This is a genomic window from Acidovorax sp. GW821-FHT09B03 (genome assembly GCF_059418305.1).
In genome coordinates this window covers 279,676-335,243 of sequence record NZ_JBWKPP010000006.1, presented here as the reverse complement: position 1 = coordinate 335,243, position 55,568 = coordinate 279,676, and the positions used below count along the sequence as shown (strand labels likewise).

Genomic DNA, 55,568 nt, shown 5'->3' with positions numbered 1-55,568 from the left:
TAGAACGAGGACAGGCGCACGCCCGCCATCAGCGCGGCCACGACCTTGATCCATGTCGGCCCGGCCAGCAGCACGGTGGCGATGAAGGCCCAGTACAGCACGTGGTCGCGCAGCACCAGGGTCACGCCCTTGCGGTCGCTGGGATTGGCAAAAGCCGACAGTTCCTGCAGCAACTGGGCTTTGGAAATCTCGGGCCGGGCGGTGGTGGGCTGGGTCATGGGCGGGCAGTGCACAGGGTGGCGGATGGCCCCTTCGCGTGACGCCGCAGGCGTGTGGCTGGCTGCCAGATGGAGTTTGGCTGGCGGTGCCCGCAAAAGGGAGAAACGTCAAGAAGTGTTTCACACCCGACCCGTGTCCCGTTGCGGAACAGCAGGGTGAAAACCGCCCATTTCGGGCGTTTGCCGGGGCTGCGCGCTGGCGGCCATGCACCAAGGAAAACGGCCCCGTCGGGGGCCTTTGGGTGGGGAGAGCGCCGGGGTGGCGGTCGGCTCTGGCCCGAGGAGGCTGGCGTGGAAAAAAAGGCCTGGCTACGCGGGTCAATCAAGCCCGTTGGCTGGCAAAAACGACCCTTGCGGACTGGAAGCCCGGGAGTCGCCCCACGATGAAACCTGTTGAATGGAGAGATGTCCTTACTTGGTGAGGATCAACTTGCCGAGCTTGGTGGCCTGCAGGCGGTACACCGAGCCGTTGTGGCTGATGGCCACGGCCTTCTGGCCCTGCAGCAGATCATTGCTGTCCACGGCGACCTTTGCGTCCACCGAGGTGGCGCTGCGCAATGCGGCGGCCTGCTGCGGCTGCAGGGTGTCTGCAGGGGCGGGGCGCAGGAGCGTGGCGGCAGTCAGGGTGGCTTGCATGAAGGAGTTCCTGGTACGTTGATTTGTACGGTTTGCTAATGATAGTGATTCGCAATTACTGGTCAAGTGATTTCTTCACGAACCGGCAAGAATCTTTGGCGAAAGTGGGGGATCACGGTGCGGACACCGCAGGCACCAAGCAAAACAGGCCCGAAGGCCTGTCGTTGCATGGCGGCCGCCCGCGCCTTGCGGCGCGGCAGGCGCATCACTGCGGGTCGGTCACGAAGCCGATCTTGCGCACGCCGGCGCGCTGGGCGCTGGCCATGGCCTGGGCAACGCGTTCGTAGCGCACTTCCTTGTCGCCGCGGATGTGCAGGTCCGGCTGGGGCTGTTTGGCCGCTTCGGCCTGCAGGCGCGGGAAGAGCTCCTCGTCCGTCACCTGGGACTCGTTCCAGTAGTACTTGCCGTCGGCCGCCACGGACAGGCGCACGGTTTCAGGCTTGACGTCCTCGGGCTGGTTGGTGGCGCGGGGCAGGTCCACGTTCACCGAGTGCTTCATGACGGGCACGGTGATGATGAAGATGATGAGCAGCACCAGCATGACGTCCACCAGTGGCGTCATGTTGATCTCGTTCATCACGTCATCGGCTTCGTCTTGCGTTCCGAAGGCCATGGCTTAGCTGCCTTTCTTGAGCGGCAGCACCTTGGCCTGTTCGCCGCCGGCAGACACGCGGGCGCCGGTGACGAAGTAGGCGTGCAGGTCGTGGGCAAAGCTGTTGAGGCCGCCCAGGATGGACTTGTTGCCGCGCACCAGGGCGTTGTAGCCGAGCACGGCGGGGATGGCCACGGCCAGGCCCAGGGCGGTCATGATCAGCGCTTCGCCGATGGGGCCGGCCACCTTGTCGATGGTCGACTGGCCCGAGGTGCCGATGGCCAGCAGCGCGTGGTAGATGCCCCAGACGGTACCGAACAGGCCGATGAAGGGGGCGGTGGAGCCGACCGAGGCCAGGATGGCCAGGCCCGACTGCAGGCGCGAGGTGAACTCGTCGATGCAGTTGCGCAGGCAGCGCGTGACCCAGTCGCTCACGTCCAGGCTGTCGTGCAGGTGCGCCTTGGTGTTGCGGTGGTGGGCCGTGGCTTCGCGGCCTTCCAGGGCCAGATGGCGGAAGGGGTTGGTGTTGTCGCTGCCCAGCTTGGACAGGCCGGCGGCAAAGTCCTCGCTGTGCCAGAAGTCCTGGGCGGCACGGGTGTGCTTCTTGAACTTCACGATGTCCAGGGCCTTGATGATGATGACGATCCACGAGGCCAGGGACATGGCCAGCAGGATGACGGCCACTGCGCGGGTGACAAAGTCACCCTGGATCCATACGTTGGCGATGCCGAATTGCGATTCCATGAAAACTCCTGATGATTATTCGAGAACAAAATTGACGGGTACCAGGTTCCACATGGTCTCTGGCACGCCATTGCGCTTTCCGGGCGTGAAACGCCAGCGCATGACGGCTTCCTGGGCCTGGCGGTCCAGGCGCTCGAAGCCGCTGGACTTGTTGATTTCCACCTTCTGCGGCGAGCCGTCGGTGCCGATGAGCACGCGCAGGATCACCTTGCCCTGCTCGCCCATGCGCTTGCTGATGGCGGGGTAGCTGGGCTTGGGGTTGTTCAGGTAGGCGGCATCGCTCGATGGCAGTTCGATCTTGGGCGGGGCCGGGGGGGCGGGTGGGGCCGGTGGCGGCGCTTCCATGGCCACAGGGGCGGCGATGGGCGGCGCGGGGGGCTGGGGCGTGGTCACCCCCGTGGGGGCATTGGGGGCCGGCGTCGGGTCGGCAATGGCCACGGGCATGGGGGCCGGGCGCGGCGCCTTCACCTGGGGCGCTGGCCGCGGTGGCGGTGGTGCCGGCGGCTTGGGCGGCGGTGGCTCGATCTTGGGCGCGGGCGGCGCAATGAACTCGCTGAGTAGCTCTGCCGGCACGATGACTTCCGCCGCGCGGCGCAGCAGGCCCGACTGCAGTGCCCAGATCCCCGCCACATGCAACAGCACGACGGAGCCTACGATCACGGTATTGCGACTGACGCCCGCGGGAGGGGCAAAACGATCAGGGTGAGACATAAGTGTGATGGCAGCTGCCGCCGCTTGCACGGCAAGCGGCACAGGCCTGTGAGACCTTGATTATTTGCGGAAGATCCACCAGGCCGAGCCTGCGACGAGGATCAGGCTGCCGGCGAGTGTAGAGAGGAGTTCCATGCCTTGCTTTCCATGATGGAGCTGGCAAGCTGGATCGTCTGGGGCGCTGCCTCGTTGTGCAGGGCGGCGACCGGGCTCGATGCACTGCACTGGGCCACCACGTCGCGGGCGCAGCATTCGCAGCACCCGCATTGGGTGGCCACGCCCAGTTCGAACTGGATCTCATCAAAGCTCATGCCTGCACGGGCGTGGCGGGCGATCTCGCGGTCAGAAATCCGGCGGCAAACACAGACGATCATGGCGGCAGGCAGTGGTGGCTGGCTGGTAGAAGATGGATTATTATAAATGCGAATTTTTCGCATTTGCAACAAACCATTCCTGGCGAGAGGGGAAAACCCGATTGCCGGCCTTGAACAGGTTCTAAAAATCGCCTTCCAGCAAGGCGGGCGAGGCATCTGCCAGCGTGGCGCAGCCGGTGAGCGCCATGGCGATTTCCAGTTCATCGCGCAGCAGGCGCAGCACATGGGCCACGCCGGCGGCACCCGCATTGGCCAGGCCCCAGACCACGGGGCGGCCGACCAGCACGGCCGATGCCCCGAGCGCCATCGCCTTGAGCACATCGGTGCCGCGGCGGATGCCGCCATCCACCAGCACGGGCAGGCGGCCCTCCACCGCCTGCACGATGCGCGGCAGTGCGCTGGCCGTGGCGGGGGCGGTATCGAGCGTGCGGCCGCCATGGTTGGACACCACCAGGCCCGCCACCTGCAGGCCCGCGGCCTGGCGGGCGTCGGCCGGGTGCAGCACGCCCTTGAGCAGCACCGGCAGGCGGGTGATGGACTGCAGCCAGACCACATCGTCCCAGGTAGGGGCCTGGTGCAGCAGGGCATCGAACAGGGCGCTCTGGCCGGGCTGCAGCGCAACGCGCGGGGGCGGGGGTAGCTGCGCCAGGTTCACGGCGACGATGCCGGGGGGCAGCCGAAAGCCCACGCGGCGCTCGCGGTCACGGGCGCCGCTCGACGGGGCGTCCACCGTCAGCACCAGGGCCTCGTAGCCTGCGGCCTCGGCACGCTGCACCAGTTCCTGGGTAAAGCCCCGGTCGTGCTGCAGGTACAGCTGGAACCACAGGGGGCCGCGGCCGGCGTCGTTCTGCACCGCCTGGGCAATGGTTTCCAGCGGCAGCGTGGCCTGGGTGCTCAGTACCAGGCCGGCGCCCAGCGCGGCGGCCGCATAGGCGGTGGCCAGCTCGCCATCGCCATGGGCTAGGCGCTGGAAGGCCACGGGGGCCAGCAGCACGGGGTGGGCCAGCGTGCGGCCCAGCAGCTGCACGCGCGTATGGCCGCTGGCGAGGGGGCGCAGCACGCGTGGCCACAGGCGCAGGGCATCCCAGGCGCTGCGGTTGCTCCGGAGGGTGATCTCATCGGCGGCGCCACCCGCAAAATAGGCCCACGCGTTGTCGTCCAGGTGCTGCCTGGCTTGCTGCTCGTGATCCGCCAGGCTCACGAGGCCCGGGGGCAGCTGTTGGTGTGTTGGAACGTGGGTCATGGAAAGGCCGGTGCAGCTGGCGTCAGGTCAGCAGGCGCCTGCTGCCGGGCTTGGCGCAGGGGGTGAGGAATGTCCTGCATGCCGGGGCCTGCAGTTGGCAGGAGGGCTCACACATCGGCCCACATGCGCAGCAGATTGTGATACGTGCCCGACAGCGCGATCACCGAGGGGTCTGTTTCGCCCACGCTCTGCCTCAGTTGCAGCAGAGCCATGTCCATGTCGAACAGCACTTGCCGCTGCTCCAGGCTGCGCACCATGCTTTCCACCCAGAAGAAACTGCTGATGCGATGGCCGCGGGTGACGGGCGAGACCTGGTGCACGGTGCTGCTGGGGTACAGGACCATGTCGCCAGCCGGCAGTTTGATGCGTTTTTCGCCCCAGGCTTCGGTGGCCACGAGTTCGCCACCTTCGTATTCTTCGGGCGGGGTCAGGAACAGCGTGCACGAGAGGTCGCTGCGCACCCAGCAGTTGTCGGCCTTGGAGTGCATGACGGCACTGTCCACATGGTCGCCATAGAAGTTGGCGCCGTCTCCGTAGTTGTTGAACAGGGGGTTGTAGATGCGCCGAGGCAGGGCGGCTGAAAAGAACAAGGCATTGCGGGCGAGCGCCGCTTTGACCAAGCCCTGTAACTGGCCCGACAGCTCGCTGCCCTGCGAAAGCTGCAGGTTGTTCTTCTGGTGCACGGCCTGGCTGCCCGCACTGCGCGCGCCGTCCATCCAGGGGGTTTCGGGCGCCCGGAGTCTTTGCCGGAAGAGCGTGATTTCTTCGGCGGTCAGAACATTCTTGAGGTGCAGGAACATGGTGGCCGATTGTGACTCCGCCCCGGTCAGGGGGGAGTCATTTCGTCACGGCATCAGAAGCGCGTCTTCAGCGTCAACTGCACGGAGCGGGGCACGCCCGGCGTGTAGAAGCCGCGGTACAGGCCGTCCGCATAGGTGCGGTCGAACAGGTTGCTGACGTTCAGCTTCAATGCGGTCTTGTCGTTGAAGGCGTATTCGGCCATGGCATCCACCACGGCAAAGCCACTGGCGTACACGGTGCGCGCACCGTCGGGATTCTGCTTGCCGCGGTAGGTCAGGCCTGCACCCAGGCGCAGCTTGGCGGTGAGGGCATAGGTCGTCCACACGCTGCCGCTGTGCTTGGGCGTGAGGCCGGGGCGGTCGCCCTGCACCTGCGCACCGCTGCCGTTGGCAGCCAGCACCACATTGCTGCGATCGATCTTGGCCGACGGAATCCAGGTGTGGTTGGCGAACAGCTCCCACTTGGGCGTCAGGCGGCCTGCCAGGTTGAACTCCATGCCGGTGGCGTGGCGCTCGCCGGACAGCAGTTCCTGCTGGGCTGCGGTGTCGGGGTCGGTGTTGCGCTCGTTGTACTTCTGGCTGTAGAACGCGGCCACACCCAGCAGTGCGCGGCGCTCGAACAGCTCGAACTTGCTGCCGATCTCGAAGTTGCGGCTCTTCTCCGGTGGCGTGTTGGCCGTGCGGGCCGTGGTGTTGCCGGGGTTGCCGAACTGGTAGGTGTCGCCCGAGGTGTTGTACGAAGTGCCGAACGACGCATAGTACGAGGCCAGCTCGTTGGGCTGGAACAGCAGGCCCACGCGGGGGCTGTACAGGCTGTCGGAGCGGGAGTTGCTCAGTGCGCCAGTCGCGTTGTTGTAGGACGCCTTAAAGTTGTCAAAGCGCAGGCCGGCCACCAGCTTGAGCGTGTCGTTGATCGAAACCGTGTCCTGGAAGTACAGGCCCAGGTTGCGCGAGGCGAACGTGTTCCACTGCAGCGGTGCACGGCCATCGGCCACCCAGGCGCCATCATTGGGGGAGCCCACGGTCGTGTTCGGGCGCGTCGTGGTGTTGGCGTAGTTCTGGTTGCGCTTGGCGTCGTCGTCGTAGTAGTCCACGCCGGCCAGTACCGCGTGCTTGCGGCCACCCCAGTTGAAGGTGTTGTTGTAGTCGCTTTGCACCTGCAGCACTTCGCTTTCGCCCAGGCGGCCCTTGGAGCCGCGGGTCAGCACGGTGTTGCCGTTGATCTGGTCCAGGGTGATGGCGCCGTTCTGGAAACCGATGGTGCTGGCCAGCAGATCGCGCTCGTACTTGCCATAGCGCAGGCGCGTGGTCAGCTCGCCGTTGTCGTCAAAACGGTGGATGTGTCCCAGCGTGACGTACTGCGAAGAGGTGTTGTTGTGGTCGCTGGCCAGGCCATAGTAGTTGCGTGCATCCAGGGGCGTGTTGATCTTGCCGTCGACCACGCGCCAGGGGTGGTTGTACAGCGGGCGGCCCTTGGATTCGAAGTAGTACAGCCCGACCGAAAACTCGTCGCGCGTACCGATGCCCCAGGCGAACGTCGGCGCAATGCCGCGCTTGTCCTGCTTGGCGCCGTAGTTGTCGTACTCCTGCACCATGGCGTTCAAGCGGAAGGCCGCGTTTTCGCCGGTCTTGAAGTTGAAGTCTCCCGTGGCGCGGTGGTATTGGCCGGTGCCGAAGGTGTAGGCGGCCTCGTGCTGGTCGATCAGCAGCGGGTACTTGTTCACCTGGTTGACCACGCCACCGGTCGAGCCCTTGCCGAACAGCATGGAGGCAGAGCCCTTGAGCACTTCGATGCGGTCGTTGTTGAACGTGTCACGCTCGATCAGTGGGGCATCTTTCATGCCGTCCACATAGATGTCGCCGGCCTGGCCCAGCGAGAAGCCGCGCAGGCGCACGTCTTCCTCGCCTGTTTCGCCGGACAGGAAGGTCACACCCGCCGTGGTGCGCAGCACCTCGCGGAAATCGTCCTGGTTGCGGTCGTTCATGAGCTTTTCGGTGAACACCGTCACGGACTGGGGGATGTCCTTGATGTCCTGGTTGCCCTTGCCGACCGTGGTCTTCTTGAGCAGCAGGGTGTCCTTGCCTTGCACTTCGGCAGCTTCCTTGACCGTCACCGTGCCCATGGTGGCTTCGGGCGTGGCGGTCTGGGCCCAGCTGCTCACCGATGCAGCCAGCATGAGGGCGCCCAGTGGCAGCAGGCCCTTGTCGGACGTGAAGGGGGTGGCGGTGGCGATGGGCGCGGCGGCGCGGGCAGCAGGCTGCGCGCGGCGGTGGTGTTTCTTGGCCAAGGGGGCTTCTCCAGCGGAACGGTGGGGACGCGAGGGGGCTCGCGACGGAAAGTGTTCTGAAGCAGTGGCTGGCAAGCGGCGTGCGCAGGCGGTGAACGCCTGGGGTGTGCAGTGGCTGGCAACGGCAGATCGCGTGCGTGGCTGTGCTTCGGGGGCGCCGGAATCTTAATCGTGTTGCGTATTATTCATATTTAACTCGTTACCTTTTTGCAACAGCTTTACCTGGGCTTTACGGCGCAAGGCGCAAAAAAGCCGGCACAGGGCCGGCTTTTCAGGGAGCCCAGGGCGTCGCCCCGGGCGCTGGTGTGCTGCTTACTTGACGTGCTTGCCGATCAGGCCAGCCAGTTCAAACATCGACACCTGGGGCTTGCCAAACAGCTCCTTGAGCTTGGCGTCTGCGTTGATGTTGCGCTTGTTCGCAGCATCCTGCAGGTTGTTGGCCTTGATGTAGACCCACAGCTTGCTGATGATCTCCGTGCGTGGCAGCGGTGCCGAGCCGACCACAGCCGCGAGAGCGGGGCTGGGGGTGAGGGCCTTCATGAACGCAGCGTTGGGCGTGCGCTTCTTGGCAGGAGCCGCCGCCTTGGTGGCGGGCGTCTTGGCTGCGGGTGCTGTTTTTGCCGGAGCCTTTTTTGCAGTTGCCATGTTGGATTTTCCTTGTTGGAAGTAGATTGTCTGACCAGTGAGAGCTAGCCTCTCTGCTGGCAGGCCGATGCTACTGGGAAAAAAACGCGTTTCCAAGGGAGAAAACGCTTTTTTTGCCTCGATTTGTTGCTTGCTTGCCCCAGGGACGGTAAAGCTCACCGTTTTGGTGCTTTCCCTGGGGGAGAAAGTGGGCTGCCGAGGCTATGCGGGTGCGTGGCAGTCGGGCCGGCCGGGGCCGCCGCCGTGCATGACAATGAAAGGCGGTGATTGCCTGTGCAGCACCGGCTTCCTCCTTTTTCTTTTCGCACGAAAGGTTTTTGCTCCATGACAGCCCCATCCTCCCCGGCCTTCAGCACCTGTGATTTCTGCGATGCACACAAGGGCGACGACAGCGGTGCCTTCCGCGTGCTGCCGCCCGTGTTCCAGGACCTGGGGGGCGTGCCGGCCTTCAGCGGGCCGGTGAGCACCGTCAAGTGCTTCGAGGACAACACCCTGGTCAAGGCCGCGGTCGATTCGCCCGGCAACGGCCGGGTGCTGGTGGTCGATGGCGGCGGCTCGCTGCGCAAGGCGCTGGTCGGGGGCAACCTGGCCGCTGCCGCCGCACGCAACGGCTGGGCCGGCGTGGTGGTGGATGGCTGCGTGCGCGACATCGCCGAACTGCGTGCAGCGGCCGTGGGCATCCGCGCCCTGGCCCTGATGCCCCTGCCCACCGAGAAGCGCAATGAGGGCCAGCGCGACGTGGCCGTGCAGATCCAGGGCGTCTGGGTGCGCCCTGGCGACTGGCTCTATGCCGATGCCGATGGCATCGTGGTCAGTGCGACGCCGCTGTCAGCCTGACCGTTTTCCCACTTTCAAGGCCAGGCGCGAGGGCAGGGTGGCCAGCAGCACGCTGGCCAGCGCGATGGCAAAGGCCATGAGCTGCAGGCCGCTGAGCGATTCGCCGAGCACCAGCACGCCCACCAGGGCCGCGCTCACGGGCAGCAGCACGGTGAACACGCCGCCCTGGGCCGCGGGCACCACGCGCAGGCCGGTCATCCACAGCCACACGGTCCAGATGCTGGCGGCCAGGGCGTAGAACACCAGCAGCACCCAGGTGCCCCAGCCCACCGCCGCGAAGTCGAAGCGCCACGCGGCATACAGGCCCAGCGGAGCCGACAGCGTGAAGCCCCACAGGTTGATGATGGAGGTGATGCGCTTGGGCCCCAGCGCGCCGGTGAGCTTCTTGCCGATCACGGAGTAGGCGGCCTCGCACACCACGGCGCCCAGCAGCAGCAACTGGCCCAGCCATGCGAGCTGGGTCTTGCCCGAGGGCGCATCGGCACCTGCCGGGCTGGCATGGCTGGCGCTGGGGCCTGCCATGGCGAACAGGGCAATGCCGACCACGGCGCAGCCCACGGCCACCCAGGTGCGCGGCGCCACCTTCTCGCGCAGGAAGGCCCAGCTCATCACCGCCACGGCCGCCGGCATGCTGGCCATGGTGACGCCGGCGGTGACCGCGTTCGTCAGGCTCACGCCGTAGATCATGCAGGCGGTGAACAAAAAGTTGCCCAGGAAGGACTCGAGGAACAGCAGGCGCCGGGTCTGCGCCGTCATGGGCGGCTCGTCGGCGGGTTTCCTGAGCCAGTGCAGCATGGCCAGGCCGCCGATGCCAAAGCGCATCCAGGCCAGCAGGAACACCGGCAGCACGGCGGCCAGCGGCTTGGACAGGGCGACATAGCTGCCCACCAGCGACATGCTGAGGGCCAGGCAAAGGTAGGCAACGGTGCGGCTGGGGGTGGTCATCGGGCGGTGCAGGGGCGGCGTTCGCTCCCGCGCTCCGATGCAATGCACGGGGATCGCGGGCGGGACAGGGGTGTCGGCAGAGCGACCCCGCGATGATTGCACAGGCGCTAAGCTCCTTTGGGTCCATGGCGCAGATCTGGCGCTTCTCTTTTTTCATCCCTTGTTCCAAGGAGCATCCCATGCGCAGTGTCGTTTTCGAATCCTTTGGCGAACCCTCCGAAGTGCTGGTCCTGGCCGACCGCCCGCAGCCCCAGCCCGCCGCCGGCCAGGTGCGGGTGCGCATGGCGATGTCGCCCATCCACAACCACGACCTGGCCATCATCCGCGGCAAGTACGGCTACAGGCCGCCGCTGCCGGCGGTTCCCGGTACGGAGGCGGTGGGGGTGGTCGACGCGCTCGGCGAGGGCGTCACGCACCTCCAGGTCGGCCAGCGTGTGATGCTGGCCGGTGCCAGCGCCACCTGGGCCGAGTACTTCCTGGCCCAGGGCGCCAAGCTGATCCCGGTGCCCGATGCGCTGTCGGACAGCCTGGCCTGCCAGCTCATCGCGATGCCGCTGTCGGCCGCCATGCTGCTGGAAGACCTGCAGCTGCAGCCCGGCCAGTGGATGGTGCAGAACACCGCCAACGGCGCCGTGGGCAAGACCGTGGCCATGCTGGCACAGGCGCGCGGCGTGAAGGTGGTGAACCTGGTGCGCAGGGATGTCGGCGTGGCCGAGCTCGACGCCCTGGGCATTGCCAACGGTGTCTCGACCGAGCAGGCCGGCTGGGAGGAGCGCGTGCAGGCCATCACCGGGGGGGCGCCCATCGTGCGGGCGGTGGACTCCATCGGTGGCGATGCCGCCAACCAGATCATGAACGTGGTGGCGGCCGGGGCCACGCTGGTGTCCTTCGGTGCCATGTCGGGCCAGCCGCTGGTGCTGAGCGCCAACAACCTGATCTTCAAGCAGGCCACGGTCAAGGGCTTCTGGGGCGCCAAGCGCTCCGAGGCCACGCCACCAGCCGAGATGGCACGCCTGATCGGCGAGCTGATCCGCCTGGCCGCCAGTGGCGAGCTGCGCCTGCCGGTGGAGGCGTCCTTCGACATTGCGGATGCGGCCAAGGCGGCTGCGGCCAGCGATGTGCCGGGCCGCGCCGGAAAAATCACGCTCACCGCCTGACGGGCATTCCCCAAGGATCTGCACGCCATGCCCGATGCATCCCCTTCTTCCGGCCCGCTGCGCTGCGTGTTCGTCTACGGCACCCTGCGCAAGGGGGGCTCCAACGACATCACACGGCTGCAGCCGGCACCGCGCTTCATCGGGTTCTCGCGCATTGCGGGCACGCTGTACCACCTGGGCGCCTACCCCGGGCTGGTGCTGGGTGGTGCCGTGGATGTTGTCGGCGAGGTCTACGCCATGGAGCCGGCGCTGGAGCGACGCCTCGACGCCATCGAGGAAATCTCCGGTGCACCCGACGACGAATACTTCAAGCGCGAAATCGCCCTGGAGGTGGACGGCCGATCGGTGGACTGCCTGGTGTACGAGATCAACCCCAGCCGGGTGCGCTCGGCGGCGCGCATCGATGGCGGCGACTGGATGCGCGACGTGGCGCGTGCACCCAGGGCCTGACGGGGCCAGGCCGGCCTGGCAGTGCGGGTGCACGGGCTCCTGAAATCCCCTGATCAGCAAATTTCACATTGCAAAAATTGCTTTTGGCAATGCGGAATGCAAGAATGCTGCGGTGCGGCAATTTCTCTCAATACGAGAAAATGGTTTTCACATTGAGGAATTTGAAGCATAAAGTCTTGTTTTATAAGGGAAAAATTTATCTCTTATATAAGACATAAGAGCTTGTGCAACTCTTATACAAGACTTAAAGTTCTCTCCATGGGCAGCAGACGCAGCCCGGTGTTTTCAACCAACCTCAGGAGTAGACCCCATGCCCCAATCCTTCAACGAACAACTGAGCCGCGAACAGCAGATTGCCGCCCTGGAAAAAGACTGGGCGACCAACCCCCGCTGGAAGGGCATCAAGCGTGGCTACACCGCTGCCGACGTGGTACGTCTGCGCGGCTCCTTCCAGGTCGAACACACGCTGGCCCGCCGCGGTGCCGAGAAGCTGTGGGACCTGGTGAACAACGAGCCCTACGTGAACTGCCTGGGCGCACTGACCGGTGGCCAGGCCATGCAGCAGGTGAAGGCCGGCATCAAGGCCATCTACCTGTCGGGCTGGCAAGTCGCTGCCGACAACAACGAGTACTCGGCCATGTACCCCGACCAGTCGCTGTACCCCGTGGACTCGGTGCCAAAGGTCGTGGAGCGCATCAACAACTCCTTCACCCGCGCTGACGAGATCCAGTGGTCCAAGGGCATCAACCCCGGCGACAAGGGTTACATCGACTACCACGCTCCCATCGTGGCCGATGCCGAAGCCGGTTTCGGCGGCGTGCTCAACGCCTACGAACTGATGAAGGCCATGATCCGCGCCGGTGCCGGTGGCGTGCACTTCGAAGACCAGCTGGCTTCCGTGAAGAAGTGCGGCCACATGGGCGGCAAGGTGCTGGTGCCCACCACCGAAGCCTGCCAGAAGCTGATCGCCGCCCGCATGGCTGCCGACGTCTACGGCGTGCCCACCCTGGTGATCGCCCGTACCGATGCCGAAGCCGCCGACTTGCTGACCAGCGACTACGACGAGAACGACAAGCCCTTCCTGACCGGTGAGCGCACCGCCGAAGGCTTCTACAAGACCAAGAAGGGCATGGACCAGGCCATCTCGCGCGCCGTGGCCTATGCCGAGTACGCCGACCTGGTGTGGTGCGAAACCGGCACGCCGGACCTGGAGTTCGCCCGCAAGTTCGCCGAAGCCGTGCACGCCAAGCACCCCGGCAAGCTGCTGGCCTACAACTGCTCGCCTTCGTTCAACTGGAAGAAGAACCTGGACGACGCCACCATCGCCAAGTTCCAGCGCGAGCTGGGCTCCATGGGCTACAAGTACCAGTTCATCACGCTGGCTGGCATCCACTCCATGTGGTACAACATGTTCGATCTGGCCCAGGACTACGTGGCCCGCGGCATGTCGGCCTACGTCGAGAAGGTGCAGGAGCCCGAGTTCGCTGCCCGCGACCGCGGCTACAGCTTCGTGTCGCACCAGCAGGAAGTGGGCACGGGTTACTTCGACGAAGTGACCACCGTGATCCAGGGTGGCAAGTCCAGCGTGACCGCGCTGACCGGCTCGACCGAAGAAGAGCAGTTCCACTGATCCGAAATCCCTCGCCAAGGGGGATGAGGAGACTCCAGAAAGCCACCCAGCGGGGTGGCTTTTTGCTTTGGCTTGCCGGGGTGGTCCTGTTGTCGGGGCGCGACTGGGGGGCTGTCAGATGGCTTGCGCCGTGCACCCTTCGGCGAACATGGTTAAAATGGCGGCATCAACTGTTTGATTTCCCACAAGGGCGAGAAAGGCAATCTGGTTATGACACCGCGAACTACAACGGAGTTCTCCACCGGCCACTAGTGGCTGGCCGTTCGCGCCTGCACGAGATTCACCTCTCCCCAATCAAAAGCGCGGCCGGTTCCGCGCTTTTTTGTTTTCCGATTCCGGCTGGCGTGCGCCGCAGCACCTGCCCCGCGATCGACCCCCATACCCACCCATCCACGGATTAGAGACCCATCATGATTCACATCACGCTCCCCGACGGCTCGCAGCGAGAGTTCCCCGGCCCGGTCACGGTCGCCGAAGTGGCGGCATCGATCGGCACGGGCCTGGCCAAGGCCGCCCTGGCCGGCAAGATCGGCGACAAGGTGGTGGACACCAGCTACCAGATCACGGCCGACAGCCCCCTGTCCATCGTGACGGCCAAGGACGCCGACGGCCTGGATGTGATCCGCCACTCCACGGCCCACTTGCTGGCCTATGCCGTCAAGGAGCTGTTTCCCGAGGCGCAGGTGACCATCGGCCCGGTGATCGAGAACGGCTTCTTCTACGACTTCGCTTACAAGCGCCCCTTCACGCCCGATGACCTGGTGGCCATCGAAAAGCGCATGGCCGAGCTGGCTGCCAAGGACGAGCCCGTGGTGCGCCGCGTGCTGCCGCGCGATGAGGCCGTGGCCTACTTCAAGGGCCTGGGCGAGCACTACAAGGCCGAGATCATCGCCAGCATCCCGAGCAACGAGGATGTGAGCCTGTACCGCGAAGGCGCGTTCGAGGACCTGTGCCGCGGCCCCCACGTGCCCAGCACCGGCAAGCTCAAGTTCTTCAAGCTCATGAAGGTGGCCGGCGCCTACTGGCGCGGTGACCACCGCAACGAGATGCTGCAGCGCATCTACGGCACGGCCTGGTCCACCAAGGACGAGCTGCAGCAGTACCTCACGATGCTGGAAGAGGCCGAAAAGCGCGACCACCGCAAGCTCGGCCGCGAGCTCGACCTGTTCCACATGGACGAGCATTCGCCCGGCACGGTGTTCTGGCACCCCAAGGGCTGGGCCCTGTGGCAGGAGGTGGAGCAGTACATGCGCCGCGTGTACCGCAACAACGGCTACCAGGAGGTCAAGGGCCCCCAGATCCTGGACAAGCAACTGTGGGAGAAGACCGGCCACTGGGACAAGTACCACGAGAACATGTTCACGACCGAGTCGGAAAAGCGCGAGTACGCGCTCAAGCCGATGAACTGCCCCGGCCACATCCTGATCTACAAGCAGGGCATCAAGAGCTACCGCGACCTGCCGCTGCGCTACGGCGAGTTCGGTGCCTGCCACCGCAACGAGCCCACGGGCGGCCTGCACGGCATCATGCGCGTGCGCGGCTTCACGCAGGACGACGGCCACATCTTCTGCACCGAAGAGCAGGTGCTGGAGGAGTGCGCCAACTACACGGCGCTGGTGCAGAAGGTCTACAAGGACTTCGGCTTCACCAACATCATCTACAAGGTGGCCACGCGCCCCGAGGCGCGCATCGGCACCGACGAATCGTGGGACCGCGCTGAGAAGGCGCTGATGGACGGCCTGCGCCATTCGGGCTGCGAGTTCGAGATCGCCGAGGGCGAGGGCGCCTTCTACGGCCCCAAGATCGAGTACACGCTCAAGGATGCCCTGGGACGCCAGTGGCAGTGCGGCACGATGCAGATCGACCCGAACCTGCCCGAGCGCTTGGATGCCGAGTACGTGGCCGAAGACGGCAGCCGCAAGCGCCCGCTGATGCTGCACCGCGCCACGGTGGGCAGCATGGAGCGCTTCATCGGCATGCTGATCGAGCACTATGCTGGCGCCTTCCCCGTGTGGCTGGCTCCGGTGCAGGTCTCGGTGCTCAATATCACCGACGCGCAGGCCGATTACTGTCGCGAAATTGTTGAACGGCTGCAAAAAGCACTGCCGAATCAAGACCTTAGGGTGGGCCTGGATCTGCGCAACGAGAAGATTACGTATAAAATACGCGAGCATTCGTTGCAAAAGCTGCCGTACATCCTCGTCGCGGGCGACAAGGAGAAGGCCGCAGGCGCCGTTGCAGTACGCGGCCGGGGCAATCGTGACCTCGGAGTGATGTCCATCGAAGCGTTCGCTGAGCTGATCGCCAATGACATCGCCACCAAAGCCTGAGTTTGATTCAAAACGCGCTTTGTCGCTTGCCAACTGTACGGTTGTAGCTACATTTTTTGTAGTATTTTGATTGAAGGAAGATAGCCATCGCTACTGAATTTCGTGATCGTCGCCACCGTGAAGAGCGCAAGCACCGCCTGAACCGTGAAATCATGGCCCCGGAAGTCCGTCTCTCCGGGCCGGAGAATGAGCCTTTGGGCGTGGTCAGCCTCATGGAAGCCCTGCGCATGGCAGGTGAGCTGGACGTGGACCTGGTGGAAATCGCCGCCACGGCCAATCCTCCGGTGTGCCGCCTGATGGACTACGGCAAGTTCAAGTACCAGGAGCAAAAGCGCGCTGCCGAGGCGAAGGCCAAGCAGACGGTGATCGAGATCAAGGAAGTCAAATTCCGTCCGGGTACGGACGATGGCGACTACAACATCAAGATGCGCAACATCCGCCGCTTTCTGGCCGAGGGTGACAAGTGCAAGATCACGCTGCGTTTTCGCGGCCGTGAAATCACCCACCAGGAGCTGGGTCTGGCGCTGCTCAACCGCATTCGCGATGAGCTGGCCGACACCATCATCATCGAGCAGTTTCCCAAGCTGGAAGGCCGCCAGATGATCATGATGATCGCGCCGGGCAAGAAGAAGCCCGCCGCCGCCAAGGCGGCCGCGACGGAAGGCACGCCTTCGGGCAGTGCCGCCTGAGGCGGGTCCGCTGCACAGAGACAAGGATTTGCCAGGCAGCCCCTGCAAGGGGGTTGCCCGGCGATAGGCAGTGCGAAAGCACTGCCGCACAGCCGGTGAAAGCCGGCTGAAAAAGTGGCTCGGGGCCAACAAGTTTGCAAATCGTTTTGCAAACGCCTCACGAGCACAACGAAAAGGAGCATTCACATGCCCAAAATGAAGACCAAGAGCAGCGCGAAAAAACGTTTCCGCGTTCGTCCCGGTGGCACCGTCAAGCGCGGTCAAGCCTTCAAGCGTCACATCTTGACCAAGAAGACCACCAAGAACAAGCGCCACCTGCGTGGTGCAGTGAATGTGCATGAGACCAACATGGGCTCTATTGCACAAATGCTGCCCGGTGCTGGCCTTTAATAACGACGAACAAGGAGTACTCACATGCCTCGCGTCAAACGTGGTGTAACGGCCCGTGCCCGTCACAAGAAAGTTCTCGCCCTCGCAAAGGGCTTCCGTGGTCGCCGCGGTAACGTCTTCCGCATCGCCAAACAGGCGGTAATGAAGGCTGGGCAATATGCCTACCGTGACCGCCGCACCAAGAAGCGCGTGTTCCGCCAGCTGTGGATCGCCCGTATCAACGCCGCTGCCCGTGAACTGGGCCTGACCTACAGCCAGTTCGCCAACGGCCTGAAGAAGGCATCCATCGAGATCGACCGCAAGATGCTGGCCGACCTCGCAGTGCACGACAAGGCTGCCTTCGGCAGCATCGTGGAGCAAGTCAAGGCCAAGCTGGCTGCTTGAGTTCACGACAGGCGGCCGTCTCTCACCGGACGGCTGTTTGCGCAATAACAGCAAGGGCTAGGGCTTGTGAAGGCACTAGCCCTTGTTCATTTTCAAGAGTCGATATGAACGAGTTGGATACCCTGGTCGAGAGCGCGACGCAACTGTTTGCGCAAAGCGCCACCCCTGCTGATCTGGAAAACGCCAAGGCGCAGTTCCTGGGCAAGTCGGGTCGCGTGACCGAGCTCATGAAGGGCATGGCGCAGCTGTCGGTGGACGAGAAGAAGTCCCGCGGTGCCGCCATCAACGTCGCCAAGCAGGCCATCGAAGCTGCGCTCACCGCGCGCCGCCAGGCGCTGGCCGATGCGGAGCTGCAGGTCCAGCTCAAGGCCGAGGCCCTGGACGTGAGCCTGCCAGGGCGCCAGCGCGGGCAGGGCGGCCTGCACCCGGTGTCGCTCACGTTCGAGCGCATCGAGGGCATCTTCGGCTCCATGGGTTTCGACGTGGCCCAAGGCCCCGAGATCGAGACCGACTGGTTCAACTTCACCGCACTGAACACGCCGGAAGACCATCCCGCGCGTTCCATGCACGACACCTTCTACGTGGAAGGCGGCACCCCCGAGGCGCCCAACCTGCTGCGCACGCACACCAGCCCCATGCAGATCCGCCACGCGGTGCAGCATGTGAAGAAGCACCGCGCTGCGCTGGATGCCGGCCAGCCCATGCCCGAGGTTCGCGTCATCGCGCCGGGCCGCACCTACCGCGTGGACAGCGATGCCACGCACTCGCCCATGTTCCACCAGTGCGAAGGCCTGTGGATCGGCGAGAACGTGAGCTTCAAGGACCTGAAGGTGATCTTCACGGCCTTCTGCCGCACCTTCTTCGAAAGCGATGACCTGGTGCTGCGCTTTCGCCCGAGCTTCTTCCCCTTCACCGAGCCCAGCGCCGAGATCGACATCCAGTTCCAGACCGGCCCGCTGGCCGGCCGCTGGCTGGAGGTGGCGGGCTCGGGCCAGGTGCACCCCAACGTGGTGCGCAACATGGGCCTGGACCCTGAAAAGTACATCGGCTTCGCCTTTGGCATGGGCATGGACCGCCTGACCATGCTGCGCTATGGCGTGAACGACCTGCGCCTGTTCTTCGACGGCGACATCCGCTTCCTGTCGCAGTTCCAGTAAGAAGGGCCGGCCCCCGCTGCAAGGCCGGGCCACCCGCCGTTTTCGCCCTGGCGCGCGCTTTGAGATCCTGGCCGCGCAAGGCACTTTCCGTACAAGAGTTCGACTATGCAATTCCCTGAATCCTGGTTGCGTGAGTTCTGCAACCCACCCCTTTCGACCGCCGAGCTGGCCGAGACGCTGACCATGGCCGGCCTGGAGGTGGAAGAGCTGCGCCCCGTGGCGCCGCCGTTCGCAAAGATCGTCGTGGGCGAGATCAAGGAGGCCGTGCAGCACCCCGACGCCGACCGCCTGCGCGTGTGCCAGGTGGACGTGGGGCAGGGTGCCCTGCTGAACATCGTCTGCGGTGCGCCCAATGCGCGCGTGGGCATCAAGGTGCCATGCGCCCTGGTGGGCGCCGAGCTGCCGCCCGGCGACGACGGCAAACCCTTCCTGATCAAGGTCGGCAAGCTGCGCGGCGTGGAAAGCCAGGGCATGCTGTGCTCGGCACGCGAACTCAAGCTGTCGGAAGACCATGGTGGCCTGCTCGAGCTCGATGCCGGCGCGCCCCTGGGCCAGGACATCCGCGAGCACCTGAACCTGGACGACACGCTGTTCACGCTCAAGCTCACGCCCAACCTGGCGCATTGCCTGAGCGTCTACGGCATTGCCCGCGAAGTTTCCGCGCTGACGGGCGTGCCATTGCAGCAGCCTGCCTTCCCGGCCGTGGCATCGACTGTGGCAGACAAGCTCGCGGTGCAGGTGAGCGCGCCGGACCTGTGCGGCCGATTCAGTGGCCGTGTGGTGCGCAACGTGAACACGCGTGCCACCACCCCCCAGTGGATGCTCGATCGCCTGGCACGCTGCGGCCAGCGCGGCGTGTCGCCGCTGGTGGACATCTCCAACTACGTGATGTTCGAGCTGGGCCGTCCCTCGCACATCTTCGACCTGGACAAGATCCACGGCGGCCTGGACGTGCGCTGGGGCAAGGCGGGCGAGCAGCTCAAGCTGCTCAACGGCAACACCATCACCGTCGACGAGAAGGTCGGCGTGATCGCCGACGCCCAGCAGGTCGAATCGCTCGCCGGCATCATGGGCGGCGATGCCACGGCCGTGTCGGACGACACGAAGCACATCTACATCGAGGCCGCGTTCTGGTGGCCCAAGGCCGTCGCCGGCCGTTCGCGCCGCTACAACTTCTCGACCGATGCCGGCCACCGCTTCGAGCGTGGCGTGGACCCCCAGCTGACGGTGGAGCACATCGAGCGCATCACCCAGCTGGTGATCGACATCTGCGGCACGCCCGAGACGGCCTGCGGCCCGATGGACGACCAGCGCGTGAACCTGCCCGTGCCGGCACCCGTCACGCTGCGCGTGGCGCGTGCGTCCAAGGTCATCGGCATGCCGCTCACGCAGGCGCAGTGCGCCGACGTGTTCCAGCGCCTGGGCCTGCCGTTCACCGAAGGTGAAGGCACCATCACCGTGACCCCGCCGGCCTACCGCTTCGATATCACCATCGAAGAAGACCTGATCGAGGAGGTCGCGCGCATGGTGGGCTACAACAACCTGCCCACCACGGCGCCGCTGGCACCGATCACCCCCAAGCTGCCGGCCGAGGCCACGCGCAGCCCGTTCGCCGTGCGCCGCACGCTGGCTGGTCTGGGCTACCAGGAAACCATCAACTTCAGCTTCGTCGAAGAGCGCTGGGAGCAGGAGCTGGCGGGCAACGCCCAGCCCATCAAGCTGCTCAACCCCATCGCCAGCCAGATGAGCGTGATGCGCTCTAGCTTGCTGGGCTCACTGCTGCAGGTGCTCAAGTTCAACCTGGACCGCCGCGCCGAGCGCGTGCGCGTGTTCGAGCTGGGCCGCGTGTTCCTGCGCGACGCCAGCATGAAGAACACCGACACCACGGTGGAGGGCTTCCACCAGCCCATGCGCGTGGCCGGTGTGGCTTATGGCGCGAACGACATGCTGCAATGGGGCCGCAAGGAGCAGGGCATCGACTTCTTCGATGTGAAGGGCGATGTCGAGGCCTTGCTGGCGCCACTCAAAGCCACCTTCGAACCGGGCGAGCACCCGGCCATGCACCCCGGCCGCTGTGCCCGCGTGCTGGTGCAGGGCCGGGCCATCGGCTTCGTGGGCGAGCTGCATCCGCAGTGGCGCCAGTCGTGGGAGCTGCCGCTGGCGCCCGTGCTGTTCGAGCTGGAGCTCGATGCCGTGCTGCAGCGCGTGGTGCCGCAGTTCAAGTCGGTCGCCAAGCACCAGGCTGTCGAGCGTGACCTGGCCGTGGTCGTGGCCGAGCGCGTGACGCATGCCGAGGTGGTAGCGGCCGTGCAGGCTGCCGTGCCCGGTGGCATGCTGCGCTCTGCCGTGCTGTTCGACGTCTACCGACCCAAGCCGCTCAAGGCCGGCGAAGAGACGCCGGCCGGCGGCCTGGCACCCAGCGAGAAGAGTCTGGCCGTGCGCCTGACCCTGGGCAGCGACGAAGCCACGCTGACCGAGGCCGAGATCGAGGCCGCCGTGCAGGCGGCTGTGACGCAGCTCACACAGCGCGTGGGCGCGCGGCTGCGCGGCTGAGGATCACGGCGACAATAGCCCAAGCGAACACAACAACATGACGATGCTGACGGGGAGAGATACCGTGATCGAATTTGCAGTCGAAAGCCTGGAAACCCCTGCGCTCACCAAGGCGCAGCTGGCGGATCTCTTGTTCGACCAGATCGGGCTGAACAAGCGCGAGTCCAAGGACATGATCGACGCGTTCTTCGACCTCGTCTCGCAGAGCCTGGTGGAAGGCGACGACGTGAAGCTCTCGGGCTTTGGCAACTTCCAGATCCGCACCAAGGCGCCGCGCCCCGGGCGCAACCCGCGCACCGGCGAGGCGATCCCGATCCAGGCGCGGCGCGTGGTCACCTTCCACGCCAGCAGCAAGCTCAAGGAGCAGATCCAGGCTGCGGCCGGATTGTGAATTTTTGCCTGATCGGCGGCTGAATCCGCGCTGGCGGTCTGGCGGTTCCTGCCGGCCTGCAGTACCCTTGCAGGCTTTCCCGTTTGATTGCTGAATCACCCATGGGCACTGTGCTTCCCGCCATTCCTGCCAAGCGCTACTTCACCATCGGTGAGGTGGCGGAGCTGTGCGGCGTGAAGCCGCATGTGCTGCGCTATTGGGAACAGGAATTCACCCAGCTGCGCCCCATGAAGCGGCGCGGCAACCGCCGCTACTACCAGCACCATGAGGTGCTCATGATCCGCCGCATCCGCGACCTGCTGTACGACCAGGGGTTCACCATCAGCGGTGCGCGCAACAGGCTGCAGGAGCTGGCACTGCCGGCGCGCAGCGAGGCAGGGCAGGGCGAGCACGATGCACCGGACAGCGAGCTGCCGAGCATGTTGATCGACGAGGCGCACGGCCTGTCCATCGGTTCTTCGGCCTTCGCTTTCGACTCGAATGCAGTGCGCCAAGAATTATTTGAGATCCGAGCCCTACTTTCTCCGAACTAGCCAAATTTGTGCATATAATCTAAGTCTTGTCGGCGTGTAGCGCAGCCTGGTAGCGCACTTGCATGGGGTGCAAGGGGTCGCGAGTTCGAATCCCGCCACGCCGACCATTTTCTTCGATGAACAACGGGCTATCGCCACAAGCGGTAGCCTGTTTTTCTTTGTGCGCTCGCATCTTGTGGTGCGGTGATCGGCGCACCCGTCGCTGTTGATCAGATGTGTTGGAGACGCGCAGGCAGGCCTGGCTTTCGCGCTTGTTGCCGATGGCTTCATTCAAGCGCGCGGACGTATCGCTTCACTGACCCTGGCCCTGGCCTGGGCCTGGGCCTGGGCCTGGGCCACCGCCGCCGCCGCCGCTGGCGGGCGTTTTCTTGTTTGTGTATCCATGTGTTTCTGGTAAGTTTTGCGCTCGGAAGACCAAGACCTCTCTTTTCCAGGACTGCTTTTTTATGCGTGTTTCCCGAATGACATCGGCGGGGGTGGTGCTGTGCACCGCGGCACTGCTGGGTGGCTGTGCCACCTGGTCCACGAGTTCCGTTCACCATGCCGCGCCGGCCACTGAGGCCACAGCCAGCGCGCCCCGGCTGAGTCCCGCGCAGGTGTCCATCACCGACAAGGACATCGTGGACCGGCGCTACGCCGCGTTGGGCGATATCACCGTCAGGGTCAACAAGACCACGATCTTCCATCCTGCGCCGACACCCGAGCTCGTGAACGACAGGCTGCGCGAGAAGGCCGCCGCGATGGGGGCCGATGCCGTGGTCCTGGTGCGCTATGGCGACGTGGGCATTTCGATGATGAGTTGGGGCACCCTGGAGGGCAAAGGCCGTGCAGTCAAATTCGTACCTTAAGGTTCTGGGCGGCGCGGCCGCATTGGTGCTTGTGGCGGGTTGCGCAACCCGGGCACCCCGGCTGCCGGACGCCAGGGGACCGGATCCGAGGGCCTTGGATGCCAGGGTTCCTGCCGGCAGCGGCGACCAGGCGGCACCGCCCACGACCTTGCTCATGCCGTTCGCTCCGCCTTCGGCTCCTGTGGCAGGCGTGGTGCAGGACCTCCGGCCGGATGCCGTGATCACCTCCCGTGTGTGGGAGGGCCTGACCGAGGCCGAGCGTGCCCGGCTCAAGCTGCAGTATGCAACGCAGGTGCTGCGCGCCGATGGCTATGGCGCCATCGTCGATGTGCAAGGGGTTGATCGCTCGATCCCCGGCACAACGGCAGGCGCGCACCTGGGTGGCGCCATTGCGGGTGCTGCCTACCTGGACCGCGGCCTGCGTGGGGGCAACTACTCCGCCGGGGGCGCGCTGGCTGCCACCCTGGTGGGGGCGGTCATCGGCTCTGCCATGGACCGCAGGCACCAGGCGCGCTACCAGTTTCGCTACACGGTGCGCCAGGGCGACGGCGAGATGCGCTATGTGGATGACTTCACCACGACCCCATTCAGGCATTCGCCTGGTCTGTGCGTGCGGGTGCCCGAGCTGACGCAGGTGGGGCAGCATGTGTGCGAACAGACGCCGGAGTCGGTGCGCCAGCGCTACCTCGCGATGGAGTGGACGCCGCCCGCCGCTGCGGCAGAGCCTGCGCCCCAGGCCCTCGGCGCTATGGTGCCCGTGGTGCCTCCTGCCAAGCCTGTGCAGTAGGGCCAGTCCAGGCGTACGCCTGCCGCACGCCATGCCTGTCGAAGGGCTCCGTGCCTGTCGGATGCCTCAGCGCCCCAGCCGGGCCAGTGACTGCTGGATGTTGGCAAAGGCCTGGGTGAGCTTGTGGGTGGCGCGCTGCAACTCTTCGGGCTTGACCTCGCTGGTGCGGCGGCACCGCGGGCAGGTGATGCGCGGGCTCAGCTTCAGCTTGCCCAGCCGCTCCTTGACGGCCTGCTGGCAGTGCGGGCAGGGCAGTTCGATGCTGGCGTCGTCCAGAACAGTCATGGTGTCCCCTCTCGAAAGATGGTGGGTGCGAACTGGTGGAGCTTGCCAAGCCATTGTCACCGGTTTGCCGGCGCACGCCAAATGGGGCCTGGGCGGCCGGGCGGCGTTGTGTGCCCGAAGTCTGCCGCCAGTGTCGCGTGCTTGCAGCACCGCGGTGCGCAAGGCACTTTGTTTGAGGGGCCGGTGGTTACAATACGTACTGGCTTTTGGATGGATGTGCGTGCTGCCCGTGGCGGCTGTGCGCAGGTCATGAGACAGGACGCCGTGCGGGTTGGTCCGGGGCCGCGGGGCAGTTCTGCTCCGGGGCGGGCCATTCTTTCAATGGGGTGTGGGGCGTGGTGGTCGCCATGTGCTGGCGAGCTGCTGCGGTCTGGCGCTCCTTTGAAAAGCCCGTGGCGGCGGCGACCCCATCATTCACGGCAAGAGCCCAGAGCCAATTGGTCCTGGGCTTTTTTTGTGGACAGGGGCGGCGTGTTTTTCGAGACTGCTGTGTTCCGGCCGGGTGGGCGGGGGCGATGGCCCCGGCAAGAACAAACCGACAACAAGTGCTGGATGGGGATTGCATGATCGATGGACTGATTTCGGGCCGTCTCTACGGGGGCCCAGAGCGGCGTCTGGACAAGGTAGGAAAGCCTTACATGGTGGCCAAAGTGCGGGCCCCGAGTGCAGAGGGCGAGATGCTGTTCGTCAACGTCATTGCGTTCGATGACGACGTGTGCCTGGCCATGGAGCAGCTGCACGATGGCGAGTCCATCTCCGTCGCAGGCTCCGTGACCCCCAAGGTGTGGACCGACAAGCAGGGCAATGTGCGCCCGGCGCTCGACATGGTCGCCCACCGCGTGATGAGCGCGCGCGACGCGTACCAGACGCAAACCAACTGATCTGCCTGGCTGGGGCTACGCTGCCTCAGCCGTGGCTGGGTGGCCGACCGGCGTGCATGCCGCCGGGCCTGGCCTGGGTGCCACTGCTGGCAAAGCCCATGGCCTCCAGCTCTTCGGGTGACGGGTGCAGCTCGCGCACTTCGGGCTGGCGATGCTCGATGGAGCGGCGCCGCTCGTGCTTGTCGGGTGGGCCGTCTTCACGTTGGCGGCGATCCATGCCGCTGCGTCGTTCAATGGGGACAGTCTTTTCCATGGCGTGGGCCTGAGGGTCTTTCTGGAGGCTGGCGGTCAATGCCCGCGGCCCGTGGGCTTGTCGGCCATGGGTTCGTTGCATGGAGAGTCCGGGAGCCTGCCGGCAGGGGCGGTGCCAGTATGCCCTTGTGGTGGCCGGAAATGGAGGGAAGTATCCCGGCTGCAAGACTTGTTGACGTTTGGGGTGTGGCCCAGGCCGGCGGGCTTGGCCACCATCGGGTTTCTTCACCCCATGCCTGTGCACCTGGCCTGCGGCTGCTGGCACAAGCTGCATGCCGACTACCGGTGCTTTGCTGCCGCGTTGGGGGTGTGCGGTCGAGCGGTTCGAAGTGCCATGCCGCGGGATAGGCACGACCCAAGCAAAAAGCCCCTGACTCTTGCGAATCAGGGGCTTTTCATTTGGTGCCGGAGAGATGAATCGAACACCCGACCTTCTCATTACGAATGAGCTGCTCTACCGACTGAGCTACACCGGCGTAAGACTTAGATTATAGCGTGGAATGGTAGCTTGTCACGCGTTCGACCTCATTTTTTGATCCGAGGATCACGCTGACGCGCTCATGCAACTGCGTGGGCTCTATGTCCATGATGCGCTGTTTGCCGTTGGTCGCGGCGCCGCCGGCCTGCTCGACAAGCCAGGACATGGGATTGGCCTCGTACATCAGGCGCAGCTTGCCGGGCTTGTTGGGTTCGCGCTTGTCCCAGGGGTACATGAAGATGCCGCCGCGCGTGAGGATGCGGTGCACGTCGGCCACCATGCTGGCGATCCAGCGCATGTTGAAGTCCTTGCCGCGCGGGCCGTCCTTGCCCTGCAGGCACTCGTCGATGTAGCGCTTCACGGGGGCGTCCCAGTGGCGCATGTTGCTCATGTTGATGGCGAATTCCTTGGTGTCCTCGGGAATGCGCACGTTCTCTTCGGTGAGCACGAAGGAGCCCTGCTCGCGGTCCAGCGTGAACATGGCCACGCCGTCGCCCACGGTGAGCACCAGCGTGGTCTGCGGGCCGTAGATGCAGTAGCCTGCCGCCACCTGGGAGGTGCCGGGCTGCAGGAAGTCGCCAGCCTCCACGCCGCGGTCGTCATCGGGCTTCTTGAGCACGCTGAAGATGGTGCCGATGCTCACGTTCACGTCGATGTTGCTCGAGCCATCGAGGGGATCGAACAGCAGCAGGTATTCGCCCTGCGGGTAGCGGTTGGGCACCAGGTAGATGCCGTCCATTTCCTCGGAGGCCATGGCGGCCAGGTGGCCGCCCCATTCGTTGGCTTCGATCAGCACCTCGTTGGCGATGATGTCCAGTTTCTTCTGGATCTCGCCCTGCACGTTCTCGCTGGACGCCGTGCCGAGCACGCCGCCCAGGGCGCCCTTGTTGACGGCCTGGCTGATGCTCTTGCACGAGCGGGCCACCACTTCGAGCAGCAGGCGCAGCTGCGAGGGGATGAGCCCGTCGATGCGTTGCTGCTCGACCAGGTAGCGGGTGAGGGAGATGCGGGAGCTCATCGGTAGATCGTCCTTGGCTTGGGTTCTTTGGTGGAATTACTTGGATTGCTGCTCGCGTTCGGACAGCTCGGCCAGCGTCGCCTGTGCTTCTTCGAGCAGGTTCTCGTCGCCGCTGGCGCGGGCAATGGCCACCCGTTGCGTGAGCAGGCTGCGCGCCAGGGCGTCGTCGCCGGTCTCATGGGCCAGCACGCCTTGCTGGAACAGCGTGTCCAGCACGATGCCATCGTCCCCCAGTGCGTGGCCCAGGGCCAGCCGCTGCTGCAGATAGCTGTGGGATTGGGCATGCTCGCCCAGTTCGTAGGCGTTCTGCGCCAGGTTGTTGATGAGGCCTGACAGGCGCAGGTCGGTATCCGAGCCGAAGACCTGCCGCGCGTCGGTCAGCAACTGCTGGTTGTGTGCCAGGGCCTCGGCAAAGCGGCCGGCCTCGTGCAGGGCGTAGCCGATCTCTTCGCGGATGCCCAGCTTCTGGTCGGCGCTCAGCGTGGCACCCTCCTGGTCGGCCCAGTGGGCCGACTGGCGCAGGTGCTCGATGGCGGTGTCGTACTCCTCGGACTGCAGCGCCGACTCGCCGATGGCGTAGTGCTTCTGGCAGCGGTCCGCCGTGGTGAGATCACCCAACGTCGAGCGGATGGCCAGGGCGCGCAGCCCCAGGGGCAGGCCCTCGTCGTCCATCTGGCGCTTGGAATACACCACGAACTGCAGCCACAGCAGCTGGGCCAGCTCGGGTGACTCCGCGCCCAGGCCCTCGGCCAGCGGGCGCAGGGCGGCCAGGTCGGCCGACATGGCCGTGCCGCTGAACATGGCGTCGGCGTCGTACACCGTGTCGAGCAGCTGGTTGAAGCGCCGCGCGAACTCTTGTGCGGAATCGGTGAATGCCATGGTGCGTCGCGTGCGATCGATCAGTCTGCCAGCGCGCGGGTGACCACCTCGCGCACGTCGTTGCTCAGGTCCGGGCGCGTGGCCACGCGGGCAATGGCCTCGCGGGCCGCGGTGCGCCAGGGCTCGGCCAGCTTCTTCCAGCGGTCGAGCGCGCGCGCCAGGCGCGCGGCGACTTGCGGGTTGATGGCGTCGAGCTCGATCACGCGGTCGCTCCAGAACACGTAGCCCGCCGCATCGGTGCGGTGGAAGGCGCCGGGGTTGGCGCTGCAGTAGCTGAAGATCACGCTGCGCGCGCGGTTCGGGTTCTTCAGGCTGAAGTCCGGGTGCTGCATGAGCTGGCGCACGGCGGGCAGCACATTGCCGCCCTTGTCGGGCGCGCCGGCCTGCAGCGCGAACCACTTGTCGATGACCAGGGGCTCGTCCTTGAACAGCGCGTGAAAGCGCGCCAGCGCCGCAGCCGCATGCGTGCTGCCGCTGGCCACCAGGGCCGTGAGGGCGTTGAAGCGGTCCGTCATGTTGCTGGCCACCTTGAAGCGCTGGTAGGCCTTGCCGGGCCAGACCTCGTCGCCCGTGCGCTGGGCGGCGATGCACAGCATGTGCAGCGCCATGCCGCTGAGCGAGCGGCGGCCGGACGAGACCGGGTCGGGGCTGTAGCCGCCGGTGTCCTGGTTCTGCTCCCAGGCCCACTCCCAGTCGGCCTGCAGGGCCACGGCCAGTTGCTCGCGCATGGCCTCGCGCACGGCGTGGATGCGCTGCGGGTCCACCACGTCGAGCTGCTCGGCGATGTAGGTCTCGGACGGCAGGGTCAGCACCAGTTCCTTGAAGGCCGCATCCAGCGCCGGGCTGCGCAGCACGCTGCGCAGCGCATCGACCACGGCAGCGGGCAGGATGTCGCCGCCGGCGGGGCCACTGCCAGTGATGGCATGGATGGCGGTGCGCAGCGCCAGGCGCTGGCCCGCTTCCCAGCGGTTGAAGGCATCGGTGTCGTTGGCCAGCAGGGTGAGCAGTTGCTCGTCGGTGTACTCGATGTCCAGCACCACCGGGGCGCTGAAGTCGCGCAGCAGCGAGGGCACGGGTTCGGCGTCGAGGCCGGTGAACACCAGGGTCTGGCTGGCCTCGGTCAGCACCACGGTGCGCGATGGCGCGCCCGCGGCGTCCTCGCCCTGTAGCTGCAGGGGCAGGGCGGCGCCCTGGTGCGTGAGCAGGCCCAGCCCGACGGGTATCACGAAGGGCAGCTTGTCGGCCTGGCCCGGCGTGGGCGCGCAGCTTTGCGCCAGGGTCAGGGTGTAGGTGCGCGCGGCGGCGTCGTAGCTGCCCGTGGCCTTCACGCGCGGCGTGCCGGCCTGGCTGTACCAGCGCTTGAACTGGGGCAGCAGGCGTGCCAGGTCGCTGGCGGGGTTGGCATCGGCAATGGCCTGGGCGAAGTCGTCGCAGGTCACGGCCTGGCCATCGTGGCGCTCGAAGTACAGCTTCATGCCCTTGGCAAAGCCTTCGCGGCCCACCAGGGTGTGCATCATGCGCACCACCTCGGCACCCTTTTCGTAGATGGTGACGGTGTAGAAGTTGTTGATCTCGATGTAGCTGTCGGGCCGCACCGGGTGGGCCATGGGGCCCGCGTCCTCGGGGAACTGGGCGGTGCGCAGCACGCGCACGTCCTCGATGCGCTTGACGGCGCGGGCCGAGGGGCTGCCGGCCAGGTCCTGGCTGAACTCCTGGTCGCGGAACACCGTGAGGCCTTCCTTCAGGCTCAGCTGGAACCAGTCGCGGCAGGTCACGCGGTTGCCCGTCCAGTTGTGGAAGTACTCGTGGCCGACCACGCTCTCGATGTTGGCGAAGTCCACGTCAGTCGCGGTCGACTCGCTGGCCAGAACGTACTTCGTGTTGAAGATGTTCAGGCCCTTGTTCTCCATGGCGCCCATGTTGAAGTCGCTGGTGGCGACGATCATGAAGCGTTCCAGGTCCAGCGGCAGGCCAAAGCGCGCCTCGTCCCAGGCCACGCTGGCCATCAGCGAGTTCATGGCGTGCTCGGTCTTGCCCAGGTCGCCCGGGCGCACGTAGACCTGCAGCAGGTGGTCGGTGCCGGCGCGCGCGCGGATCTTCTGCTCGCGGGCCACCAGCTTGCCCGCCACCAGGGCGAACAGGTAGCAGGGCTTCTTGTGCGGGTCGACCCATTGGGCGAAGTGGCGGCCATCTTCCAGGTCGCCGCTGTCCACCAGGTTGCCGTTGGACAGCAGCACCGGGTACTGGGCCTTGTTGGCGCGCAGCGTGACGGTGTAGCTGGCCATCACGTCGGGGCGGTCCAGGAAGTAGGTGATGCGCCGGAAGCCCTCGGCCTCGCACTGCGTGAAGAAGGTGCCCTGGCTCACGTACAAGCCCATCAGGTGCGTGTTCTTGGCGGGGCAGCAGGTGGTGAAGATCTCGAGCGCGAAGGCGTCAGGGCCCGTGGGCAGGTTCTCCAGCACCAGGCGCGAGCCCTCCATCTTGAACGAGGTGCCCTGGCCGTTGACCAGCACGCGTGCCAGGTTCAGGTCCTCGCCGTCGAGCTTGAGCGGCTGCTCGGCCACGTCCGGGTTGCGGCGCAGCGTCATGCGGTTGAGCACGCGCGTCTTGGCGGGGTCCAGGTCGAAGGTCAGCTCGACGCTGTCGATCCAGTAGGCGGGGGCGGTGTAGTCCTCGCGGCGGATGGCGAGGGCCGGTCCCGCTCCACTGGCGTCTGCGTTAGGCGATGGCAACATGGATGCGCTCCAGAAAGTCGGTGTTCATGAGTTCGTGGTAGTCACGCACGGCGGCCAGCACATGGGGGCCCGCCAGTTCCTGCGCGCTGTGGGTGCTGCACACCGCCACGGCATGCATGCCTGCGCGGCGCGCGGCCTCGATGCCGAAGGGGGCGTCCTCGAAGACGATGCAGCGTTCGGGTGCGGCGCCGATGCGGCGTGCCGCTTCGAGAAAGATGGCCGGCTGGGGCTTGCCGGGCAGGCCCTCGTCGCCGCGCACGATGGTCAGGGGCTTGGGCTCCATGGACAGGCGCGCCATGGCGAAGGCCACGTTGTGGATGTCGCCCGCCGTGCCCACGGCCAGCTTGTAGCCGCGTGTGGAGACCTGCGCCGCAAAGGCGCGAAAGCCCGCCACCTCGGCAAAGGCCGGGCCGAACAGCTCGCGGTAGATGTCTTCCTTCTCGCGCGTGAGCGTATCGGCCTCGGCCTGCTCCACCTCGCGCTGCAGCAGCTCGCGGATGCACTCGGTGCCATTGCGGCCTGTGGTGCGGGCCATCAGGTCGGGTACGTCGATGGCCATGCCGCGGCGGCGCGTGAACTCGACCCAGGCCTTGGCGTGCCAGGGCATGGAGTCGATCATGGTGCCGTCCATGTCGAAGATGAAGGCTTCGACAGGGATCGCGCTGCGGCCCGGGGCCGTGGCGTCGACGGTGGTGGCGGCTGCTGCGTCGCGCTGCATCACACGCCCTGCTTGAGCGAGGCTTCGATGAAGGCGTCCAGGTCGCCGTCCAGCACCTTTTGCGTGGCGGAGATTTCCACCCCGGTGCGCAGGTCCTTGATGCGGCTGTTGTCCAGCACGTAGCTGCGGATCTGGTGGCCCCAGCCCACGTCGGTCTTGGTGTCCTCGAGCTTTTGCTGCTCTTCCTGGCGCTTGCGCATCTCGTGGTCGTACAGGCGCGAGCGCAGGCGCTGCCAGGCGATGTCGCGGTTGCCGTGCTGGCTGCGGCCGTCCTGGCACTGCACCACGATGCCCGTGGGGATGTGGGTCAGGCGCACGGCCGAGTCGGTCTTGTTGATGTGCTGGCCGCCCGCGCCCGATGCGCGGTAGGTGTCGGTGCGCACGTCCGAGGGGTTGATGTCGATCTGGATCGAATCGTCGATCTCGGGGTAGACGAACAGGCTGGCAAAGCTGGTGTGGCGCCCGCCCGACGAGTCGAACGGCGACTTGCGCACCAGGCGGTGCACGCCGGTTTCGGTGCGCAGCAGGCCGTAGGCGTACTCGCCCTCGACCTTGATGGTGGCACTCTTGAGGCCGGCGATGTCGCCCGGGGTCTCTTCCTCGACCGTGGTCTTGAAGCCCTTGCGCTCGGCGTACTTGAGGTACTGGCGCAGCAGCATGCCGGCCCAGTCGCAGGCCTCGGTGCCGCCGGCGCCGGCCTGGATGTCGACGAAGCAGTTGAGCGGGTCGGCCTCGTGGCGGAACATGCGGCGGAACTCGAGCTGCTCGATCTCTGGCTGCAGCTTGGCGGTCTCGGCCTCGATGGTCATCAGGCCGTCTTCGTCGCCGTCTTCCTTGCTCATGTCGTAGAGCTCGGTGTTGTCGGCCAGCTCACGCGTGAGTTTTTCGAGCGTGAGCACCACGCCGTCCAGCGACTTCTTTTCCTTGCCCAGTTCCTGGGCCTTCTTCGGATCGTTCCAGACCGAAGGGTCTTCCAGCGAGGCGTTGACGGTTCTCAGGCGTTCGAATTTGGCATCGAAGTCAAAGATACCTCCGTAACTCTTGCGTGCGCACGGTCAGGTCGCTCAAGGTGTTGCCGATGAGGTTGATGCGTTCTGCGTCCATGGTGGTGTCCTGGTAGGTGTGTTCTGTAGAGGGTGACAAGGCCGAACGGGCCCCGTGTGCGCTGCGCTGGTGTGCGCACGCAAGGGGATGACCCGCACCGAGGCGGGTCGGTTCAGCATCGCCCGAATCGGCCATTTTCTCATGGATGGGCATGGGGGCCGGCAATGCCCCTTGCGCCCTCGAAAACGGCCGCGGAACCGTGCCGCAGGAGGGGTCAGGAAGACAGGTGCTCTTCGATCAGCTGCGCCACCGCTTCGGGCTGGTCATGGTGCAGCATGTGCGCGGCGTCCTGCACCACGGCCGTGCGGCAGTCGCGCACGTGGGTCAGGCGCTGGTGGTATTCAGGCAGGGCATAGCGGCCCTTCCACCACTGGCCCAGGCTGTCGTCGCTGGCCTCCACGGCCAGCACGGGGGCGGCAATGCGCTCGTACAGGGCCAGGGCCTCGTCCAGGCGGTACAGCTGCGAGCTGGTGATCTTGTGCGCCGGGTCGCCCAGGATCTCCCAGCGGCCCTCTGCGTTGGGCTCGGCCCAGTGCTGCGCCAGCCAGTCGGCCTTGTCCTGTGACAGGCGCGGGTTGGTCTTCATCAGGCGCTGGGCCACGCCGGCCACGGCGTCGTAGGCCTTGAGGGCCATGTCGCCCGTCTGCAGCTTCTTGATCTCGTCGATCCACTGCGCATAGCGTTTGGGCGCCTGGTCGGGTTTGGTGGCGGGCATGCCGAAGCCCTCCAGGTTCACCAGGCGGCGAATGCGCTCGGGCCGCACGCCCGCATACATCATGGCGATGTTGCCGCCCATGCTGTGGCCCATCAGGTCCACGGGCTGATCGCCCACGTAGTGGTCGAGCAGCAGGTCCAGGTCGGCCAGGTAGTCGGGAAAGGTGTAGTGGTCGCAGGGCGTGGGCAACTTGCTCAGGCCGAAGCCGCGCCAGTCGGGCGCGATGATGTGCCGGCCTTGCGCGAACGCGGCCGAGAACGCATCCACCACGAACTGGTAGGAGGCGCCCACGTCCATCCAGCCATGCACCATGACCAGCGGGGGCCTGGCCTTGTCGCTCGATGCCTCGCCCCAGTGGCGGACGTGGTAGCGCAGGGTGCGGATGGGGACGAACTCGCTGCGCGAGGTGCGGACGGTGGAATACATGGAGAGCAGCGGGGTGAAAGGATGGACAGGTGTTGTTGCTCCAATGGTACGTCGGCAGCCCTGCGGCCGTGGCTGCGGGGGTGTCGCATGGGCGCCTGCCAGTCCATGGGTATGGAAATTGCTGAGGTTGACGCATATCAAAGCGGTGCGCCCCGACGCGTGCTGCGCCCCTATCCCCCCAGCCCCCACGCGAGGTCTCTGTCCGATGGTTCCCCTGTCGTCCGCCCTGTCCCTGGATCTGTCGGCGCTGCAGCAGCGCCCGCTGTTCACGTCGGACCTCCGGGTGGATTCCCATGACCTGGTGGCGCGCGAGTTCTCCGACCATGGGCTGAAATGGTGCGGCGGGCCGGTGGCCACCTCGCTGTCCAAGGTGCGCGTGCGCCAGTTGCAGCTGTTCATGCTGCAATACGGTGCGGAGGTGGAGATCCGCCCGCGCCCGTTCGACGACTTCGTGCTGGTGCACCTGTCGCTCTCGGGCACAGCGCAGCTGGTGTCCGACGGCGTGCCCGTGCGCCTGCCCGCCGGTGCCGCCGCGCTGATTGCACCGCGCCACAACCTGCACATGCACTGGCAGCAGGGCGCGCGACAGCTCATCCTCAAGGTGCCGTGCAGCCTGCTGCGCGCCTGGGCGCCCGAGTCGCTGGTGGGCGACTCGACCTTCGTGCACCCGCTGCTGCCGCTGAGCGCGGGGCAGGGCCAGCAGTGGCACTTTCTCATGCAATCGCTGCTCCACGTGAGCCAGCAGGCGGTGGAGAGCACCGCGCATGCGCGCTGGGTGGACCACATGGAGAGCAACGTGGCGCTGTTCCTGGCCTCCTGCGCGCAGAGCGTGCCGATGCCTGCGGCGCCGCGGTTGTCCCTGGGGGCGCTGGACATCGACACCGCCGCGCCGGTCCCCCATGGCGACATGGGCCGGCTCGACCGGCTCGATGCCTACATGCGCAGCCGCCTGTGCGCGCCCGTGGCGCTCGAAGACCTGGCGCGCGCCGCCAGTGTCAGCGTGCGCGGCCTGAATGCGCTGTGCCAGCGCCACCATGGCGAATCGCCCATGGCGCTGCTGCGCAACATGCGGCTTGACGCTGTGCGTGCGCGCCTGCAGGAGCGCCCCGGCCACTGCGTGACCGATGCGGCGCTGGAGTTCGGCTTCGGCCACCTGGGCCGTTTTTCGAGCTACTACCGCGAGCGCTTTGGCGAACTGCCGAGCCAGACCAGCTTCAATTGAGCAGGCACCACTGCACATTTGCAAGAACCGGACAGGCCCGCAGCGCCGCGTGCCGATAGTGGATAGCGGGGCAGGGCGTTGATTTCTAGCATGGAGGCATACCAATCGAAGAGGCCGTGCCCATGTCTGAAATCCCCGCCGTCGAAGTCGCTGCCCCCGTCTCGCTCAAGGCGCAGCGGCAGGTGTTCTTCCCGCAGCCCGATGGCTCCAACGTGCCCTACCGGGTGTTCAGCTCGCAGGAGGTCTACGACCGCGAGCAGGAGCGCATCTTCCGCGGGCCGGTCTGGAGCTTTCTGGGGCTGGAAGCCGAGATACCCAACGTGGGCGACTTCAAGTCCACCTTCGTCGGCGACACGCCCGTGGTGGTCACGCGCACGGCCGATGGCCTGGCCTGCTGGGTCAACCGCTGCGCCCACCGCGGCGCCATGGTCTGCCGCGAAAAGCGCGGCAACGCGGCCAGCCACACCTGCGTGTACCACCAGTGGAGCTTTGCCGCCAACGGCGACCTGCAGGGTGTGCCGTTTCGCCGCGGCCAGAAAGGCATGGTCGGCATGCCCAAGGACTTCAAGACCGAGGAGCATGGCCTGCAGAAGCTGCGCGTGGACAGCTACAAGGGCTTGCTGTTCGCCACCTTCAGCGACGCGACGCCGCCGCTGCCCGAGTACCTGGGAGAGCAGATGCGGCCGTGGATCGACCGCATCTTCCACAAGCCCATCGTCTACCTGGGCTGCACGCGCCAGTACTCCAAGTCGAACTGGAAGCTGTACTTCGAGAACGTCAAGGACCCCTACCACGCCAGCCTGCTGCACCTGTTCCACACCACCTTCAACATCTTCCGCGTGGGGATGAAGGCGCGCTCCATCCCCGACGCGAACCACGGCCTGCACAGCATCATCACCGTGACCAAGCCCGAGGTGGAGACGGACACCGCCGCGGCCTACAGCGCGCAGAACATTCGCTCCATGGACGAAGGCTTCGAACTCGAAGAGCCCGCGCTGCTCGGCCAGATCCAGGAGTTCGACGAGATGACCACCAACCACATCCAGCCGATCTTTCCGCAGCTGGTGGTGCAGCAGATCCACAACACGCTGGTGGCGCGCCAGCTGCTGCCCAAGGGGCCGGGCAACTTCGAGCTGGTGTTCCATTTCTTCGGCTACGCCGACGACACCCCCGAGCTGCGCGAGCTGCGCCTGCTGCAGGCCAACCTGGTGGGCCCTGCGGGCTACATCTCGATGGAGGACACCGAGGCCACCGAGCTGGTGCAGCGCGGCACCGTGCGCGATGGTGACAAGCACTCCTACATCGCCATGGCGCGCGAGGCGCCCGAGCAGATGGACACCGTGATCACCGAGAACCTGATCCGCCGCTTCTGGGTGGGTTACCAGGGACTGATGGGCTACTGAAGGACTGCACGCCATGACCACGATGACCACCCCCATCGACATCAGCCGCCAGGAGCGCCTGCAGCTGTGGACCGAACTGCTCGAGCTGCAGCACCGCTACGTGAGCGCGCTGGACAACAACCGGCTCGAAGAGTGGCCCGGCTTCTTCGTCGAAGAGGGCCGCTACGAGATCATCCCCAAGGAGAACTTCGACGCCGGCTTTCCCGCGCCCATCATGTACTGCCGCAATGCCGGCATGCTGCGCGACCGCGTGCTGTCGCTGCGCAACGCCAACATCTTCGAGGACCATGTGTACCGCCACGGCACCTCGGGCCTGGTGATCACCGCCGTGAAGGACGGCGTGGTGCACACCCAATCGAGCTACGTGGTGGTCATCACCGGCACGGCCGGCGAGTCCAGCGTCTACCAGGCCGGCACCTACCTCGACGAGGTGGTGCAGCACCAGGGCGAGTGGCGCTACCGCAGCAAGCGCGTGGTCTACGACACCTCGCGCGTGGCCACCTTGCTCGCCACCCCCATCTGAGGACCCGCACCATGCAGACAACGACCGACAAGGCACTGGAACAGGGCGCGGTAGCCGCCTGGCACGACGTGGGCGAGCCCGAGGATTTCCCGGACGGCGCCGTGTGGCCCGTGGTGGTGCAGGGGCTGCCCGTGGCGGTGTTCCGCGACGGGGAGGGGCTGTTCGCCCTGTACGACCTGTGCACCCATGGCGCCGCCAAATTGTCCGACGGCTGGGTGGAAGACGGCTGTGTGGAATGCCCCTTGCATCAGGGCACCTTCGACATCCGCACGGGGGCGCCCTGCAAGGCGCCCGTCACCGAAGCGGTGCGCACGTTCCCGGTGCGCGTGGTGGCAGGGCGCGTCGAGGTCGGGCTCTGACGCCCCGCCTGCACGGCCCCTGGTTCTCTTTTCTTTTTTGTTGATGGATAAGGACTGACGATGGCATACCTCTACCGCACCTCGCTTCGCAAGCGTCTCGAAGTAGCCGCACTGGCCACCCTGGCGGTCTGCGCCAGCTTTACCGCCGCAGCGCAGCAGGGCCCCATCAAGGTCGGCATGGCGCTCGATATCTCGGGCCCGTTTGCCGGCCCCGGCGCCGATGCGCGCGACGGCTTCAACCTGGCGATCAAGCAGCTCGCGGGCAAGCTCGGCGGCCAGCCGGTGGAGTTCGTGCAGACCGACATGGCCGGCAGCCCCGACCAGGCCAAGCAACTGGTGGACCGCTTCGTGCAGCGCGAGAAGATCGACCTGTTCACAGGCCCCATCGCCTCCAACGTGGCGCTGGCCGTGGCACCCACGCTGTTCGCGGCCAAGGTGCCCTATCTGTCGAACAACGCCGGCCCGAGCCAGCTGGCCGGCGCGCAGTGCAATGCCTACTTCTTCGGTACCGCCTACCAGAACGACCAGTACCACGAGGCTGCAGGCCAGTTCGCAGCCGACCGCGGCTTTGGCCGCATGGTGCTGATCGCCCCCAACTACCCCGCCGGCAAGGACGGGCTCACCGGCTTCAAGCGCAAGTTCAAGGGCACGGTGGTCGACGAGGTGTACACCAAGGTCGGCCAGATTGACTACGCGACCGAGCTGGCGCAACTGCGCGCCGCCAAGCCCGAGGCCGTGTACTTCTTCCTGCCCGGAGCCATGGGCATCAATTTCATCAAGCAGTTCGTGGGGGCCGGCCTGTCCAAGGACATCATGCTGGTGACCAGCGGCTTCTCGGCCGACGAGGACATCATCGGCGCGGTGGGCGAGCCCATGCTCGGCCTGTTCAACACCTCGCACTGGGCGCACGACCTGGACAACGCGGCCAACAAGGCCTTCGTCGCGGCCTTCCGCAAGGAATACGGCGGGCGCTACCCGTCCATCTACGCCGCACAGGCCTTCGACGTGATCAGCGCCATGGACGCGGCCGTCAAGGCCGTGGGCGGCAAGGTGGCCGACCGCGAGGCCCTGGCCAAGGCGCTGGCCAAGGCGCAGTTCCCCTCGGTGCGCGGCAGCTTCCGCTATGCCAACAACCACTACCCGGTGCAGAACTTCTACCTGCGCACCATCGGCAAGAACGCCGAGGGCCGCGTGACCAACAAGACCATCAAGACGGTGCTTGAGAACTACGGAGATGCCTTCTCTGCCCAGTGCCCGTTGAAGTGACCTTGTCCCCACCGCTTTCGCGCATTCCAAGCACACCATGAACTGGATCCTCGTCATCGAGCAATTGCTCAACGGAGCGGGCTACGGGCTCATGCTCTTCCTGATCGCGGCCGGCCTCACGCTGGTCTTCGGGATCATGGACGTGATGAACCTCTCGCACGGCTCGCTGTTCATGGTGGGCGCCTACGTGGCGGCCACGGTGCATGTGCACAGTGGCTCGTTCGCGGGCGCGGTGCTGGTGGCCATCGCCGCCACCGTGTTCGTGGCCGTGCTGCTGGAGGTGACGCTGATGCGCCGCCTCTACGGGCGCGACCACCTGGCCCAGGTGCTGGCGACCTTCGGCGTGATCCTGGTGGCCGATGACGCGGTGAAGATGGCCTGGGGCCCGTCGCCCGTGATGGCGCCCACACCGGCCCTGCTCTCGGGCCCGGTGGAGCTGTTCGCCGGGCTGCCGTACCCCTCGTACCGGCTGGTGGTGCTGGTGGCCGGGGTGGCGGTGGCGGGCCTGCTGTACCTGCTGGTCAACCACAGCCGCGTGGGCATGCTGGTGCGGGCCGGCGCGTCGGACCGGTGGATGGCCGAGCTCATGGGCGTGCGCGTCAAGCGCGTGTTCTGCGGCATCTTCGTGCTGGGGGCTGCCCTGGCGGCCCTGGCCGGCGCCCTCATGGGGCCGCTGATGGCCGTGCAGGTGGGCATGGGCGAAGCCATCCTGATCCCGGCGCTGGTGGTCATCGTCATCGGCGGCATCGGCTCGGTGCGCGGGGCCTTCGTGGCTGCGCTGCTGGTGGGGCTGGTGGACACCATCGGCCGGGCCTTCCTGCCGCTCTTGCTGCGCGCCACGCTGCCGCCATCCGTCGCTGCCGACCTGGGCCCGCTGTTCGCCGAGGTGGCCATGTACGCCCTGATGGCCGCCGTACTGAGCTTTCGCCCCGCGGGGCTGTTTTCTGCCAAAGCATGAGTGCCATGTCTGCCTCCTTGACCTCATCCCCCTCGCTACCCTCGCCGCCGATGGCTGCGCCGCGCTGGCGCGGCGCCATCGTGCCGTTGGTGCTGCTGGCCGCGTTGGCCGCCTTTCCCTTGGTCGCGCCGGCCCTGGGCCTGGATTTCTACATCGGCTTCGTGCGCCGGGTGCTGGTGGTGGCGCTGGCCGCGGCCAGCCTGAACTTCATCATGGGCTTTGGCGGCATGGTGGCGCTGGGGCATGCGGGCTTCGTGGGCGTGGGCGCCTATGCGGTGGTGGTACTCAGCGATGCGGGCGCCACTTCGGCCTGGATCGTCTGGGGCGCTGCCATGGCTGCGGCCGCGCTGGTGGCCGCACTGGTGGGCGCCATCTCGCTGCGCACCAAGGGGGTGTACTTCATCATGATCACCCTGGCCTTCGCGCAGATGCTGTACTTCGTCTTCGTCTCGCTGCGCAGCTATGGCGGCGACGATGGCTACACGCTGCCCCTGCGGCCGGCGCTGGGCATGGGCCTTGATGTGATGCACGAGCCCACGCTGTACTGGGTGGTGCTGGCCCTGGTGGCGCTGGTGCTGTGGTGGCTGGACCGGGCCACGGCCTCGCGCTTCGGTGCGGCGCTGGCGGGTATCCGCGACAACGAGACGCGCATGCGTGCCCTGGGCTACCCGGTGTACCTGCTGCAGCTGGCGGCCTTCACGCTGGCCGGCGCCGCCGCGGGCCTGGCGGGCGCGCTGCTGGCCACGGGCAACAGCTTCGTGAGCCCATCGATGATGCACTGGACGCAGTCTGCCACCTTGATCGTGATGGTCGTCATCGGCGGCCTGGGCCGGCGCTGGGGCGGGCCGGTGGGCGCGGCTGTGTGGCTGGCACTCGAAGAAGCGCTCAAGCTGCACACCGACTACTGGCACATGCCGCTGGGCGTGCTGCTGATCGCCACCGCGCTGTATGCGCCCAAGGGCCTGGCGGCGCTGGCGGACCTGCGCGCAAGGAGCAAGCCATGAGCCTTTTCCAAGTGCAGGGCCTGGTCAAGCGCTTCGGCGGCCTGCTGGCCACCGACCATGTGAGCCTGTCGGTGGGGCATGGCGAGGTGCACGCCCTCATCGGCCCCAACGGCGCGGGCAAGACCACGCTGGTCAACCAGATCTCGGGCCTGTTGGCGCCCGACGAGGGGCGGGTGCTGCTGGACGGCGCCGACATCACCGCGCTGCCCATGCACCGCCGGGTGGCCAAGGGCCTGTCGCGCTGCTTCCAGGTCACGCGCATTTTCCCCAGGCAAAGCGTGCGCGACAACCTGCTGCTGGCCGTGCAGGCGCACAGCGGCTCGAGCTTTCGCTTCCTGCAGCCGCGCTCGCAGGCGCGTGGCCTGTACGAAGCCGCCGACCGGCTGGCCGAGCGCGTGGGCTTGCAGGGCCAGCTCGATGAGATCGCCGGCGCCCTGCCGCACGGCGCGCAGCGCACGCTGGATGTGGCGCTGGCGCTGGCCTCCGGACCCAAGCTGCTGCTGCTCGACGAGCCCATGGCCGGCATGGGGCCCGACGAGTCGCAGCAGATGGTGCAGCTCATCGAGACCCTGCGCCAGGACATGGCCGTGCTGCTGATCGAGCACGACATGGAGGCCGTGTTCCGCCTGGCCGACCGCATCTCGGTGCTGGTCTATGGCCGCGTGCTCACGGCCGGCACGCCCGACGAGATTCGCCACAACGCCGAGGTGCAGGCTGTGTACCTGGGCACCGAAACCCTGGAGACCACCCCATGAGCGCGCCCGAACCCTTGCTGAGCTGCCAGGGCCTGGAGGCCGGCTACGGCGTGAGCCAGGTGCTGTTCGGCATCGATCTGCAGATCGGGGCCGGCGAGGTGGTGTCCCTGCTGGGCCGCAACGGCATGGGCAAGAGCACCACCATCAAGACCCTGGTGGGGGCGCTGCGCCCCACGGCGGGCGGTATCCGCTTTGCCGGCCAGGCGACCGACCGCCTCAAGAGCGATGCGATCGCCCGCCTGGGCCTGGCCATCGTGCCCGAGGGGCGCCATGTGTTCCCCAACCTCACGGTGCGCGAGCACCTGCAGGCCTTTGCCGACCACCGCAACGGCCTGCGCGACGCCTGGGACATCGGGCGCATCTACGGCGTGTTCCCGCGCCTGAAGGAGCGGCAGAACAACCTGGGCAACCAGCTGTCGGGTGGGGAGCAGCAGATGCTGGCCATCGGCCGGGCGCTGTCGACCAACCCGCGCCTGCTCATCCTGGACGAGGCCACCGAAGGCCTGGCGCCTGTCATCCGCGAAGAGATCTGGCGCTGCCTGGCTACGCTCAAGGCCGCGGGCCAGACCATCCTGGTGGTGGACAAGTACGTGCACCGCCTGGTGGGCCTGGCCGACCGCCATGTGATCCTGGAGCGCGGGCGCGTGGTCTGGCAGGGCGATTCCGCCGCGCTCAACGCCGACCGCAGCCTGTGGTCGCGCTACCTCACCGTGTAGGTTTCCCCATGCAGATGACCGAAGAGGCCGGCGCAGCCGTGGCCGAAGCGCCTGTGCACGCCATCACCTTGCTGCCGTCCGGCAAGTCCTTCACCAGCCAGGCGGGTGAAAGCGTGCTCGACGCCGCCCTGCGCCAGGGCATCCTGCTGCCCCACCAGTGCAAGACCGGCACCTGCGGCGCCTGCCGTGCCCGCGTGGTCGATGGTGAGGCCGCCTGCCTGCCAGGCGCCCAGCCTGCAGCGCTTTCACCGGAAGAGGCGGGGCAGGGCGTGCACCTGCTGTGCTGCACGCAGGCGGCGAGCGACCTGCGCATCGAATGTGCCGAGATCCCGCACATCCCCGGCATCGCCGTGCGCAAATTGCCGGTGCGCGTGGTGGCCATGGAGCGCCTGGCGCCCGACGTGATGCGCGTGCAGCTGCAGCCCCCGCCGGGCCAGCAGCGCCTGCATTACGCGGCAGGCCAGTATGTGGACGTGCTGCTGCCCGGCAACCGCCGGCGCAGCTATTCGCTGGCCACGACGGCCCGCGAGGGGCAGGACCTGCTGGAGCTGCACATCCGCCACCTGCCGGGCGGGCTGTTCACCGACCAGGTGTTCGGCAAGCTCAAGGCGCGCGACGTGCTGCGCATCGAGGGGCCGTTCGGTACCTTCGGCATGCACGACGACGCCTCGCAGGCGCCGGCCATCCTGCTGGCCAGCGGCACCGGATTTGCACCCGTGAAGGCCTTGGTGGAGCAACTGCTGGCCTCCGGCAGCGGGCGCCGCGTGCACCTGTACTGGGGCGGCCGCGCACGGCAGGACCTGTACCTGCACAGCCTGTGCCTGGAATGGGCGCACGCCCTGCAAGGCCGGCTGACCTACGTGCCTGTGCTGTCCGATGCGCCCGAGGCCGACGCGTGGGCTGGCCGCACCGGCTGGGTGCACCAGGCCGTGCTGCAGGACCATATGGACCTGTCGCAGCACGAGGTCTATGCCTGTGGTGCCCCGGCCATGGTGGATGCGGCCCGGCGCGACTTCGCCACCCTGGCAGGCATGCGGCCCACGGCCTTCTTTGCGGACGCCTTCGTGGCGCAGCCGGGGTGAGCCGGACTCAGTGGGTTTTGCCCTGCCGCAGGCGGGTGTCCGAGGGTGTCTCGCCAAAGCGCTTGCGGTAGCCCTCGGCAAAGTGCCCCAGGTGGAAGAAGCCGTAGCGCGCCGCAATGTCCGAGACCTGCGGGGCGCGCTCGGACCGGGCGGGCTGCTGCAATGCCGCACGCACCGCATCGAGCCGCAGCTCGCGCAGGAAGGCCATGGGGCTCCTGCCCGTGCACTGGGCAAACGTCTGTTGCAGCGACCGGGCGCTGACGCCCACGTGCGCGCACACATCGGCCAGGGTGATGGGCAGCTCCAGCTGGCTGTGCATGAACTCCTGCGCCCGCTTGACCACGCGTGGCAGCACCACGGGTGCGCTGCCCGGCAGGGCCGTGCCCGCTGCCAGCGCTGTGGAGTAGTTGTGCTGCGTGGACAGCAGCAGGCTGGTGAGCAGGTGGTTCTCGGCCTGCTCGGCCAGCACCGGGTGGCCCAGCAGGAAGGCCTTGGTCTCGACCGCCGAGCGCAGGTAGGCAATGAAGCTGGCCATGCCCATGAGCGTGGGGTTGGCCAGGTCCACCCCCAACTCGAACACCAGCGGCTGCTGCACCGGCGCCTGCAGCAGGGCCGACAGGCGCGCCTGCAGGGCTTCGCGGTCGATCTTGACGATGAACTGCGGGCTGTCCTCGTGCCAGCGCATGGACAGCGGCTCGGTGGGCGAGGGCAGCGAGGCCATGAGCGCATGCGACTCCAGCGCCTGGCCGCCGCAGCGCACGCTGGCGCCACCGCGCAGCGGTATCTGCAGCAGGTAGAAGCCCGCGAGGTGGCCGGGCTCGATGCGCACGGCCGGGCCGTACTGCACGTAGTTCAGGCTGGCGTCGCGGTGCAGGGGCACGCTGTGGTGGCAGGCATCGAGCTGTGCGCCCGGGTGCAACGTGGCCAGCTCGTGCGGGCAGAACACCCGGCCCACGAACTCGCGTGCCTCGTCCAGGTCGTGGCTGTCGAACAGGCGGTAGTGCGCCAGCGGTAGCGGGTGCGCGGTGCTGCTGCTGCTCTGCTGTGCGGTGGGCATGCGGTTCGGCCGGTGGGGTGTCGTTTCTTCTGGAGCAAGCACGAAGCACGCCACGGCAGGGGCGCGAAAACATGCGTTTGCGGGATATGCCCTGCGCTTTCGGGATGCGGATGCGCAGGCTGCTTTCCTATTCTTGTGCATGCCCCGGGTGCTGCGCAAGAGCGTTAGCACCCGGGTGCGCCGGGGCGGATGTGACGGCGTGTTACCGCTGCTGCACCGCAACATGTTTCAGTCAGCACAGGAGTCAGCATGGTCCAGGGATTCGAAGGCATGCGCGGCAAGAGCGCGATCGTGACCGGGGGCGCCACGCTCATCGGCGCCGGGGTGGTGCGTGCACTGCACCAGGCTGGGGTACGGGTGGTGGTGGCCGACATCAACGCCGAGGCCGGGCAGGCGCTGGCGGACGCGCTGGGGGATGGGGTGCTGTTCAGCCGCACGGACATCACCGATGACGCCCAGGTGGCCGCCTGCGTGGCCCTGGCCGCCGAGCGCCATGGCGGGGTGAACTACCTGGTGAACCTGGCCTGCTCGTACCTGGACGACGGCATCGCCTCGCCGCGCGAGGACTGGCTGGCCTCGCTCAACGTCAACCTGGTCAGTGCGGTGATGGTGCTCAAGGCCGTGCGCCCGCACTTCCAGCGTGCGGGCGGCGGCGCGGTGGTCAATTTCACCAGCATCTCCTCGGGCGTGGCGCAGACCGGGCGCTGGCTCTACCCCGTGGGCAAGGCGGCCATGGTGCAGCTCACGCGCAGCATGGCCATGGACCTGGCGGGCGAGGGCGTGCGCGTGAACAGTGTCTCGCCCGGCTGGACCTGGTCGGCCATCATGGACCAGCTCACCGGTGGCGACCGCGCCAAGACCGACCGCGTGGCCGCACCCTTCCACCTGCTGCGCCGCGTGGGCGACCCGGCAGAGGTGGCCAATGTGGTGCTGTTCCTGTGCTCGGACCTGGCCAGCTTCGTGACCGGTGCCGACTATGCGTGCGACGGCGGTTACTCGGCCATGGGGCCTGAATCGTACGAACCCGCCATCCCCAAGCTCATGTCGTGAAGGAGCAATGGCCATGACCATCCGATCCGTAGGCATCATCGGTGCCGGCTTTGCCGGCCTTTCCACGGCCAAGGTGTTGCGCGCTTTCGGCTTCGAGGTGACGGTGTTCGAGAAGGAGCCCGACGTGGGCGGCGTCTGGGCCGCCTCGCGCCGCTACCCGGGCCTGACCACGCAGAACCCGCGCACCACCTATGCGCTGTCGGACTTTCCGATGCCAGCCGACTACCCCGAGTGGCCTTCGGGCCAGCAGGTGCAGGCCTACCTGCACGCGTATGCCGAGCACTTCGGGTTGATTCCCCACCTGCGCATGTCCACCACGGTGGAAAGCGCGGTGCTCGACGAAGAGGCCGGCGTCTGGACCGTGAAGGCGCGCCGTGCCGTGGCCGGGCAGGGCGGCGCCCTGCCGGCCGAGGTGCACCGCTTCGACTACCTGGTGGTGTGCAACGGCATCTTCAGCGAGCCCGCCGTGCCGCGGTACCCGGGTGCCGATGCCTTCGAGGCGGCGGGCGGGCGCGTGTGCCATACCAGCCAGTTCAACGACGCGGGCGAGGCGCGCGGCAAGCATGTGCTGGTGGTGGGCTACGGCAAGTCCTCGTGCGACGTGGCCAATGCGATTGCGGCCGACAGTGCCAGCACCACGGTGCTGGCGCGCCAGCTGATCTGGAAAATCCCGAAGAAGTTCATGAACGTGCTGAACTTCAAGTTCCTGCTGCTCACGCGCATGGGCGAGGCGCTGTTCAAGTACATCGAGCCCAAGGGCTTCGAGAAATTCCTGCATGGCGCGGGCCTGCCGGTGCGCAACTCCATGCTGGGCAGCGTGGAGTCGGTGGTCACGCGCCAGCTCAAGCTGCGCCAGATCGGCCTGCACCCGGGCACGCCGCTCGAAACCATTGCCCGCAGCACCGTGAGCCTCGTGACCGATGGCTTTTACGAGAAGGTGGCAGCCGGCACCTTGGGCGTGCGCAAGGGCGTGAGCATCCGCGCGCTGCAGCCCGGTCAGGCGGTGCTGAGCAATGGCGAGACGGTGCCCGCCGACCTGGTGGTCTGCGGCACCGGCTGGCAGCAGCAGGTGCCGTTCTTCGACAGCAGCGTGCTGCAGCGCGTGACCGATGCGCGCGGAAACTTCCGGCTGTACCGTTCCATCCTGCCGGTGGGCATGCCGCGCCTGGCCTTCAACGGCTACAACTCCTCGTTCTTCAGCCAGCTCAACTGCGAGATCGGTGCGCTGTGGCTGGCCAACCACCTGCGCGGCGGGCTGCAGCTGCCCCCGCAGGACCAGATGAACGCGCAGATCGACCGGCGCCTGGCCTGGATGGAGGAGCGCACCGACGGCAAGCATTCCAAGGGCACCAACATCATCCCGTTCTCGGTGCACAACATCGACGAGCTGCTGCAGGACATGGAACTGCCGCTGGGCGCCTTCACCCGCTTCAGGCAGTGGCTGGAGCCCGTGAACCCGTCGGACTATGCGGTGGTCACCCGGCACTTGCTGGCGCGGCATGCGGGTGCCCCCGCCACGGCTGCCGCGCCCCAGGCCACCTCCGGTGCCGCCGCCTCCTGAGTCTTCCCAGAAATTACCACCACCCACAAGGACCCCCACCATGCCTGGACAATGGACCACGCTCGACGCCGCAGACGGCAGCGGCCGCTTTCGCGCCTACCTTGCCACCCCCGCCAGCGGCAGTGGCCCGGGGCTGGTGCTCGCGCAGGAGATCTTCGGTGTCAACGCCACCATGCGCGACGTGGCCGACTACTACGCCGAAGAGGGCTATGTGGTGCTGGTGCCCGACCTGTTCTGGCGCCAGGAGCCGGCGGTGGAGCTCGATGCTGCCAGCGACATGCCGCGCGCCTTCGGGTTCTACCAAGGCTTTGACGAGGCGAAGGGTGTGCAGGACCTGCAGGCGGCCATCTCGGCGCTGCGTGCGCGCCCCGAGGTTCGCTCGCAGGGCGGCAAGGTCGGCGTGCTGGGTTTTTGCCTGGGTGGCAAGCTGGCCTACCTGGCGGCCTGCCGCACCGATGCCGACGTGGCCGTGGGCTACTACGGCGTGGGCATCGAGGCCGCGCTGGCCGAGGCTGCGGACATCCAGTGCCGCCTGGTGCTGCACATTGCCGAGCTTGACGGCTTTTGCCCGCCGCCGGCGCGCGAGGCCATCGTGCAGGCCCTTTCGGGCCGCGAGAACGTGGAGCTGTACGTCTACCCTGGCACCGACCATGCGTTTGCGCGCGTGGGCGGCGACCACTTCCACAAGCCCTCGGCGCTGATGGCGCACCAGCGCAGCGTGGCCGCGCTGCGGCGCGCGATGGGCCCGCACTACGACCTGTCGGCCCTGTGGGACAAGCACTGCGAATACGAGTTCGCCACGCGCGATGTGGACGCCACCATGTCCACCATGGTGGACGAGCCCTATGTGAACCACATCCCCACCATGACGGGCGGCGTGGGCTACCGGCATCTGCACGATTTCTACACGCGCCACTTCGTCAACAGCAACCCGCCCGATACCAGCCTGACGCCGATCTCCCGCACGGTGGGCGCCACGCAGGTGGTCGACGAGATGCTGTTTTGCTTCACCCACACGACCGAGATCCCCTGGATGCTGCCCGGCGTGGCGCCCACCGGCCGGCGCGTGGAGATACCGCTGCTGGCGGTGGTGAAGTTCCGTGGTGACAAGCTCTACCACGAGCACATCTACTGGGACCAGGCCAGCGTGCTGGTGCAGGTGGGCTTGCTCGACCCCAAGGGCCTGCCGGTGGCCGGTGTGGAGACCGGCCGAAAGCTGCTCGATGAGACCCTGCCGTCCAATGGCTTGATGGAGCGCTGAAGTCACCCGCTCTCCTAGGTGATAACCCGACAGGTCTTGTGACTGATGTGCCGCATCAGAAACAATGATTGGCACAGGCCGTCGGCGCGCCCTACATTGGGGCCACTAGAACATCGAGGAGACAAGCATGCAGCGCATTCTTTGTGCCGGAGCCCTGGCCGCCGGTCTGTTCGTGCAAGGCGCCCAGGCGGGCACCGTGACGGTGCTCACGTCCTTCCCCAAGGAACTGACCACGGCCTACCAGAAGGCCTTCGAGGCCAAGAACCCGGGGATCAAGATCGAGATCCTGAACAAGAACACCACGGCGGCGATCGCCTACGTGCGTGAGCTGCCCGAGGGCCAGCGCCCCGACATCATGTGGGCCTCGGCCCCCGATGCCTTCGAGGTGCTGGCGCGCAACAAGCTGCTGCAGGCCGCACCCGACACGAAGAACCCCGCTGCGCCGGCCAAGATCGGCAACTACCCGCTCAACGACCCGCAGGGCCTGTACTACGGCCAGGCGCTGGCGGGCTACGGCATCATGTGGAACACGCGCTACCTGCAGGCCAACAAGCTGCCCGCGCCCAGGGAGTGGGCCGACCTCACGCGGCCCGAGTACTTCGGCCACGTGGCGATCTCCTCGCCCTCGCGCTCGGGCACCACGCAGCTCACGGTGGAGACCATTTTGCAGGGCGAGGGCTGGGACAAGGGCTGGTCGCAGCTGCTGGCCATGATGGGCAATGCCGCTGCCGTCACCGACCGCAGCTTTGCCGTGCCCGATGGCGTCAACAACGGCCAGTACGGCATCGGCATCGTGATCGACTTCTTCGGCCTGGCGGGCAAGTACTCGGGCTTTCCGGTGGACTTCGCCTACCCGGCCATGACGGCCGTGGTGCCGGCCAACATCGCGCTGATCGCAGGCGGCAAGAACACCGATGAGGCCAGGAAGTTCATGGCCTTCAGCATGTCCACCGAAGGGCAGCAGCTGCTGTTCGACCCCAAGATCAGCCGCCTGCCCATCCTGCCCTACAGCAGCCTCAAGGCGCCCGCGGGCTACCCCGTGCCGCAGGACGTGGCCAAGCGCGCCAAGGTGCAGTTCGACGCCGATCTGTCCGAGAACCGCTACCAGGTGGTCACCAGCCTGTTCGACCAGATGGTGACCTTTCGTCTCAAGGAGCTGCAGTCCGCCACGCGCGCCATCCACGACGCCGACAAGGCCCTGAAGGCCAAGCCCAACCCCAAGGGGTCCGAGCTGCTGGCCCAGGCGCGCAGCCTGGCCTACACCTCGCTGGTGGGCGAGTCCAACGTGAAGAACGAGGAGTTCCTCGCGCTGTTCCGCAAGAACCGGCGCGACGTCGAGGTCTCCAAGCAGCTCACGGGCCTGGAGCAACTGTGGGCCACCAAGGCGCGCGAGAACTATGAGCGCGCGCGCGGCCTGGCACAGCAGGCCCAAGGCCTGGCCAAGTAGCTGCATCGCATCTCTCTCATCCAAGGGCGCCCCTCGCGGGCGCCGGGAAGCCCCCGCCATGTCCGCTGTCTATTCCGAACCCGGCGCCGCCGGGCCCGGTGCGGCCCGCCCGCGCCGTCTGCTGCACGCCCTCACGGGCGTGGGGCCCTGGCTCGCCTTCGGGCTGATCCTGGCCTTTCTCGCGCTGTTCCTGCTGATCCCCGTGGGGCTCGTGGTCTACACCGCCTTCATCAACGAGACCGGTGCGCTCACCATCGGGCACTTCGCCAATTTTTTTGCGCAGTCGGTGTTCCGCGAGTCGTTCTTCAACAGCCTCGTGGTGTCGCTGGCCAGCGTGTTCTTTGCGAGCCTGATCGCGGTGCCGCTGGCCTACCTCACGGTGCGCTTCGAGTTCCGCGGGGCGCTGCTGATCCAGACCCTGGGCGTGCTGCCGCTGATCATGCCGCCCTTTGTCGGCGCCGTGGCGCTGCAGCTGATCTTCGGGCGCAATGGCTCGGTGAACCTGCTGCTCAACGAGTACCTGGGCTTCACCGTGCCCATCATGGACGGCCTGGTGGGCGTGACCTTCGTCGAGAGCATCCACTACTTTCCGTTCATCCTGCTGAACCTCGTGGCGTCCATGCGCAACATCGACGGGGCCATGGAGGAGTCGGCCCTGAACCTGGGTGCGCGCGGCTGGCGGTTGTTCCGCCGCGTGATCTTCCCGCTGGCCATGCCGGGCTACCTCGCGGGCGCGGCGCTGGTGTTCGTGAAGGTGTTCGACGACCTGGGCACGCCGCTGGTGATGGGCGTGACCAACATGCTCGCACCCCAGGCCTACCTGCGCATCACCTCGGTGGGCATCGACGACCCGCTCGGGTACGTGATCAGCGTGATCATGATCGCCTTTTCGATCCTGGCGCTGTGGATGGCGGCGCGCGTGATGAAGGGCAAGGACTACGCCACCCTGCAAAAGGGCGGTAGCTCGCTGCAGCGCCGGCGCCTGTCGGCCTGGGAGTCGGTGCTGGCTTATGGCTGGATAGGGCTCATCCTGCTGGTCACGCTGGCACCGCACATCGGCATCCTGCTGATGTCGTTCTCCAAGGTGTGGAGTTTCTCGGTGTTGCCCGATGCCTACACGCTGGAGCACTACGCCACGGAGTTCACCGATTCCAAGCAGATGATCGGCAACACGCTGCTCTACTGCTTCATCGCGGCCGGGCTGGACGTGGTGATCGGTACGGCCATCGCCTACCTGATCCTGCGCACGCAGCTGCCGGCGCGCCGCTGGCTCGACTACCTGGCGTCGGCCGCGCTGGCCATTCCGGGGCTGGTGCTGGCCATCGGCTACCTGCGCATGTTCAAGGGCGTGAGCCTGCCGTTCACTGACACGCCGGTGGTCGCCACCTGGGTGCTGATCATGCTGGCCTATGCGGTGCGGCGCCTGCCGTATGCGCTGCGCTCGTGCATGGCGGCGCTGCAGCAGGTGCATGTATCGCTGGAAGAGGCGGCGCAGAGCCTGGGGGCATCGCGCCTGTCCACCATCCGCCGCATCATGGTGCCGTTGATGATGGGCGGCATTCTGGCGGGCTTCGTCACCAGCTTCATCACGGCCGCGGTGGAGCTGTCGGCCACCATCCTGCTCGCCTCGGCCCAGAGCCAGGCGCCCATGAGCTACGGCATCTACCTGTACATGCAGAGCATCTCGGGCCGCGGCCCGGGCGCGGCCCTGGGCGTGCTGGCCGTGGTGGTGGTGGGCCTGGGCACGTATTTCTCGCACCGCTTCGTGGAGCGCTCGCGCACCACGGTGCAGGCCAAACAGGGATGAACATTCCATGCATCTGAACAAAGTCTCTCTCGAAGCCCGGCACATCAGCCTGAGCTATGGCAGCACCGAGGTGCTGCGCGACGTGAACCTGCGCATCGAGCCCGGTGAGTTCTTTGCGCTGCTCGGGCCCTCGGGCTCGGGCAAGTCCACCCTGCTGCGGCTGATCGCGGGCTTTAACCAGCACCAGCGCGGCGAGCTGCTGGTGGACGGGCAGGACATCACCGGCACGCCGCCGCATGCGCGCAACGTGGGCATGGTGTTCCAGAACTACGCGCTGTGGCCGCACATGACGGTGTGGGACAACGTGGCCTTCGGCCTGGTGGAGCGGCGCGAGACCAAGGACGCCATCCGCCGCAAGGTGGGCGCGGTGCTGGAGCTGGTGGGCCTGGCCGACTATGCGCAGCGCCGGCCCGGGCAGCTCTCGGGTGGGCAGCAGCAGCGCGTGGCATTGGCGCGCACGGTGGTGATCGAGCCCAAGCTGCTGCTGCTCGACGAGCCCCTGTCCAACCTGGACAAGCAGCTGCGCGTGCAGATGCGCGAGGAGCTCAAGAACCTGCAGCGCAAGCTGGGGCTGACCACCATCTTCGTCACGCACGACCAGGAAGAGGCCATGACCACGGCCGACCGCATGGCCGTGCTGGACAAAGGCATCCTGCAGCAGGTGGGGGCCGCAACGGGGCTCTACGACTTTCCCATCAACCGTTTCGTGGCGGGCTTCGTGGGCACGGCCAACCTGCTCGAGGGGCAGGTGCTGTCGGTCGGCGGCGAGACGCTGGTGTTCCGCGTCGAGGGCCTGGGCGACCTCACGCTGCCCCGGCCGGCCGACCCGCCCGCCGTGGGGGCGGCAGCGCTGGCCTTCCGGCCGCACCAGGTGAGCATCCGCGTGCGCGACGAGCAGGTCGATGCCTCGCGCCTGTGGCTCAACGGCCTGGTGGAGAGCGCCGAGTTCCTGGGCGAGTTCTCGCGCTACCGGGTGCGCGTGGGCGAGGTGGCCATGGTCACCGACCAGCCGCACTATGCGGGCCTGGCCATGTTCGCGCCGGGCGCCGAGGTGCGCCTGGGCATCGAGCCCACGCAGGTGCGCTTTCTTGACCAATAAGAAGGTGTGAACGAACCCGCCATGCCCGCTCATGCCGCCAAAACACGCGCGCTCGTCGTTGCAAATGCTCGCCATCGCCCCCGCTATGGCTGCGCTTTGCGCCTGGATCGCGCGCGTTTTGACTGCCTGCTCGGACACACCGGATTCATTCGCACCTTCTGACCACGCCACAATGCAGCCCGATGCCTGAACCTTTCTTTTGCCTTCACTCCGTGGCCTGAGCGGCATGGAGATCTACCAACTGCGTGCCTTCGTCACGGCGGCCAAGCTCGGCCATGTGACGCGCACGGCCGAGGCCCTGCACCTGACCCAGCCTGCCATCACCGCCCAGATCAAGGCGCTGGAGGAGGAACTGGGCGTGGCCCTGTTCGACCGGCGGCCGGGCCGCATCAGCCTGACCCGGGCCGGCGAGGCCCTGCTGCCCGAGGCCGAGAACGTGCTGACGGCGGCCGGCCACCTGCTGGGCAGGGCGCGCGACCTGCAGGGCGAGGTCACGGGTTCGCTGACCCTGGGCACCGTGGCCGACCCCGACACCCTGCGCCTGGGCTCGCTGCTCGGTGCGCTGGTGCGCAGCCTGCCGCTCCTGGAGATCCGCACACGCAATGGCGCCGCCGAGGAGCTGCGCGAGCAGGTTGCGGCCGGGCTGCTGCAGGGGGCGTTCTACATCGGCCCGAACATTCCGCGCGAGGTGATGGGCCTGGCGCTGCAGACCATCCACTACCGCATTGCCGGGCCGGCCAGCCAGGCGGCGCAGGTGCTGCATGCGGGCTGGCGCGACATCGCGGCCATGCCCTGGATCGGTGCGCCGCCGCTGCACCACGTACAGACGCTGATGCGCGACATGTTCGCGCGCCAGGGGCTCACGCCGCACCAGGTGATCGAGTCCGACGAGGTCTCCCTGCCGCAAAGCCTGGTGCGCGCAGGTGTGGGCCTGTCGCTGCTGCGCGAGGACGTGGCGCTGCCCGCCAGCGAACGCGGCGAGGTGGTCATCTGGCCGCATGCCCGGGTCGGGGCGCTGCTGAGCTTCATCTACCCGCGTGCGGCCGAACACGACCCGGCCACCGTGGCCACGCTGCAGCTGCTGCGCACGGTGTGGGGGCTCTCTGGATAGGGCGTCGTCCTTATTCGGTGGCGGCAGAAGCTCATGCCAGCAGAGTTTGCTGGCAACCCGTAAACTGCGCGGCTTGCCAACGGAGTCCGCATGAAAACCATCCAGCTCGGCCAGAGCGATCTGCACGTCACCCCCATTTGCCTGGGCACCATGACCTTTGGTGAACAGGTCAACGAATCCGATTCCCACGACATCCTTGCCCGCTCGCTGGCAGGGGGCGTGAATTTCATCGACACGGCCGAGATGTACGCGGTGCCCGCCAAGGCCGAGACCTTCGGCGCCACCGAGACCATCATCGGCAACTGGTTCGCCAAGAACCCCGGCGCGCGCGAGAAGCTGGTGGTCGCCACCAAGGTGGCCGGCCCCTCGCGCGGCATGCCCTGGGTGCGCGAAGGCAAGGGCATGGCGCCTGCCGACATCGTCGCCTCGTGCGAAGGCAGCCTGCGCCGCCTGCAGATCGACGTGATCGACCTCTACCAGATCCACTGGCCCGAGCGCCATGTGCCGGCCTTCGGCGCCATGTACTACGACCCGGCGAAAGAAACCTCGCAGACCCCCATCCATGAACAGCTCGATGCGCTGGCCGGCCTGGTCAAGGCCGGCAAGGTGCGCTATGTCGGCCTCTCGAACGAGACGCCCTATGGCGTGCACGAATTCGTGCGCCTGGCCGAGCAGCATGGCCTGCCGCGCGTGGCCACGGTGCAGAACCCGTACTGCCTGGTCAACCGCACCTGGGAAAACGGGCTGGACGAGACCTGCCACCGCCTGAACGTCTCGCTGCTGGCCTACTCGCCGCTGGCCTTCGGCCTGCTGACCGGCAAGTACGACGAGAGCGGCACCACCGGCCCCGATGCCCCCAAGGGTGCCCGCATCTCGTCCTACGAATCGGTGCGCAAGCAGCGCTGGGGCCGCCCCGAAGCACTGGAAGCCGCGCGCCGCTACAACGCGCTGGCGCGCGCCAACGGCCTCACGCCGACGCAACTGGCGCTGGCGTTCTGCTACACCAAGTGGCAGGTGGCCAGCACCATCCTCGGCGTGACCTCGGTGGCGCAGCTCGAGGAAGACCTGAACGCCTGGGGCACCACGCTCTCGCCCGAGGTGCTCAAGGCCATCGACGGCATTCGCCAGGAACTGCGCGACCCGGCGCTGTGACGAACGGGTGACGGCCCGGCCGTCACCACGCCGTCAAGCCGCAGTAGCCTCGGCGGCCAGCGCGCCTTCTTTCCACGGCACGCCCGCGGGCTCGCCCAGGTCCCAGAACAGCCCGGCCATCACGGCCAGGCCTTCGCGGGCCACGCTGGCCAGCAGGTGCTCGTTGGGCGCGTGCTGGGCGCAGGCGGGGTACGAATGGGGCACCCACAGCGTGGGCAGGTGCAGGTCGTCGGCAAAGATGTCGTTGGGCAGCGAGCCGGCCAGGTTGGGCAGCAAGGTGGCGGGTTGGCCTGCGCTGTGCTGCATGGAGGCCAGCGCCCAGTCCACCCAGGGGTTGTGCAGGTCCAGGCGCGTGGCGCCGCACTGCATGCCGAGTTCGATCTCCACCTCGGCAAAGCCGTGGGCATCCAGGTGGGCGCGCACGATGTCCTGGAGCTTGCGCCAGTCCGTGCCGACCACGAAGCGCAACTGGCAGTGCGCCACGGCGCCCGACGGGATGGCGTTCACGGGCCGCGCGGGCGAACCTGCGCCCAGGGCCAGCACCTCCAGCGTGTTCCAGCCCACCAGTTGCTCGCCCGGTGTCAGGCCGGGCTCGCCCCAGCCCGGGGTCAGGGCCGGGTCGTCGGCGCCGCCGCCGATCACCACGTCCTTCATGGCCGTGCGCAGCTTTTCCGGGAGGGGCGGGGGCAGCAGGCCGGGCACCAGCATGCGGCCATGCGCATCGACCATGCTGGCCACGGCATGGGCCAGCACCGTGGCCGGGTTGGACAGCACGCCGCCCCAGTTGCCCGAGTGGTAGGCCCGCGGGCGGCTGTTCACCTTGAGCGAGAAGTTGATCGCGCCCCGCGAACCCAGGAACAGCGTGGGCCGCGCCGCGTTCACGCGCGGGCCGTCGCTGGCGATGAACAGGTCGGCCTTGAGCGCCTCGCGCTGCTGCTGGCAGAAGGCGGCCAGGCCTGGCGAGCCGGCTTCCTCGCCCATTTCCATGAGCAGGGTCACGTTGTAGCCCAGGCGCCCCTGGCGGGCCGCAATGGCCTGCGCCAGGGCCGTGAGCACCACCGTGTGCTGGCCCTTGTTGTCCGCCGTGCCGCGGCCGTACCAGCGGTCGCCCTCGATCTTCAATTCCCAGGGCGAGAGGCCCTCGCGCCAGTTGGCGTCCTGTCCGTTGACCACGTCGCCATGGCCGTAGGTCAGCACCGTGGGCAGGTCGGCCGATTCCACACGGCGCGCCAGCAGCACCGGGCCGCCGCGTGGGTCGGGGTTGTCGAGCACCTCGCAGGCAAAGCCCAGCGGCTCGAGGCCGGGCACGATCTCGTCGGTCAGGTACTGGCGCAGTGCCGGGGCGCCGGGCTGGCCGGTGTCGCTTTCGGTGCGCCAGCCCACGCGGCGGCGCAGGTCGGCCTCGAACTGGCCCGCATCGAAATGGCGGTGGACGCTGGCGAGCAGTTGGTCCCGGTTCATCGTCGTTGTCATGTCGTCGTCACTCCACAATGATTTTGGCGCGGTGGGCCAGGGCGCGGTAGCGCCCGATTTCGTCGTCGATCACGGCCCGCGTGGCCACGGGCCCCAGGTGCACGGGCTCTATGCCCTGGGCGCGCATCTGTTCCTGGATGGCGGGATCGCGCGTGACGGCCTCGACCTCGCTCACCAGCCGGCGGATGACGGGCTGTGGCGTGCGCGCCGGTGCGGCGATGGCGTACCAGGCGTCGAAGGCCGCATCGGGCAGCTTGAGTTCGGCCACGGTGGGAACACCGGGCAGCATGCTGGAGCGGGCCTTGCCCGCAATGGCCAGGGCGCGCAGCTTGCCCGCGCGGATCTGCGGTGCAGCAGCGGCCACGGTGTCGATGCCCAGCTGGATCTCGCCGCCGATCAACGCCATCAGCGACTGGCTGCTGCCGCGGTAGGGCACATC

Annotated in this window: 56 protein-coding genes and 2 tRNA genes (2 of these 58 only partly in view); 35 read left to right on the top strand and 23 right to left on the bottom strand. The window is 66.9% G+C overall.

Annotated features, from left to right (window positions below; translation table 11 throughout):
* From AC07PA_RS14400 to AC07PA_RS14355, 10 genes are all read right to left on the bottom strand, one after another.
* Positions 1-218, bottom strand: the start of a protein-coding gene (locus tag AC07PA_RS14400; RefSeq protein WP_494608275.1) for a fatty acid desaturase family protein. The gene continues 988 nt to the left of window position 1, outside the view; 218 of the gene's 1,206 nt are visible here — the first part of the coding sequence; its start codon is at positions 216-218; its stop codon lies off the left edge, out of view.
* A 411-nt stretch (positions 219-629) separates the two neighbouring features.
* On the bottom strand, positions 630-854 hold the full coding sequence (gene hemP / locus AC07PA_RS14395) for a hemin uptake protein HemP (RefSeq protein WP_494608274.1): 225 nt from the start codon (positions 852-854) through the stop codon (positions 630-632).
* 205 nt (positions 855-1,059) lie between these two features.
* Positions 1,060-1,467 carry an ExbD/TolR family protein gene (locus tag AC07PA_RS14390; protein WP_007856167.1) on the bottom strand — a complete coding sequence of 136 codons (408 nt, stop codon included), beginning with the start codon at positions 1,465-1,467 and terminating at the stop codon, positions 1,060-1,062.
* Between the two features lie 3 nt (positions 1,468-1,470).
* Positions 1,471-2,190, bottom strand: a complete 720-nt coding sequence (locus AC07PA_RS14385; protein ID WP_007856166.1) for a MotA/TolQ/ExbB proton channel family protein — start codon at positions 2,188-2,190, stop codon at positions 1,471-1,473.
* Between the two features lie 15 nt (positions 2,191-2,205).
* Complete coding sequence (locus tag AC07PA_RS14380; protein WP_494608273.1) at positions 2,206-2,901, bottom strand: energy transducer TonB; 696 nt, start codon at positions 2,899-2,901, stop codon at positions 2,206-2,208.
* Positions 2,902-3,002: 101 nt separating this feature from the next.
* Positions 3,003-3,275, bottom strand: coding sequence for a (2Fe-2S)-binding protein (locus AC07PA_RS14375; protein WP_494608272.1), 273 nt, complete (start codon positions 3,273-3,275; stop codon positions 3,003-3,005).
* Between the two features lie 121 nt (positions 3,276-3,396).
* A complete protein-coding gene (locus tag AC07PA_RS14370; RefSeq protein WP_494608271.1) occupies positions 3,397-4,518 on the bottom strand; it encodes an alpha-hydroxy acid oxidase in 1,122 nt (373 codons plus the stop codon).
* 107 nt (positions 4,519-4,625) lie between these two features.
* Positions 4,626-5,318 (bottom strand): Fe2+-dependent dioxygenase, encoded by a 693-nt coding sequence (locus AC07PA_RS14365; RefSeq protein WP_494608270.1) that lies wholly within the window; start codon positions 5,316-5,318, stop codon positions 4,626-4,628.
* Positions 5,319-5,371: 53 nt separating this feature from the next.
* Positions 5,372-7,606, bottom strand: a complete 2,235-nt coding sequence (locus AC07PA_RS14360) for a TonB-dependent receptor (RefSeq protein ID WP_494608269.1) — start codon at positions 7,604-7,606, stop codon at positions 5,372-5,374.
* A 312-nt stretch (positions 7,607-7,918) separates the two neighbouring features.
* Positions 7,919-8,251, bottom strand: a complete 333-nt coding sequence (locus AC07PA_RS14355; protein ID WP_007856154.1) for an SWIB/MDM2 domain-containing protein — start codon at positions 8,249-8,251, stop codon at positions 7,919-7,921.
* A 324-nt stretch (positions 8,252-8,575) separates the two neighbouring features.
* Here AC07PA_RS14355 and rraA point away from each other — a divergent pair, with 324 nt between their 5' ends.
* Positions 8,576-9,088 carry a ribonuclease E activity regulator RraA gene (gene rraA / locus AC07PA_RS14350; RefSeq protein ID WP_145698876.1) on the top strand — a complete coding sequence of 171 codons (513 nt, stop codon included), beginning with the start codon at positions 8,576-8,578 and terminating at the stop codon, positions 9,086-9,088.
* On the opposite strand, the gene AC07PA_RS14345 is transcribed toward rraA, so the two are convergent.
* Positions 9,080-10,033 carry a DMT family transporter gene (locus AC07PA_RS14345; protein WP_494608268.1) on the bottom strand — a complete coding sequence of 318 codons (954 nt, stop codon included), beginning with the start codon at positions 10,031-10,033 and terminating at the stop codon, positions 9,080-9,082. The genes rraA and AC07PA_RS14345 overlap by 9 nt on opposite strands.
* A gap of 179 nt (positions 10,034-10,212) precedes the next feature.
* Between AC07PA_RS14345 and AC07PA_RS14340 the strand changes: the two genes are divergently transcribed.
* From AC07PA_RS14340 to AC07PA_RS14275, 14 genes are all read left to right on the top strand, one after another.
* Positions 10,213-11,190: a zinc-binding dehydrogenase gene (locus tag AC07PA_RS14340; protein WP_494608267.1), complete on the top strand. Its 978-nt coding sequence runs from the start codon at positions 10,213-10,215 to the stop codon at positions 11,188-11,190.
* Between the two features lie 27 nt (positions 11,191-11,217).
* Positions 11,218-11,640: a gamma-glutamylcyclotransferase family protein gene (locus AC07PA_RS14335; RefSeq protein WP_494608266.1), complete on the top strand. Its 423-nt coding sequence runs from the start codon at positions 11,218-11,220 to the stop codon at positions 11,638-11,640.
* Positions 11,641-11,950: 310 nt separating this feature from the next.
* Positions 11,951-13,270, top strand: coding sequence for an isocitrate lyase (gene aceA / locus AC07PA_RS14330; protein ID WP_494608265.1), 1,320 nt, complete (start codon positions 11,951-11,953; stop codon positions 13,268-13,270).
* 410 nt (positions 13,271-13,680) lie between these two features.
* The gene (thrS, locus tag AC07PA_RS14325; protein WP_007857470.1) at positions 13,681-15,600 is read left to right on the top strand and encodes a threonine--tRNA ligase; all 1,920 of its coding nucleotides are present in this window, start codon (positions 13,681-13,683) and stop codon (positions 15,598-15,600) included.
* An 80-nt stretch (positions 15,601-15,680) separates the two neighbouring features.
* Positions 15,681-16,289, top strand: a complete 609-nt coding sequence (gene infC, locus AC07PA_RS14320; protein WP_081497365.1) for a translation initiation factor IF-3 — start codon at positions 15,681-15,683, stop codon at positions 16,287-16,289.
* Between the two features lie 186 nt (positions 16,290-16,475).
* The gene (gene rpmI, locus AC07PA_RS14315; RefSeq protein WP_007857467.1) at positions 16,476-16,679 is read left to right on the top strand and encodes a 50S ribosomal protein L35; all 204 of its coding nucleotides are present in this window, start codon (positions 16,476-16,478) and stop codon (positions 16,677-16,679) included.
* A 24-nt stretch (positions 16,680-16,703) separates the two neighbouring features.
* Positions 16,704-17,063, top strand: coding sequence for a 50S ribosomal protein L20 (gene rplT, locus AC07PA_RS14310; protein ID WP_005795139.1), 360 nt, complete (start codon positions 16,704-16,706; stop codon positions 17,061-17,063).
* A gap of 104 nt (positions 17,064-17,167) precedes the next feature.
* On the top strand, positions 17,168-18,220 hold the full coding sequence (pheS, locus tag AC07PA_RS14305; RefSeq protein WP_494608264.1) for a phenylalanine--tRNA ligase subunit alpha: 1,053 nt from the start codon (positions 17,168-17,170) through the stop codon (positions 18,218-18,220).
* Positions 18,221-18,325: 105 nt separating this feature from the next.
* On the top strand, positions 18,326-20,773 hold the full coding sequence (pheT, locus tag AC07PA_RS14300; RefSeq protein WP_494608263.1) for a phenylalanine--tRNA ligase subunit beta: 2,448 nt from the start codon (positions 18,326-18,328) through the stop codon (positions 20,771-20,773).
* A gap of 37 nt (positions 20,774-20,810) precedes the next feature.
* Positions 20,811-21,164, top strand: a complete 354-nt coding sequence (locus tag AC07PA_RS14295) for an integration host factor subunit alpha (protein ID WP_007857461.1) — start codon at positions 20,811-20,813, stop codon at positions 21,162-21,164.
* 101 nt (positions 21,165-21,265) lie between these two features.
* Positions 21,266-21,697, top strand: a complete 432-nt coding sequence (locus AC07PA_RS14290; protein WP_007857460.1) for a MerR family transcriptional regulator — start codon at positions 21,266-21,268, stop codon at positions 21,695-21,697.
* A 30-nt stretch (positions 21,698-21,727) separates the two neighbouring features.
* A tRNA-Pro gene (locus AC07PA_RS14285) sits at positions 21,728-21,804 on the top strand.
* Between the two features lie 339 nt (positions 21,805-22,143).
* Entirely contained in the window at positions 22,144-22,545 is a 402-nt protein-coding gene (locus tag AC07PA_RS14280; protein WP_494608262.1) for a hypothetical protein, read from the top strand.
* 94 nt (positions 22,546-22,639) lie between these two features.
* Positions 22,640-23,332 carry a hypothetical protein gene (locus AC07PA_RS14275; protein WP_494608261.1) on the top strand — a complete coding sequence of 231 codons (693 nt, stop codon included), beginning with the start codon at positions 22,640-22,642 and terminating at the stop codon, positions 23,330-23,332.
* 66 nt (positions 23,333-23,398) lie between these two features.
* Here the strand turns inward: AC07PA_RS14275 and AC07PA_RS14270 are convergent, their stop codons facing one another.
* Positions 23,399-23,617, bottom strand: a complete 219-nt coding sequence (locus tag AC07PA_RS14270; protein ID WP_494608260.1) for a hypothetical protein — start codon at positions 23,615-23,617, stop codon at positions 23,399-23,401.
* 347 nt (positions 23,618-23,964) lie between these two features.
* On the opposite strand from AC07PA_RS14270, the gene AC07PA_RS14265 reads away from it, so the two are divergent.
* A complete protein-coding gene (locus tag AC07PA_RS14265) occupies positions 23,965-24,498 on the top strand; it encodes a single-stranded DNA-binding protein (RefSeq protein ID WP_494608296.1) in 534 nt (177 codons plus the stop codon).
* 25 nt (positions 24,499-24,523) lie between these two features.
* Here AC07PA_RS14265 and AC07PA_RS14260 read toward each other — a convergent pair whose 3' ends face one another.
* From AC07PA_RS14260 to AC07PA_RS14225, 8 genes are all read right to left on the bottom strand, one after another.
* The gene (locus AC07PA_RS14260) at positions 24,524-24,715 is read right to left on the bottom strand and encodes a hypothetical protein (protein ID WP_494608259.1); all 192 of its coding nucleotides are present in this window, start codon (positions 24,713-24,715) and stop codon (positions 24,524-24,526) included.
* A gap of 435 nt (positions 24,716-25,150) precedes the next feature.
* A tRNA-Thr gene (locus AC07PA_RS14255) sits at positions 25,151-25,226 on the bottom strand.
* A 12-nt stretch (positions 25,227-25,238) separates the two neighbouring features.
* Positions 25,239-26,246 carry a class 1 fructose-bisphosphatase gene (locus AC07PA_RS14250; protein ID WP_007857454.1) on the bottom strand — a complete coding sequence of 336 codons (1,008 nt, stop codon included), beginning with the start codon at positions 26,244-26,246 and terminating at the stop codon, positions 25,239-25,241.
* 36 nt (positions 26,247-26,282) lie between these two features.
* The gene (locus AC07PA_RS14245) at positions 26,283-27,125 is read right to left on the bottom strand and encodes a tetratricopeptide repeat protein (RefSeq protein ID WP_494608258.1); all 843 of its coding nucleotides are present in this window, start codon (positions 27,123-27,125) and stop codon (positions 26,283-26,285) included.
* 20 nt (positions 27,126-27,145) lie between these two features.
* Positions 27,146-29,860 carry an aminopeptidase N gene (pepN, locus tag AC07PA_RS14240; protein ID WP_494608257.1) on the bottom strand — a complete coding sequence of 905 codons (2,715 nt, stop codon included), beginning with the start codon at positions 29,858-29,860 and terminating at the stop codon, positions 27,146-27,148.
* Complete coding sequence (locus tag AC07PA_RS14235) at positions 29,844-30,578, bottom strand: HAD family hydrolase (RefSeq protein ID WP_494608256.1); 735 nt, start codon at positions 30,576-30,578, stop codon at positions 29,844-29,846. The genes pepN and AC07PA_RS14235 overlap by 17 nt, the downstream gene beginning before the upstream one ends.
* Positions 30,578-31,682, bottom strand: a protein-coding gene (gene prfB, locus AC07PA_RS14230) for a peptide chain release factor 2 (protein ID WP_108016494.1) whose coding sequence is annotated in 2 segments (ribosomal slippage) — positions 30,578-31,600 and positions 31,602-31,682 — 1,104 coding nt in all. Because the reading frame shifts where the segments join, the coding sequence is not laid out codon by codon here. Before prfB ends, AC07PA_RS14235 begins: the two co-directional genes overlap by 1 nt.
* 214 nt (positions 31,683-31,896) lie before the next feature.
* The gene (locus AC07PA_RS14225) at positions 31,897-32,823 is read right to left on the bottom strand and encodes an alpha/beta fold hydrolase (RefSeq protein WP_494608255.1); all 927 of its coding nucleotides are present in this window, start codon (positions 32,821-32,823) and stop codon (positions 31,897-31,899) included.
* Positions 32,824-33,028: 205 nt separating this feature from the next.
* Here AC07PA_RS14225 and AC07PA_RS14220 point away from each other — a divergent pair, with 205 nt between their 5' ends.
* The 10 genes from AC07PA_RS14220 (at position 33,029) to AC07PA_RS14175 (ending at position 42,111) form a co-directional block, all read left to right on the top strand.
* Positions 33,029-34,045 (top strand): AraC family transcriptional regulator, encoded by a 1,017-nt coding sequence (locus AC07PA_RS14220; RefSeq protein WP_494608254.1) that lies wholly within the window; start codon positions 33,029-33,031, stop codon positions 34,043-34,045.
* Between the two features lie 122 nt (positions 34,046-34,167).
* Positions 34,168-35,448, top strand: coding sequence for an anthranilate 1,2-dioxygenase large subunit AndAc (gene andAc / locus AC07PA_RS14215; protein ID WP_007857446.1), 1,281 nt, complete (start codon positions 34,168-34,170; stop codon positions 35,446-35,448).
* Between the two features lie 22 nt (positions 35,449-35,470).
* Positions 35,471-35,971: an anthranilate 1,2-dioxygenase small subunit AndAd gene (gene andAd / locus AC07PA_RS14210; RefSeq protein WP_494608295.1), complete on the top strand. Its 501-nt coding sequence runs from the start codon at positions 35,471-35,473 to the stop codon at positions 35,969-35,971.
* 11 nt (positions 35,972-35,982) lie between these two features.
* On the top strand, positions 35,983-36,330 hold the full coding sequence (gene andAb, locus AC07PA_RS14205; protein ID WP_007857444.1) for an anthranilate 1,2-dioxygenase ferredoxin subunit AndAb: 348 nt from the start codon (positions 35,983-35,985) through the stop codon (positions 36,328-36,330).
* 60 nt (positions 36,331-36,390) lie between these two features.
* Positions 36,391-37,596 carry an ABC transporter substrate-binding protein gene (locus AC07PA_RS14200; RefSeq protein ID WP_494608253.1) on the top strand — a complete coding sequence of 402 codons (1,206 nt, stop codon included), beginning with the start codon at positions 36,391-36,393 and terminating at the stop codon, positions 37,594-37,596.
* Positions 37,597-37,633: 37 nt separating this feature from the next.
* The gene (locus tag AC07PA_RS14195; RefSeq protein WP_494608252.1) at positions 37,634-38,554 is read left to right on the top strand and encodes a branched-chain amino acid ABC transporter permease; all 921 of its coding nucleotides are present in this window, start codon (positions 37,634-37,636) and stop codon (positions 38,552-38,554) included.
* 50 nt (positions 38,555-38,604) lie between these two features.
* Positions 38,605-39,558, top strand: a complete 954-nt coding sequence (locus AC07PA_RS14190; protein WP_494608294.1) for a branched-chain amino acid ABC transporter permease — start codon at positions 38,605-38,607, stop codon at positions 39,556-39,558.
* Positions 39,555-40,313 carry an ABC transporter ATP-binding protein gene (locus AC07PA_RS14185; protein ID WP_494608251.1) on the top strand — a complete coding sequence of 253 codons (759 nt, stop codon included), beginning with the start codon at positions 39,555-39,557 and terminating at the stop codon, positions 40,311-40,313. Before AC07PA_RS14190 ends, AC07PA_RS14185 begins: the two co-directional genes overlap by 4 nt.
* The gene (locus AC07PA_RS14180) at positions 40,310-41,029 is read left to right on the top strand and encodes an ABC transporter ATP-binding protein (RefSeq protein ID WP_494608250.1); all 720 of its coding nucleotides are present in this window, start codon (positions 40,310-40,312) and stop codon (positions 41,027-41,029) included. Before AC07PA_RS14185 ends, AC07PA_RS14180 begins: the two co-directional genes overlap by 4 nt.
* A gap of 8 nt (positions 41,030-41,037) precedes the next feature.
* Entirely contained in the window at positions 41,038-42,111 is a 1,074-nt protein-coding gene (locus AC07PA_RS14175; RefSeq protein WP_494608249.1) for a CDP-6-deoxy-delta-3,4-glucoseen reductase, read from the top strand.
* A gap of 7 nt (positions 42,112-42,118) precedes the next feature.
* On the opposite strand, the gene AC07PA_RS14170 is transcribed toward AC07PA_RS14175, so the two are convergent.
* On the bottom strand, positions 42,119-43,168 hold the full coding sequence (locus AC07PA_RS14170) for an AraC family transcriptional regulator (protein ID WP_494608248.1): 1,050 nt from the start codon (positions 43,166-43,168) through the stop codon (positions 42,119-42,121).
* 249 nt (positions 43,169-43,417) lie between these two features.
* Here AC07PA_RS14170 and AC07PA_RS14165 point away from each other — a divergent pair, with 249 nt between their 5' ends.
* The 9 genes from AC07PA_RS14165 to AC07PA_RS14125 all read left to right on the top strand — a co-directional run bounded on the left by AC07PA_RS14165 (position 43,418) and on the right by AC07PA_RS14125 (position 53,656).
* Positions 43,418-44,218, top strand: coding sequence for an SDR family oxidoreductase (locus AC07PA_RS14165; RefSeq protein WP_494608247.1), 801 nt, complete (start codon positions 43,418-43,420; stop codon positions 44,216-44,218).
* Between the two features lie 13 nt (positions 44,219-44,231).
* Positions 44,232-45,779, top strand: coding sequence for a flavin-containing monooxygenase (locus AC07PA_RS14160; RefSeq protein ID WP_494608246.1), 1,548 nt, complete (start codon positions 44,232-44,234; stop codon positions 45,777-45,779).
* Between the two features lie 40 nt (positions 45,780-45,819).
* The gene (locus AC07PA_RS14155) at positions 45,820-47,040 is read left to right on the top strand and encodes a dienelactone hydrolase family protein (RefSeq protein WP_494608245.1); all 1,221 of its coding nucleotides are present in this window, start codon (positions 45,820-45,822) and stop codon (positions 47,038-47,040) included.
* A gap of 127 nt (positions 47,041-47,167) precedes the next feature.
* On the top strand, positions 47,168-48,487 hold the full coding sequence (locus AC07PA_RS14150) for an ABC transporter substrate-binding protein (protein ID WP_494608244.1): 1,320 nt from the start codon (positions 47,168-47,170) through the stop codon (positions 48,485-48,487).
* Between the two features lie 58 nt (positions 48,488-48,545).
* A complete protein-coding gene (locus AC07PA_RS14145) occupies positions 48,546-50,294 on the top strand; it encodes an ABC transporter permease (RefSeq protein ID WP_494608243.1) in 1,749 nt (582 codons plus the stop codon).
* 13 nt (positions 50,295-50,307) lie between these two features.
* Positions 50,308-51,393 carry an ABC transporter ATP-binding protein gene (locus tag AC07PA_RS14140; RefSeq protein WP_494608293.1) on the top strand — a complete coding sequence of 362 codons (1,086 nt, stop codon included), beginning with the start codon at positions 50,308-50,310 and terminating at the stop codon, positions 51,391-51,393.
* Positions 51,394-51,399: 6 nt separating this feature from the next.
* Positions 51,400-51,555 (top strand): hypothetical protein, encoded by a 156-nt coding sequence (locus tag AC07PA_RS14135; protein ID WP_494655377.1) that lies wholly within the window; start codon positions 51,400-51,402, stop codon positions 51,553-51,555.
* A gap of 64 nt (positions 51,556-51,619) precedes the next feature.
* Positions 51,620-52,504: a LysR family transcriptional regulator gene (locus AC07PA_RS14130; RefSeq protein ID WP_494608292.1), complete on the top strand. Its 885-nt coding sequence runs from the start codon at positions 51,620-51,622 to the stop codon at positions 52,502-52,504.
* A 90-nt stretch (positions 52,505-52,594) separates the two neighbouring features.
* The gene (locus tag AC07PA_RS14125; protein ID WP_494608242.1) at positions 52,595-53,656 is read left to right on the top strand and encodes an aldo/keto reductase; all 1,062 of its coding nucleotides are present in this window, start codon (positions 52,595-52,597) and stop codon (positions 53,654-53,656) included.
* Between the two features lie 33 nt (positions 53,657-53,689).
* Here the strand turns inward: AC07PA_RS14125 and AC07PA_RS14120 are convergent, their stop codons facing one another.
* Both AC07PA_RS14120 and AC07PA_RS14115 read right to left on the bottom strand, forming a co-directional pair.
* On the bottom strand, positions 53,690-55,117 hold the full coding sequence (locus AC07PA_RS14120; protein WP_494608241.1) for a M20 family metallopeptidase: 1,428 nt from the start codon (positions 55,115-55,117) through the stop codon (positions 53,690-53,692).
* Between the two features lie 19 nt (positions 55,118-55,136).
* Positions 55,137-55,568: the 3' end of a Bug family tripartite tricarboxylate transporter substrate binding protein gene (locus AC07PA_RS14115; protein ID WP_494608240.1), read on the bottom strand. The gene runs 561 nt beyond the window's last position; only the last 432 of its 993 coding nucleotides appear in the window; the start codon falls outside the window, past its right edge; the stop codon is at positions 55,137-55,139.

Coding starts and splice junctions, on each gene's coding strand:
- AC07PA_RS14355 (WP_007856154.1), bottom strand. CDS start 8,251: ATGGCAACTGCAAAAAAGGCTCCGGCAAAAACAGCACCCGCAGCCAAG.
- AC07PA_RS14295 (WP_007857461.1), top strand. CDS start 20,811: ATGACGATGCTGACGGGGAGAGATACCGTGATCGAATTTGCAGTCGAA.
- AC07PA_RS14265 (WP_494608296.1), top strand. CDS start 23,965: ATGTGCTGGCGAGCTGCTGCGGTCTGGCGCTCCTTTGAAAAGCCCGTG.
- AC07PA_RS14390 (WP_007856167.1), bottom strand. CDS start 1,467: ATGGCCTTCGGAACGCAAGACGAAGCCGATGACGTGATGAACGAGATC.
- AC07PA_RS14190 (WP_494608294.1), top strand. CDS start 38,605: ATGGCTGCGCCGCGCTGGCGCGGCGCCATCGTGCCGTTGGTGCTGCTG.
- thrS (WP_007857470.1), top strand. CDS start 13,681: ATGATTCACATCACGCTCCCCGACGGCTCGCAGCGAGAGTTCCCCGGC.
- AC07PA_RS14155 (WP_494608245.1), top strand. CDS start 45,820: ATGCCTGGACAATGGACCACGCTCGACGCCGCAGACGGCAGCGGCCGC.
- AC07PA_RS14120 (WP_494608241.1), bottom strand. CDS start 55,117: ATGAACCGGGACCAACTGCTCGCCAGCGTCCACCGCCATTTCGATGCG.
- AC07PA_RS14385 (WP_007856166.1), bottom strand. CDS start 2,190: ATGGAATCGCAATTCGGCATCGCCAACGTATGGATCCAGGGTGACTTT.
- aceA (WP_494608265.1), top strand. CDS start 11,951: ATGCCCCAATCCTTCAACGAACAACTGAGCCGCGAACAGCAGATTGCC.
- AC07PA_RS14180 (WP_494608250.1), top strand. CDS start 40,310: ATGAGCGCGCCCGAACCCTTGCTGAGCTGCCAGGGCCTGGAGGCCGGC.
- AC07PA_RS14245 (WP_494608258.1), bottom strand. CDS start 27,125: ATGGCATTCACCGATTCCGCACAAGAGTTCGCGCGGCGCTTCAACCAG.
- AC07PA_RS14165 (WP_494608247.1), top strand. CDS start 43,418: ATGGTCCAGGGATTCGAAGGCATGCGCGGCAAGAGCGCGATCGTGACC.
- AC07PA_RS14185 (WP_494608251.1), top strand. CDS start 39,555: ATGAGCCTTTTCCAAGTGCAGGGCCTGGTCAAGCGCTTCGGCGGCCTG.
- rpmI (WP_007857467.1), top strand. CDS start 16,476: ATGCCCAAAATGAAGACCAAGAGCAGCGCGAAAAAACGTTTCCGCGTT.
- andAb (WP_007857444.1), top strand. CDS start 35,983: ATGCAGACAACGACCGACAAGGCACTGGAACAGGGCGCGGTAGCCGCC.
- AC07PA_RS14235 (WP_494608256.1), bottom strand. CDS start 30,578: ATGCAGCGCGACGCAGCAGCCGCCACCACCGTCGACGCCACGGCCCCG.
- AC07PA_RS14130 (WP_494608292.1), top strand. CDS start 51,620: ATGGAGATCTACCAACTGCGTGCCTTCGTCACGGCGGCCAAGCTCGGC.
- AC07PA_RS14335 (WP_494608266.1), top strand. CDS start 11,218: ATGCCCGATGCATCCCCTTCTTCCGGCCCGCTGCGCTGCGTGTTCGTC.
- AC07PA_RS14225 (WP_494608255.1), bottom strand. CDS start 32,823: ATGTATTCCACCGTCCGCACCTCGCGCAGCGAGTTCGTCCCCATCCGC.
- AC07PA_RS14195 (WP_494608252.1), top strand. CDS start 37,634: ATGAACTGGATCCTCGTCATCGAGCAATTGCTCAACGGAGCGGGCTAC.
- andAd (WP_494608295.1), top strand. CDS start 35,471: ATGACCACCCCCATCGACATCAGCCGCCAGGAGCGCCTGCAGCTGTGG.
- rraA (WP_145698876.1), top strand. CDS start 8,576: ATGACAGCCCCATCCTCCCCGGCCTTCAGCACCTGTGATTTCTGCGAT.
- AC07PA_RS14340 (WP_494608267.1), top strand. CDS start 10,213: ATGCGCAGTGTCGTTTTCGAATCCTTTGGCGAACCCTCCGAAGTGCTG.
- hemP (WP_494608274.1), bottom strand. CDS start 854: ATGCAAGCCACCCTGACTGCCGCCACGCTCCTGCGCCCCGCCCCTGCA.
- AC07PA_RS14200 (WP_494608253.1), top strand. CDS start 36,391: ATGGCATACCTCTACCGCACCTCGCTTCGCAAGCGTCTCGAAGTAGCC.
- AC07PA_RS14345 (WP_494608268.1), bottom strand. CDS start 10,033: ATGACCACCCCCAGCCGCACCGTTGCCTACCTTTGCCTGGCCCTCAGC.
- pepN (WP_494608257.1), bottom strand. CDS start 29,860: ATGTTGCCATCGCCTAACGCAGACGCCAGTGGAGCGGGACCGGCCCTC.
- AC07PA_RS14250 (WP_007857454.1), bottom strand. CDS start 26,246: ATGAGCTCCCGCATCTCCCTCACCCGCTACCTGGTCGAGCAGCAACGC.
- AC07PA_RS14375 (WP_494608272.1), bottom strand. CDS start 3,275: ATGATCGTCTGTGTTTGCCGCCGGATTTCTGACCGCGAGATCGCCCGC.
- AC07PA_RS14175 (WP_494608249.1), top strand. CDS start 41,038: ATGCAGATGACCGAAGAGGCCGGCGCAGCCGTGGCCGAAGCGCCTGTG.
- AC07PA_RS14290 (WP_007857460.1), top strand. CDS start 21,266: ATGGGCACTGTGCTTCCCGCCATTCCTGCCAAGCGCTACTTCACCATC.
- AC07PA_RS14160 (WP_494608246.1), top strand. CDS start 44,232: ATGACCATCCGATCCGTAGGCATCATCGGTGCCGGCTTTGCCGGCCTT.
- AC07PA_RS14145 (WP_494608243.1), top strand. CDS start 48,546: ATGTCCGCTGTCTATTCCGAACCCGGCGCCGCCGGGCCCGGTGCGGCC.
- AC07PA_RS14125 (WP_494608242.1), top strand. CDS start 52,595: ATGAAAACCATCCAGCTCGGCCAGAGCGATCTGCACGTCACCCCCATT.
- pheT (WP_494608263.1), top strand. CDS start 18,326: ATGCAATTCCCTGAATCCTGGTTGCGTGAGTTCTGCAACCCACCCCTT.
- AC07PA_RS14170 (WP_494608248.1), bottom strand. CDS start 43,168: ATGCCCACCGCACAGCAGAGCAGCAGCAGCACCGCGCACCCGCTACCG.
- AC07PA_RS14270 (WP_494608260.1), bottom strand. CDS start 23,617: ATGACTGTTCTGGACGACGCCAGCATCGAACTGCCCTGCCCGCACTGC.
- rplT (WP_005795139.1), top strand. CDS start 16,704: ATGCCTCGCGTCAAACGTGGTGTAACGGCCCGTGCCCGTCACAAGAAA.
- AC07PA_RS14365 (WP_494608270.1), bottom strand. CDS start 5,318: ATGTTCCTGCACCTCAAGAATGTTCTGACCGCCGAAGAAATCACGCTC.
- andAc (WP_007857446.1), top strand. CDS start 34,168: ATGTCTGAAATCCCCGCCGTCGAAGTCGCTGCCCCCGTCTCGCTCAAG.
- AC07PA_RS14220 (WP_494608254.1), top strand. CDS start 33,029: ATGGTTCCCCTGTCGTCCGCCCTGTCCCTGGATCTGTCGGCGCTGCAG.
- AC07PA_RS14280 (WP_494608262.1), top strand. CDS start 22,144: ATGCGTGTTTCCCGAATGACATCGGCGGGGGTGGTGCTGTGCACCGCG.
- AC07PA_RS14370 (WP_494608271.1), bottom strand. CDS start 4,518: ATGACCCACGTTCCAACACACCAACAGCTGCCCCCGGGCCTCGTGAGC.
- pheS (WP_494608264.1), top strand. CDS start 17,168: ATGAACGAGTTGGATACCCTGGTCGAGAGCGCGACGCAACTGTTTGCG.
- AC07PA_RS14380 (WP_494608273.1), bottom strand. CDS start 2,901: ATGTCTCACCCTGATCGTTTTGCCCCTCCCGCGGGCGTCAGTCGCAAT.
- AC07PA_RS14150 (WP_494608244.1), top strand. CDS start 47,168: ATGCAGCGCATTCTTTGTGCCGGAGCCCTGGCCGCCGGTCTGTTCGTG.
- AC07PA_RS14260 (WP_494608259.1), bottom strand. CDS start 24,715: ATGGATCGCCGCCAACGTGAAGACGGCCCACCCGACAAGCACGAGCGG.